The sequence below is a fragment of the Pasteurellaceae bacterium RH1A genome (assembly GCA_012221805.1).
Taxonomy (GTDB): Bacteria; Pseudomonadota; Gammaproteobacteria; order Enterobacterales; family Pasteurellaceae; genus RH1A.
In genome coordinates, this window is the sequence record CP015195.1 from 2,187,403 (window position 1) to 2,245,073 (window position 57,671).

Annotated in this window: 54 protein-coding genes, 3 pseudogenes and 1 other annotated feature (1 of these 58 running past the window's edge); of the genes and pseudogenes, 13 read left to right on the forward strand and 44 right to left on the reverse strand. The window is 48.0% G+C overall.

From position 1 onward, the window contains the following. The 7 genes from A4G20_10345 to A4G20_10375 form a co-directional block, all read left to right on the forward strand. Positions 1 to 647: the 3' portion of a hypothetical protein gene (locus tag A4G20_10345; protein QIW16699.1), read on the forward strand. 544 nt of this gene lie to the left of the window's left edge; the window shows 647 of its 1,191 coding nt (coding positions 545–1,191); its start codon lies off the left edge, out of view; the stop codon is at positions 645 to 647. Further along, positions 634 to 1,128, forward strand: a complete 495-nt coding sequence (locus A4G20_10350; GenBank protein ID QIW16700.1) for a SprT family protein — start codon at positions 634 to 636, stop codon at positions 1,126 to 1,128. The genes A4G20_10345 and A4G20_10350 overlap by 14 nt, the downstream gene beginning before the upstream one ends. Before the next feature lie 446 nt (positions 1,129 to 1,574). Then, a complete protein-coding gene (locus tag A4G20_10355) occupies positions 1,575 to 2,558 on the forward strand; it encodes an rRNA methyltransferase (protein QIW16701.1) in 984 nt (327 codons plus the stop codon). 9 nt (positions 2,559 to 2,567) lie between these two features. After that, positions 2,568 to 3,413, forward strand: a complete 846-nt coding sequence (locus A4G20_10360) for a dihydropteroate synthase (protein ID QIW16702.1) — start codon at positions 2,568 to 2,570, stop codon at positions 3,411 to 3,413. Positions 3,414 to 3,488: 75 nt separating this feature from the next. After that, positions 3,489 to 3,585 (forward strand) — a binding site (TPP riboswitch). Between the two features lie 76 nt (positions 3,586 to 3,661). Continuing rightward, positions 3,662 to 5,164: a thiamine-phosphate diphosphorylase gene (locus tag A4G20_10365; protein QIW16703.1), complete on the forward strand. Its 1,503-nt coding sequence runs from the start codon at positions 3,662 to 3,664 to the stop codon at positions 5,162 to 5,164. Positions 5,165 to 5,304: 140 nt separating this feature from the next. Continuing rightward, a complete protein-coding gene (locus tag A4G20_10370; protein QIW16704.1) occupies positions 5,305 to 6,486 on the forward strand; it encodes a hydrogenase expression protein in 1,182 nt (393 codons plus the stop codon). 8 nt (positions 6,487 to 6,494) lie between these two features. Then, complete coding sequence (locus A4G20_10375) at positions 6,495 to 7,148, forward strand: TenA family transcriptional regulator (GenBank protein QIW16705.1); 654 nt, start codon at positions 6,495 to 6,497, stop codon at positions 7,146 to 7,148. A 78-nt stretch (positions 7,149 to 7,226) separates the two neighbouring features. Here the strand turns inward: A4G20_10375 and A4G20_10380 are convergent, their stop codons facing one another. Then, the gene (locus A4G20_10380; protein QIW16706.1) at positions 7,227 to 7,670 is read right to left on the reverse strand and encodes a hypothetical protein; all 444 of its coding nucleotides are present in this window, start codon (positions 7,668 to 7,670) and stop codon (positions 7,227 to 7,229) included. Positions 7,671 to 7,804: 134 nt separating this feature from the next. On the opposite strand from A4G20_10380, the gene A4G20_10385 reads away from it, so the two are divergent. Then, positions 7,805 to 8,269, forward strand: a complete 465-nt coding sequence (locus A4G20_10385; GenBank protein ID QIW16707.1) for a hypothetical protein — start codon at positions 7,805 to 7,807, stop codon at positions 8,267 to 8,269. Here the strand turns inward: A4G20_10385 and A4G20_10390 are convergent. The 12 genes from A4G20_10390 to A4G20_10445 all read right to left on the reverse strand — a co-directional run bounded on the left by A4G20_10390 (position 8,266) and on the right by A4G20_10445 (position 17,317). Next, the gene (locus A4G20_10390; GenBank protein ID QIW16708.1) at positions 8,266 to 8,934 is read right to left on the reverse strand and encodes a phosphoglycolate phosphatase; all 669 of its coding nucleotides are present in this window, start codon (positions 8,932 to 8,934) and stop codon (positions 8,266 to 8,268) included. The two genes, A4G20_10385 and A4G20_10390, sit on opposite strands and share 4 nt — an antisense overlap. Before the next feature lie 276 nt (positions 8,935 to 9,210). Further along, on the reverse strand, positions 9,211 to 10,218 hold the full coding sequence (locus tag A4G20_10395; GenBank protein QIW16709.1) for a tRNA pseudouridine(13) synthase TruD: 1,008 nt from the start codon (positions 10,216 to 10,218) through the stop codon (positions 9,211 to 9,213). Further along, on the reverse strand, positions 10,215 to 10,772 hold the full coding sequence (locus A4G20_10400; GenBank protein QIW16710.1) for a DNA-3-methyladenine glycosidase: 558 nt from the start codon (positions 10,770 to 10,772) through the stop codon (positions 10,215 to 10,217). Before A4G20_10400 ends, A4G20_10395 begins: the two co-directional genes overlap by 4 nt. A gap of 69 nt (positions 10,773 to 10,841) precedes the next feature. Further along, on the reverse strand, positions 10,842 to 12,086 hold the full coding sequence (locus A4G20_10405) for a hypothetical protein (GenBank protein ID QIW16711.1): 1,245 nt from the start codon (positions 12,084 to 12,086) through the stop codon (positions 10,842 to 10,844). A gap of 22 nt (positions 12,087 to 12,108) precedes the next feature. Further along, complete coding sequence (locus tag A4G20_10410; GenBank protein QIW16712.1) at positions 12,109 to 12,573, reverse strand: hypothetical protein; 465 nt, start codon at positions 12,571 to 12,573, stop codon at positions 12,109 to 12,111. 10 nt (positions 12,574 to 12,583) lie between these two features. Beyond that, positions 12,584 to 13,168, reverse strand: a complete 585-nt coding sequence (locus A4G20_10415; GenBank protein QIW16713.1) for a hypothetical protein — start codon at positions 13,166 to 13,168, stop codon at positions 12,584 to 12,586. After that, complete coding sequence (locus tag A4G20_10420) at positions 13,165 to 13,932, reverse strand: 5'/3'-nucleotidase SurE (GenBank protein ID QIW16714.1); 768 nt, start codon at positions 13,930 to 13,932, stop codon at positions 13,165 to 13,167. Before A4G20_10420 ends, A4G20_10415 begins: the two co-directional genes overlap by 4 nt. Positions 13,933 to 14,041: 109 nt before the next feature. Then, positions 14,042 to 14,830, reverse strand: a complete 789-nt coding sequence (locus A4G20_10425) for a prolipoprotein diacylglyceryl transferase (protein QIW16715.1) — start codon at positions 14,828 to 14,830, stop codon at positions 14,042 to 14,044. A gap of 6 nt (positions 14,831 to 14,836) precedes the next feature. Beyond that, positions 14,837 to 15,631 carry a hypothetical protein gene (locus tag A4G20_10430; GenBank protein QIW16716.1) on the reverse strand — a complete coding sequence of 265 codons (795 nt, stop codon included), beginning with the start codon at positions 15,629 to 15,631 and terminating at the stop codon, positions 14,837 to 14,839. Position 15,632: 1 nt separating this feature from the next. Continuing rightward, entirely contained in the window at positions 15,633 to 16,229 is a 597-nt protein-coding gene (locus tag A4G20_10435) for an RNA pyrophosphohydrolase (protein QIW16717.1), read from the reverse strand. A 77-nt stretch (positions 16,230 to 16,306) separates the two neighbouring features. Continuing rightward, entirely contained in the window at positions 16,307 to 16,696 is a 390-nt protein-coding gene (locus tag A4G20_10440; protein ID QIW16718.1) for a hypothetical protein, read from the reverse strand. 3 nt (positions 16,697 to 16,699) lie between these two features. Beyond that, positions 16,700 to 17,317: a MarC family transcriptional regulator gene (locus tag A4G20_10445; GenBank protein QIW16719.1), complete on the reverse strand. Its 618-nt coding sequence runs from the start codon at positions 17,315 to 17,317 to the stop codon at positions 16,700 to 16,702. 109 nt (positions 17,318 to 17,426) lie between these two features. Here A4G20_10445 and A4G20_10450 point away from each other — a divergent pair. After that, positions 17,427 to 19,336 (forward strand): annotated as a pseudogene (locus A4G20_10450) (ABC transporter ATP-binding protein). Between the two features lie 138 nt (positions 19,337 to 19,474). Here A4G20_10450 and A4G20_10455 read toward each other — a convergent pair. The 6 genes from A4G20_10455 to A4G20_10480 all read right to left on the reverse strand — a co-directional run bounded on the left by A4G20_10455 (position 19,475) and on the right by A4G20_10480 (position 25,294). Continuing rightward, complete coding sequence (locus tag A4G20_10455; protein QIW16720.1) at positions 19,475 to 20,662, reverse strand: Bcr/CflA family drug resistance efflux transporter; 1,188 nt, start codon at positions 20,660 to 20,662, stop codon at positions 19,475 to 19,477. Between the two features lie 344 nt (positions 20,663 to 21,006). After that, positions 21,007 to 22,224, reverse strand: a complete 1,218-nt coding sequence (locus A4G20_10460; protein ID QIW16721.1) for a hypothetical protein — start codon at positions 22,222 to 22,224, stop codon at positions 21,007 to 21,009. Between the two features lie 33 nt (positions 22,225 to 22,257). Beyond that, positions 22,258 to 23,148 (reverse strand): hypothetical protein, encoded by an 891-nt coding sequence (locus A4G20_10465; protein QIW16722.1) that lies wholly within the window; start codon positions 23,146 to 23,148, stop codon positions 22,258 to 22,260. A gap of 108 nt (positions 23,149 to 23,256) precedes the next feature. Further along, on the reverse strand, positions 23,257 to 23,943 hold the full coding sequence (locus tag A4G20_10470; protein QIW16723.1) for a 16S rRNA pseudouridine(516) synthase: 687 nt from the start codon (positions 23,941 to 23,943) through the stop codon (positions 23,257 to 23,259). After that, positions 23,930 to 24,649: a bifunctional 3-demethylubiquinol 3-O-methyltransferase/2-polyprenyl-6-hydroxyphenol methylase gene (locus tag A4G20_10475; protein ID QIW16724.1), complete on the reverse strand. Its 720-nt coding sequence runs from the start codon at positions 24,647 to 24,649 to the stop codon at positions 23,930 to 23,932. The genes A4G20_10470 and A4G20_10475 overlap by 14 nt, the downstream gene beginning before the upstream one ends. After that, entirely contained in the window at positions 24,650 to 25,294 is a 645-nt protein-coding gene (locus A4G20_10480) for a hypothetical protein (protein ID QIW16725.1), read from the reverse strand. Between the two features lie 138 nt (positions 25,295 to 25,432). Here A4G20_10480 and A4G20_10485 point away from each other — a divergent pair, with 138 nt between their 5' ends. From A4G20_10485 to A4G20_10495, 3 genes and pseudogenes are all read left to right on the forward strand, one after another. Next, on the forward strand, positions 25,433 to 26,338 hold the full coding sequence (locus A4G20_10485) for a magnesium/cobalt efflux protein (protein QIW16726.1): 906 nt from the start codon (positions 25,433 to 25,435) through the stop codon (positions 26,336 to 26,338). Continuing rightward, positions 26,338 to 27,831, forward strand: coding sequence for an apolipoprotein N-acyltransferase (locus tag A4G20_10490; protein QIW16727.1), 1,494 nt, complete (start codon positions 26,338 to 26,340; stop codon positions 27,829 to 27,831). Before A4G20_10485 ends, A4G20_10490 begins: the two co-directional genes overlap by 1 nt. Before the next feature lie 220 nt (positions 27,832 to 28,051). After that, positions 28,052 to 28,719, forward strand: a pseudogene (locus A4G20_10495) (bifunctional tRNA pseudouridine(32) synthase TrmQ/ribosomal large subunit pseudouridine synthase RluA). Between the two features lie 11 nt (positions 28,720 to 28,730). Here A4G20_10495 and A4G20_10500 read toward each other — a convergent pair. From A4G20_10500 to A4G20_10515, 4 genes and pseudogenes are all read right to left on the reverse strand, one after another. Then, positions 28,731 to 29,171 carry a transcriptional regulator gene (locus tag A4G20_10500; GenBank protein ID QIW16728.1) on the reverse strand — a complete coding sequence of 147 codons (441 nt, stop codon included), beginning with the start codon at positions 29,169 to 29,171 and terminating at the stop codon, positions 28,731 to 28,733. A gap of 140 nt (positions 29,172 to 29,311) precedes the next feature. Further along, positions 29,312 to 30,079 (reverse strand): integrase, encoded by a 768-nt coding sequence (locus tag A4G20_10505; protein QIW16899.1) that lies wholly within the window; start codon positions 30,077 to 30,079, stop codon positions 29,312 to 29,314. 50 nt (positions 30,080 to 30,129) lie between these two features. Then, a pseudogene (locus A4G20_10510) lies at positions 30,130 to 30,639 on the reverse strand (hypothetical protein). Between the two features lie 102 nt (positions 30,640 to 30,741). Next, the gene (locus A4G20_10515) at positions 30,742 to 37,509 is read right to left on the reverse strand and encodes a hypothetical protein (GenBank protein ID QIW16729.1); all 6,768 of its coding nucleotides are present in this window, start codon (positions 37,507 to 37,509) and stop codon (positions 30,742 to 30,744) included. A 1,473-nt stretch (positions 37,510 to 38,982) separates the two neighbouring features. Between A4G20_10515 and A4G20_10520 the strand changes: the two genes are divergently transcribed. Next, a complete protein-coding gene (locus A4G20_10520) occupies positions 38,983 to 39,330 on the forward strand; it encodes a hypothetical protein (protein QIW16730.1) in 348 nt (115 codons plus the stop codon). Between the two features lie 59 nt (positions 39,331 to 39,389). Here A4G20_10520 and A4G20_10525 read toward each other — a convergent pair whose 3' ends face one another. The 21 genes from A4G20_10525 to A4G20_10625 form a co-directional block, all read right to left on the reverse strand. Then, on the reverse strand, positions 39,390 to 40,118 hold the full coding sequence (locus A4G20_10525) for a 3-oxoacyl-ACP reductase (protein QIW16731.1): 729 nt from the start codon (positions 40,116 to 40,118) through the stop codon (positions 39,390 to 39,392). 140 nt (positions 40,119 to 40,258) lie between these two features. Then, positions 40,259 to 40,528 (reverse strand): hypothetical protein, encoded by a 270-nt coding sequence (locus A4G20_10530; protein QIW16732.1) that lies wholly within the window; start codon positions 40,526 to 40,528, stop codon positions 40,259 to 40,261. Positions 40,529 to 40,581: 53 nt separating this feature from the next. Then, complete coding sequence (locus A4G20_10535; GenBank protein QIW16733.1) at positions 40,582 to 41,034, reverse strand: dehydratase; 453 nt, start codon at positions 41,032 to 41,034, stop codon at positions 40,582 to 40,584. Further along, entirely contained in the window at positions 41,027 to 42,250 is a 1,224-nt protein-coding gene (locus tag A4G20_10540; GenBank protein QIW16734.1) for a beta-ketoacyl-[acyl-carrier-protein] synthase II, read from the reverse strand. Before A4G20_10540 ends, A4G20_10535 begins: the two co-directional genes overlap by 8 nt. A gap of 8 nt (positions 42,251 to 42,258) precedes the next feature. Continuing rightward, a complete protein-coding gene (locus A4G20_10545; GenBank protein QIW16735.1) occupies positions 42,259 to 42,735 on the reverse strand; it encodes a hypothetical protein in 477 nt (158 codons plus the stop codon). Between the two features lies 1 nt (position 42,736). Next, positions 42,737 to 43,972 carry an FAD-dependent oxidoreductase gene (locus A4G20_10550; GenBank protein ID QIW16736.1) on the reverse strand — a complete coding sequence of 412 codons (1,236 nt, stop codon included), beginning with the start codon at positions 43,970 to 43,972 and terminating at the stop codon, positions 42,737 to 42,739. Positions 43,973 to 44,002: 30 nt separating this feature from the next. After that, positions 44,003 to 46,261 carry a hypothetical protein gene (locus A4G20_10555; GenBank protein ID QIW16737.1) on the reverse strand — a complete coding sequence of 753 codons (2,259 nt, stop codon included), beginning with the start codon at positions 46,259 to 46,261 and terminating at the stop codon, positions 44,003 to 44,005. A 6-nt stretch (positions 46,262 to 46,267) separates the two neighbouring features. After that, positions 46,268 to 46,855: a hypothetical protein gene (locus tag A4G20_10560; protein QIW16738.1), complete on the reverse strand. Its 588-nt coding sequence runs from the start codon at positions 46,853 to 46,855 to the stop codon at positions 46,268 to 46,270. Then, complete coding sequence (locus A4G20_10565; GenBank protein ID QIW16739.1) at positions 46,856 to 48,784, reverse strand: hypothetical protein; 1,929 nt, start codon at positions 48,782 to 48,784, stop codon at positions 46,856 to 46,858. It abuts the gene before it with no gap. Further along, positions 48,781 to 49,239 carry a thioesterase gene (locus tag A4G20_10570; protein QIW16740.1) on the reverse strand — a complete coding sequence of 153 codons (459 nt, stop codon included), beginning with the start codon at positions 49,237 to 49,239 and terminating at the stop codon, positions 48,781 to 48,783. Before A4G20_10570 ends, A4G20_10565 begins: the two co-directional genes overlap by 4 nt. A 34-nt stretch (positions 49,240 to 49,273) precedes the next feature. After that, positions 49,274 to 49,699, reverse strand: coding sequence for an excinuclease ABC subunit A (locus A4G20_10575; protein ID QIW16741.1), 426 nt, complete (start codon positions 49,697 to 49,699; stop codon positions 49,274 to 49,276). 30 nt (positions 49,700 to 49,729) lie between these two features. After that, a complete protein-coding gene (locus A4G20_10580) occupies positions 49,730 to 50,659 on the reverse strand; it encodes a glycosyl transferase family 2 (GenBank protein ID QIW16742.1) in 930 nt (309 codons plus the stop codon). Beyond that, positions 50,656 to 51,378 (reverse strand): glycosyl transferase, encoded by a 723-nt coding sequence (locus A4G20_10585; GenBank protein QIW16743.1) that lies wholly within the window; start codon positions 51,376 to 51,378, stop codon positions 50,656 to 50,658. Before A4G20_10585 ends, A4G20_10580 begins: the two co-directional genes overlap by 4 nt. Next, complete coding sequence (locus A4G20_10590) at positions 51,371 to 52,672, reverse strand: AMP-binding protein (GenBank protein QIW16744.1); 1,302 nt, start codon at positions 52,670 to 52,672, stop codon at positions 51,371 to 51,373. The genes A4G20_10585 and A4G20_10590 overlap by 8 nt, the downstream gene beginning before the upstream one ends. Further along, positions 52,669 to 53,223 (reverse strand): hypothetical protein, encoded by a 555-nt coding sequence (locus A4G20_10595; protein QIW16745.1) that lies wholly within the window; start codon positions 53,221 to 53,223, stop codon positions 52,669 to 52,671. Before A4G20_10595 ends, A4G20_10590 begins: the two co-directional genes overlap by 4 nt. A 219-nt stretch (positions 53,224 to 53,442) precedes the next feature. After that, complete coding sequence (locus A4G20_10600) at positions 53,443 to 55,104, reverse strand: AMP-binding protein (GenBank protein QIW16746.1); 1,662 nt, start codon at positions 55,102 to 55,104, stop codon at positions 53,443 to 53,445. Between the two features lie 5 nt (positions 55,105 to 55,109). Continuing rightward, the gene (locus A4G20_10605) at positions 55,110 to 55,364 is read right to left on the reverse strand and encodes an acyl carrier protein (GenBank protein QIW16747.1); all 255 of its coding nucleotides are present in this window, start codon (positions 55,362 to 55,364) and stop codon (positions 55,110 to 55,112) included. Then, positions 55,364 to 55,627 (reverse strand): acyl carrier protein, encoded by a 264-nt coding sequence (locus A4G20_10610; protein QIW16748.1) that lies wholly within the window; start codon positions 55,625 to 55,627, stop codon positions 55,364 to 55,366. Before A4G20_10610 ends, A4G20_10605 begins: the two co-directional genes overlap by 1 nt. Before the next feature lies 1 nt (position 55,628). Next, a complete protein-coding gene (locus tag A4G20_10615; GenBank protein QIW16900.1) occupies positions 55,629 to 56,393 on the reverse strand; it encodes an acyl-phosphate glycerol 3-phosphate acyltransferase in 765 nt (254 codons plus the stop codon). Then, positions 56,378 to 57,121, reverse strand: a complete 744-nt coding sequence (locus A4G20_10620) for a hypothetical protein (GenBank protein ID QIW16749.1) — start codon at positions 57,119 to 57,121, stop codon at positions 56,378 to 56,380. Before A4G20_10620 ends, A4G20_10615 begins: the two co-directional genes overlap by 16 nt. Before the next feature lies 1 nt (position 57,122). Further along, on the reverse strand, positions 57,123 to 57,566 hold the full coding sequence (locus A4G20_10625) for a hypothetical protein (protein ID QIW16750.1): 444 nt from the start codon (positions 57,564 to 57,566) through the stop codon (positions 57,123 to 57,125). Positions 57,567 to 57,671: the final 105 nt, after the last annotated feature.

Here is a 57,671-nt window from a genome sequence, read left to right on the forward strand (position 1 = left end):
TACCCGTGATTACGCCTCGGGCCAGCCTGGTGCCCTTTACCTATAAGGAGAGCGATCAGGCCTACAGCCAACTGGCCGGCATAGCCCTGCCGGTTGAGGTTTCGACATCACGCAAGGCCTTTGCCAACAACCTGCTCTTTACCCACCGGGGCTTGTCGGGGCCGGCTATTTTGCAGATTTCCAACTATTGGGAGCTGGGCGAGGCAGTCAAAATCGATCTGCTGCCAAGTGAAAATATGCTTGAGATTGTGCAAGATCTTCGCCAATCTTCGCCAAAATTAGCCCTAAAAACCGTCTTAGGCCGTTATTTGCCTAAAAAATTGGTTGAACTTTGGGTGGAACAAAAATGCTTTGCCGATAAGATGATTGCCGATCTGTCCAAGGCGGATTTAAGAGGCTTAGAAGAGCTTGTCCACCACTGGCACTTTATCCCCAATGGTACAGAAGGCTATCGCACGGCGGAGGTCACCATGGGCGGGGTGGATACCGATCATATTTCCTCCAAAACCATGGAGGCCAAGGCGGTTCCGGGGTTGTATTTTATCGGCGAGGTGCTGGATGTAACCGGCTGGCTGGGGGGCTACAACTTCCAGTGGGCCTGGGCCTCCGCCTTTGCCTGTGCCGAGGCCATCAATGGCCGATCTTAGGGTGCTCAAAATTCAGGTGCAACGCCAGCTCAAATGCAGTCTGGAGCAGGCCTCTGCCTATTTTGGGCGAGAATTTGAACAGCCGGCCGTAACCTATACGGTTAAGGGAGCCAAGGCTGGTGTGGCCTATTTGCGGGAGAATGAAATCCGCCTCAACCCGGTGCTCTTAGCCGAAAACGGGGCCGACTTTATCCAGCAAACCGTTCCACATGAACTGGCCCATTTACTGGTCTACCAGCTCTTTGGCCGGGTTCAGCCCCATGGCAAGGAGTGGAAGATGATGATGGAAGAGGTGCTGGGCGTGCCGGCTGAAGTGTATCACTGCTATGATTTAGCCAAGGTGCGACAAACCTTTGCTTACCAATGCGCTTGCCAAACCCATCAACTGACTATCCGCCGGCACAAGGCCATTGTAGAGGGCAAGGCGATTTATCATTGCCGAAAATGTAAACAAGTTTTAGAAGTTCAGGATAAGACTTGATTTAGGCGGGAAAAGCTCCTAGAATAAAAAACAAGGACGGCGGCAACCGTCCTTGCTCGACATCACTGCTTAGCCAGTCGTACTTCCTTTAAGTAACAGGCATAGCAGAATAACGATAATCCACATAATAATACGTTTCATATAGTTTCCTTTATTGTGTGAAAGAAAGGATCTACTATATCAGCCCGACAGGTGCGACTGGCGGACTGATTTTTCGCAGATCCGCCTCTGCTCAAAGAGCATTGATGAAATCGTATCACAAAAACCCAATTCTGCAAGAGGATTGGGTTTTTTATCTTTTGGGCTTTCTCTCCAAGTGCTATCATTACAAAGCAAATCGTAACTGGTACTGTTCACTGATAGCGCCAGCCTCCAGGCTGGTGCTGATAGCCAAAGGCACCAGCGAGGACGCTGGCGCCATCAATAAGTCAAAAATAGGAATAGATATGAACAACAAACCCCGTTTTAAAACCCTCGATCAAAAAAGAGAAGAGCGTAAACCCGCCTTTAAGCGAGAAAACACCCAAGAAAAACGCTCCTTCCGTGAGCGTGAGGAAAAGCCTCGCACCATCTATCCAAGTTCAGCCAAAAAGGCTGGCTTGCAGGAAGGCAGCGTGAAAATCAGCCTCAAGGGTAGGCAGGAGAGGCCTGAAAAGAAAACCGGCCCCCTATCGCCTCGTGCACCTGAAAAGATCCGCAAAAACCGCTCGGAGGAGATGAAGGTTTACGGCGAAAATGCCTGCCTTAGCCTCTTTGAAGAACGGCCAGAGGCCATTGTCCGTTTGTGGGCCACGGTGGAAATGTCCCACCGAATTGGCGAGCTACTTAGCTATTTGGCCGAGCAGAAAAAGGCCTATCATATTGTTGATAGTGAAGAGCTGGCTCGGGTTACGGGCACGGAACACCACGGCGGGATTGCCCTCTTGGTCAAAAAGTCCCTGCCTTTTGGCCTGGAAGGCTACCTGCAAGTGCCCCACGCCCAAGACTGTTTGGTGCTCCTGGATGGAGTCAATAATGCCCAGAACATCGGCGGTATTTTACGAACCTGTGCCTTCTACGGGGTTAAGGGCCTAATTGTGGAATCGGCCGACCTGCTCAACTCCAGCAATGCTGCCCGGGTGGCCGAAGGGGGCCTGGAGTTTGTTAAGGCCCTGGAAACCAAGCACAAGCAAATCGCCCTGACCCAGCTGCGGAAGGCTGGCTATCAAATCGTCCACCTAACCCGCAACAAGCAGGCCAAACACCTGGCCAAAACGGCCCTGGCCGCCAAGGTGGTCTTTGTCTTAAGTGAGGTAGTGCCGTTGGAGGCTGAATATCCAGAAGATACCCAAGTCCAGCTCTCCTTTGATAATCCGCTGCGTAGCGGTCTGAATGTGGCAGTCTCGGCTGGCCTGCTCTTGGGCCAGTGGTATCAGGCCTATTATGTTTAGGGTGGCCCTATGCAAATCGCTTTCAGAAATTATCAAAAACAAGACCGCTTGTTGGATCTGACCCAGCCTAAAATCATGGGCATCCTCAACTTTACCCCCGATTCCTTCTCCGATTCGGGCAAGTTTTTTAGCCTGGATAAGGCCCTGGTTCAGGTTGAAAAAATGCTGGCGGACGGGGCAGATATTATCGACATTGGGGGCGAATCCACCCGGCCCAATGCGGCTATTATCAGTGTTCAAGAAGAATTGGAGCGGGTAGTGCCCCTGGTCGAAGCTGTCAGAAAACGCTTTGACTGCCTGATTTCGGTGGACACCTCCAAGCCCCAGGTTATGCGGGAATCTGCCCAAGCGGGGGCGGATATCATCAACGATATTCGGGCCTTGACCGAACCCCAGGCCTTGGACACGGCGGTTGAACTGGGCCTGCCAGTTTGCATCATGCACATGCAAGGCTCACCCCAAACCATGCAGGCCAATCCAGACTATGATGATGTGGTGGAAGAAGTGGCCGATTTCCTTAAATATCGGGCCTTGGCCTGCCTGATGGCCGGCATTCCGCAGGAGCATATTATCTTGGATGTGGGCTTTGGCTTCGGCAAAACCGTGCAGCACAACTACCAACTGCTTAAGCACCTCAAGGCCTTTGCCGATTCGGGCTACCCTGTGCTGGCCGGTCTCTCTCGCAAGTCTATGATTGGCCAAGTCCTCAATAAACCTGTGGAAGAACGGGTAATTGGCAGCGTGGCAGGTGCCTTGTTGGCTATTCAGAACGGGGCCAAAATCGTGCGGGTGCATGATGTGGCCCAGACGGCTGATGCCCTAAAAATCTGGCTGGCCATGCAAAACTGTGAATAAGCTGCTGATTTTGTGAACAAGATCACAAATCCAGCTTTTTCTACTTGCTTTTATTTTAACATTTTTTACACTGCAACCCTCTTGTCGGAGTGCCGTAAGGCTGAGATCGCATAGCGAGATCCGTGGAACCTGTTAGGTTAGAACCTGCGTAGGGAACAAGTTTTGCAAAAAATCATCAAAACCAGACCGCTTGGTCTGCCTCCTCTTCCCCCTTCGACAAGCAAACCATTCACTTTTGAGGTATTGCGATGTCAAATCTTCTTCACTCCCCTGTCGTTTGGACAGTAGCAGGCTCAGATTCCTGCGCCGGCGCCGGCCTGCAAACCGATCTGCACACCTTTCACGATTTTGGTGTGGTGGGCTGCTCGGTGGTGACCTCTGTCACCGCCCAACACCCCCACGGTGTTTTGTGCGTGACCCAGGTCGATAGCGACACCTTCCGCCAGCAGTTTGAAGCCTTGCTCATTCAGGGCTACCCCGATGCCATTAAAATCGGCCTGCTCTGCAATCAGGAACAGGTGGAAATTTTAAGCTACTATATCGCCCATATTCGGCAAAACTCCCCCAAGCCCCTTTATGTGGTGTACGACCCTGTGGCCGTGGCCAGCTCTGGCCAGAAGCTGTCGGACAGTATTCTACTGCCTACCGTGCAAGGCAAGCTCTATCCGCTGATTGATCTTATCACCCCCAATGGCACGGAGCTGGAACTCCTTACCCAAACCCAAGTCCAGCAATTTGCTGATGTGGAAAAAGCCTGCCAGGTTTTCTTGGCCCAAGGCATTAAGGCCGTGCTGGCCAAGGGCGGGCATTTTGACTGGCAGGGCCAGCAGGTTTGTGATTACTTGGTCACCAAGTGCCAAACCCATGCCTACCAGCACCCAAGGCTAGAAAGCATCAACACCCACGGCACGGGCTGCACCTATGCCTCGGCCGTGGCGGCCATGCTGGCTAAAGGCTTTGACCTGGCTGATAGCGTCACCGTGGCCACAGCCTACCTCCAACAAGGGCTGGCAGAACAGGGCTTGGCCGGGCAAACTGCCCTCAGCTCCCTACGCCACCTGGGCTACCCGCAAAAGGTTGAACACTTCCCCCAAACCGCCCTCTTATCTGCTCCGCTAACCCTGCCTAGCCTACCCTTTGCTGGCACGGAACAAAATCTTGGCCTCTATCCCGTAGTGGATAGCCTTGAATGGGTGGAGCGTTTGATTAAGGCTCAGGTCAAGACCTTGCAAATTCGCCTTAAAAATCAACCGCTTGATCAGGTAGAAAGCCAGATTGAGCAGGCCATCAAATTGGCCAGAAAACACGATGTCCGCCTCTTTATCAACGACTACTGGCAGTTGGCCATCAAGCACCAGGCCTATGGTGTGCATTTGGGCCAGGAGGACTTGGCCACAGCCGATTTGATTGCTATTCAGGAAGCCGGCCTGCGTTTGGGGGTCTCCACCCACGGTTATTTTGAGATTATGCGAGCCATTGCCCTCAAACCTTCCTACATCGCCTTCGGCCATGTTTTCCCAACCCAAACCAAGGAAATGCCTTCCCAACCCCAAGGCTTGGACAAGCTCCAGGCCTATGTGGACTTGGTTAAACCGCTAGCGCTTCCAAGCGTGGCCATTGGGGGGATTTCTGCCCAACGAGTGGAAGAAGTTTTGGCTTGCGGCGTGGGTAGTGTAGCGGTGGTCAGTGCCATTACCCAGGCGGAGGACTGGCAGCAAGCGGTTAAAAATTTGCTGAAATTAACAAGCTAAAAGCCCACGCACGGCAAGCCGTACGTGGTTACAAATAAGTGAGGGGCTTTGCCCCTCAACCTTCACAGGGGCAAAGCCCCTGACTTATCAGTAACCGATTGCGACGCAGTCGCTGTCGGCCATAAAAGGAGAACATCAATATGACAAAAACACTTTCAAACCTAAACAGCGGCCTGATCTGGGCGGGAGCTGGGGTTGGGGCCAGTGCCGTGATTGTGGGCACCTGGTTCGCCCCCCTGGGCTGGCAGGATGGCTTACTGGCTATCGTGCTGGGCCACTTACTGGGCGGTTGCCTCTTCTTTTTTGCAGGCCTGATTGGAGCCAAAACAGGCAAGTCAGCCATGCAGACCGTGCAGATTTCCTTCGGCCAAAAGGGATCGGTTTTCTTCTCGGTGGCCAACGTGCTGCAACTGATCGGCTGGACGGCCATTATGATCTACACCGGGGCAGAAATCAGCGGGGCCTTGAGCCTCCATCTCTGGCAGACCGAGGCCTTTGATATTTGGGCGCTCGTGCTGGGAATTTTGGTTATCGCCTGGCTCTTTACTGGCTCCAATCAAGTGGGCTTGTTTAAGATCTTGACCCTGGTGGCTATGTTCTTAATCACCCTTTGGCTAACGGTCAAGGTCTTTAGCACAGGCCAAACACCGCCTGCTACAAATGGCGAGATGAGCTTTAGCACGGCGGTGGAACTGGCTGCCGTGATGCCCCTTTCTTGGCTGCCTTTGGTGTCGGACTACACCCGCTATGCCAAAAAACCTTTGGGCGCAACCCTGGCAGCCACGGTCGGCTATACGCTATCCAGTATCTGGATGTACGCCCTAGGCTTGGGGGCTGTCCTCTTCCTAGGCCAGGCTGATGTGTCCAAAATCCTCCTAGCTGCTGGCATGAGCCTGGCAGGCATTATGGTTATGATCCTGTCCACCGTCACCACCACCTTTTTAGATGCCTATTCCGCAGGGGTCAGTGCCAACAACATACATAAAGGATTTAAGGAAACCCCAACCGCCATTGCCATCACAGTTTTAGGCACCGTGCTGGCCATCGCCCTGCCCGTGACCCAGTATGAAAACTTCCTTCTGCTTATCGGTTCTGTCTTTGCTCCTATGATTGCGGTGCAAATTGCCGATTTCTTCCTCCTGCAAAAAAGGGAAGTTGGCTTGACCTTCGACTGGGTCGGCCTGGGCCTTTGGCTGGCAGGCTTTGTGCTTTATCACCTGCTTTCTCACTTCCAAATCGAACTTTTTATCGGTCTGACCATGCCGGTTATGGTGGTGATTTTTGTGGCCACCCTGATTGTGAGAAAAACCCTGGGTAGATAGGAGGAAATATGTCATTTAGCCAAACACTCTACCAAGCCAACCAAGCTACTTGGCAGGCTTCGGTTAAACACCGCTTTGTGGATGAAATCTTTGCAGGCAGCTTGGATAATCAGCGCCTGGCCCGTTATTTGGTGCAGGATTATCAATTTGTCGATCACTTTGTCGCCCTTTTGGGGGCTGGCATTGCTTCTGCTGATAATTTTGCCTCCCGCAAGGCTCTGGCTCAATTTACAGCCAGCATTGTAGGGGATGAAAACGATTATTTTATCCGCTGTTTTGATTGCTTTGGGGTCAGTGAGCAGGATAGGCTTTCTCCCATCCGCCACCCAACCACCCAAACCTTTGATAACCTGCTTAAGGAAGGGGCTGAATCCCGCCAATATTTGAGTATTCTTGCCCTGCTGTATGTGGCTGAAACCCTCTATAAGGATTGGGCCGACCAGCCTGAACGAGGCCTGCCGCCAACCTTTCAGCATGCCGAATGGATCACCCTGCACAATAACCCGACCTTTAAGGCCTTTGTCGCTTGGTTGGGTCAAGAGCTGGATCGGGTAGGTGAGCTGGCCAGTGAAGAAGAAAAGGCTCTTGCCCATGCCTTCTTCAAACGTTCCGTTGAGGCAGAGCTGGCCTTTTTTGATGCGGTTTATGAGGATTTACCCTAGCATTTTTGCTTCCACCTTGGAAACGGCTGAACCTTCAGCCGTTTTTCTTATCTCTCACGCCGTCATTGCTGTTTTCGATTAACTTTTCCTCATCAAATCCGTCTGGCGCTGAATAACCTTTTGCATGATCCCTATCCACTGGCTGACTTCCTCATCGCTTAATACCGCCAAGACCTCTTCATTGACCTGTTGAGCCTTCTCTTTAATTGAGCCTTCCAAAGCCTGGGCTTTTTTACTCAATTTAATCAAGCGGCTGCGGGCATCACTTGGGTTTGCCAAGCGTTCAATTAAGCCATCTCGCTCCATTCGGTTAAGGGTATTGGCCATGGTGGCCTGACTTAGGCCTGAACGAGCAACCAGGTCACTTTGGCTGAGGGCTTGGCCTTCCCAGAGTTCAAATAAAATAGGCAAATAAGCAGGCAAAACCCCCAAAGGGGCGAGAGCATCACCAATTAAATGGGCAAAGAGGCGGGCAGTGTGATTGGAGAGATAACCAATGGATTGACGTTTATTAACAGGCATGGTCTTTTTCCTTGCAGTAAATCGTACGGTTATGGTAGCAAAAATATAGCTTGCTATCAAATTGCATAGCGTGCTATATTTATTTTGCATAGCAAGCTATGTAATTTGTTAAGACTAATACTAAGGAGTGAAAAATGAACCGTCAAATCTTACGTAATCTACATAAAACAGGCGCAATGGCCTCCCTCTTGTTAATCGGCACTTTCTGGGCAAGCAGCCTTATCAGTGAACTTGCTCTATCAAAAGAAGCGGTGATTGCTGTGAAAAATGCCATTTGTTACGGCTTATTTGCCTTGATTTTCGCCATGGCGGTGACGGGCATAACAGGCATGAAAATGGGGGCCAAGGCCAAGCATCCTTCTATTGTGGCCAAGAAAAAGCGGATGCCACTGGTGGCCGCCAATGGCCTCTTTATCTTGCTGCCTTGTGCCTTTTATTTGTGCCACAAGGCGAATTTGGGGGAATTTGATGGCCTCTTTTATGCTATCCAGGCCCTGGAATTGCTGGCAGGGGGCCTTAATTTCGTCTTATTGGCCTTATCGGTGAAAGATGGTTTAGCTATTAAGAAGAAATCCCCCTTGGCGGGGGAAAGAGCTTAGCAAATCTCCAAAAGCTGGGCGAAGTCCTCAAACACATAGTCGGGCTTGGACTGGGCAATCGGGATATTGTAGTTATAGCCGTAGGTTAGGCCCACACTTTTGCAGCCTGCGGCCTGGGCGGCCAGAATGTCGTTTTTGGAATCGCCCACAAAGAGGATTTCATGCGGGTAGAGGCCAAATTTGCCGCATAAATAATAGAGCGGGCCTGGGTGGGGCTTGATGGCAGGCAGGGATTGGCCGCCTAGGGTTTCGCTAAAGAGCTCTTCAATCCCAAAGGCTTTGAGTACGGGTTGAACGTGTTTCGTGGGTTTGTTGGTGACCACGGCCAAGATATAGCCCTTGGTCTTGAGCTGCTCCAAGGTGGCTTTGACATTGGGGTAGAGCTGGCTTTTGGTGCAGACATTTTCTCCGTAAAAATGGCCAAAGCGGCGCTTGATCTGGGCCAGTTCTTCTGCTGAAAACTCGCTGGCACGGCCTGTCCATTCAAGGCCTCGGGTGAAAAGCACATCTGCCCCGTTGCCGATCCAGGTCAGCACCAAGTCTTCAGAGGCCTGGGGCAGGCCCACTTCCGCAAAGGCAGAGTTAAGGGAAAGAGCCAGATCGGGCAGGCTGTTTACCAGGGTGCCGTCTAGGTCAAAGCCGATGAGTTTGTAGGGGGTGGTCATGTTTTCTCCTTATCAATTTAATGCTGATTATGATCCCCCTCTTTAGCAAAGAGGGGTTAGGGGAGATTTGGCAGTATCTTTTTTGCTCATTAATGATGAGTCAATATGTAATACGGATCCACTTCTAAGAGTCTTATTCATTACCTCACTTCCGTTTTCACTTCTGCCAAATCTCCCCCTGCCCCTCTTTGCTAAAGAGGGGAGTAGATCTCAAAGTTGTTCACTTTCTTATTTCTTCGCTAACAAGCGGTTAAAATTTATAGATTTCTTACAAATTTATTCCGCATTTTCAATCAACTCCCGCACCAGCCCCGTGGCATAGGATCCTGCTTCTAAAAAGAAGGACAAGCGCAAGCCGCCTGGCTCAAACTGCCAGAGGAAATCCTGGGGCTTGGCCAGCATGGGGCGGCGGGCGGCCTTCATGCGTTCTTGTGCCATGAGTTTGAGCAAGGCTTGGTGTTGGTTGATGATATCTTTTTCCTGCGGGTTGGCAGGCAGGTCGGCCGAGTTTTCGCCAATGAGTGGAGCGGTAAGCAAGACATCGCCTTCCGTCAGGCGTTGGTTGAGGGCTTCCAGTTCTGCCTCTTGGGCCACAAAAAAGCTGTTAGAGCCGGCCAGTTGCAGGGCATCATTTGCAAGAACTTGGTCAATTTGCCCCGCTTGTAGGCGGGCAGATACCACCAGATTGAATACCTCACTGCGGGCGGCGGACAGGTAGAAGCTGCGTTTTTTGCGATCCTTGACCTTGATTTCGCCTGCGGCCCAGCGCAGGGCTTGAGTCAGGTTATGGCCATCTCGGCCGAAGCGTTGTTCGGTGAAATAGTTGGGGAAACCTGTGGTTTTGAGCCTTGCTAATCGTCTTTCTAGGTCGTCCGTTTTTTCCACCTCTCGCAAGAGCAGCTCAAAATGGTTGCCGGCTAGGCTGCCCACTCGGATCTTGCGGTTGTGGCGGGTCACCTCTAGCACCTCCACGCCCTCTAATACAAAGTCAGAAAAATCTGGTGTATCCTGGCCAGGCAGGTGGAGGCAGAACCATTGTTCGGTGATGGCATGGCGATCCTTAAGGCCGGCATAGCTCATATTTTTGGCTGAAATGCCAGCAAAGTCGGCCAGTTTCTCGCCTACAAAGAGGGTATTGGCATTGGTTTTGCGGATCTTGACCGCCACAAATTCCCCCTGGCCTGAAAGGGGATAGCCCAATTCTTCTTTAACAATAAAATCAGCAAACTCGGCCTTGAGCAGGCCTTTTTGGCTAGGCGAGCCGTTTAAATAGGCTAGGTTCATTCTTTTCCCTTACAAAAGCAGTCGTTGAGATGATCATCTACCAGGCCCATAGACTGCATAAAGGCATAGCAGGTGGTTGGCCCCACAAAGGAAAAACCCTGTTTTTTCAAGGCCTTGGAAAGGGCTTCTGAAGCCTGGGTTTGGGCAGGAACAGCCGCCAAATGAGGCACGTCGTTGATTTGGGGCTGATGATTAACAAAGCCCCAAACGAACTGGCTGAAATCTTGGCCGGCAGCCTGCATGGCCAGATAGGCCTTGGCATTGGTGATGATGGCCTGGAGCTTTTTGCGGTGGCGAATCAGGCCTGGGTTTTCCATGAGCTTATCCAGATCAACCTCAGTCATGCCAGCAATTTTTTCAGGATCAAACTGGAAGAAGGCCGCTCGGTAGGCTTCCCGCTTTTTAAGGACGGTAATCCAAGACAGGCCAGCCTGCTGACCCTCTAGGCAGATCTTTTCAAAGAGCTTGATGGGATTGTATTCAGGCCTGCCCCATTCTTGATCGTGGTAGGCTTGATAAAGTGGGTCGGTGCCGCACCAAGTGCAACGGTTCATGCAAAAACTCCATAAAAATCAACCGCTTGTTAGCCAACAAGCGGTCGGGTTTGGCTAATTTCTTGCAAACTAGCGTTTCGGCAGGTAGCGGCTTGGATCAACCGACTTGCCCTTGTAACGAATTTCAAAGTGGAGCTTGGTGCTATTGGTACCCGTGCTGCCCATGGTGGCGATGCGTTGGCCCGCCTTAACCTGATCTTGCTCGTCCACCTTGATGGAGTCGTTGTGGGCGTAGGCACTCAAGAAATCATCATTGTGTTTAATGATAATCAGGTTGCCATAACCCCGCAGGGCATCGCCTGCATAAACCACACGGCCTGCGGCGGCGGCCCGTACATCCTGGCCCTTGGTGCCTGCAATGTCGATGCCCTTATTGCCACCTTCGGCTGCGGAGAAGCCTGAAATCACACGGCCGGCTGTTGGCCACTGCCATTTGATAGAGGAGGCTGGGGCATAAGTAGCCGATGAGCTGGCTTTAACGCCGCCTGATGCCGTGCCTGCACTAGCCTTAATGCCGCCACTGGTGCCTGCTGTGGCCACTACGCCGCCGCTAACTGGCACGCTGGCGCCTTGAACAGGCGGGTTGGTGCCCACGCCTGCCTTAATTGGGCCTTGGACATCGCCTTCAGAGGAATAAACCGTGCCATTCGGGCCTGGAGCGTAGGTCACTTTAGGCTCAACCTGAACTTGAACCTGCTTGGTCACCTTCTCTTCAACTTCGACTTCCTCGTATTCAGGGCCGTTAGAGAGTTTGATTTTCTGCCCAACTGCTAGCTGGAAAGGCTCGCTCATGTTATTGAGACGGGCGATTTCATTGACATCCTTGCCTGAAATGTAGCCAATAAGGTACATGGTGTCGCCCTTACGCACGGTATAGGTTTGGCCATTGTAGAAGCCCTTGTTGATTTGGCCATAGACAGGTTTGTTATTGGCATCCCGTGGGATTTCAAAATCCTGCGGGGTGGTCTTTTTAGGCACTCGCTTTTTAACCTTGACCGTTTCGGTCACGGTTTTGGTTTCCGTGCGTGGCGGCTGGGCAGCTGGGAAGGTCGGCTGAGGTGTGGCCACAGGTTGTGGCACATTCATAACCGGCTGCGGGGTGCTATAGGTTGGCATGGGCTGCGGGTTATAGCTTGGCACAGGGGCAGGTTGGGCGCTGCTTTGCCAGCCTGTTGAAACGCTTTCACCCACTGGCTGCATAATGCCTGGGCTGAGGTCTGAGTTATTAGCATTGACCACTGGCGCAGGATTATTGGAGCTACAAGCCGTTAGCACCAAGGCGCTTAAGGGGAGCAGTAAAAAGGATTTTTTCATGCGTTTGCTTTCCATACCCCGTTTATTGCAGTCTTAAGACTTGGCCGACTTTTAAAGGTGCTGTGGTGGCCAGGCCGTTGAGGCGGGCCACTTCGTCTGCACCCTTGCCTGAAATAAAGCCAACCAGATACATGGTGTCGCCACGTTGTACGGTGTAGCTGCTGCCTGTATAGGCGCCCTTGGTCATTTGGCTATAAATTGGCTTGCCTGCGCTGTCACGAGGAATAGCAAAGTCACCGCTGCTGACCGCTGTTGGCTGGTAGGCTGTCGGCGCTGGCTGGCTGTAGGTTGGGGCCGGAGGCGGGGTGTAGGTTGGCTGCGGGTAGCTGGTCATGGTGCTTGGCATTTCAACTGATTGAACCTCGGTTTGCAGATCGTAAGCGCTTGATGTTGCCACCGTGCTTTCGGTTTCGCCCGCAGGGGTTGATGAGATACAAGCATTTAAGGCCAAGGCCGCTAAAGGAAGAAGGAAAAAGGATTTTTTCATGGTGAGCCTCTTATTTCATAAGTTGATAGATAAGGTAGGCCAGCACGGCTAAGATAACCGTTGCCCAGCCAAGACGTTCAATTGATTGACGAATACGGGCTTCATACTTCTTGCCGCCCCAGGCAGAGAGCTTGGCAACCAAATAGAAGCGTAAAAAACGGGAGATTGCTGCCGTAACCACAAAGGGCGCAAAGGCCATCTGCATCACACCCGCACAAATGGTAAAGACCTTATAGGGAATGGGCGAGAAGCCAGCTAAAAAGACCACGGCCACGCCCCATTCTTCAAACCACATTTTGGCCCTGTCAAAGCTGGCCTGATAGCCCCAGTTGGCAATGATGCTTTCCACCCAATCAAAGGCCCAAAGGCCGATAAAATAACCAATCACCCCACCGGCCACCGAGGCCAGCGTGGTGTAAATAGCATAACGAGTGGCTAATTCCGGCTTGGACATGGACATAGGAATGAGCATCACATCGGGCGGAATGGGGAAGAAAATGGCCTCAATAAAGCTAACAAAACTCAGCCAGGCCGAAGCAAATTTATGCTTAGACCAGTCCATTACCTTGTCATAAATGGTGCCGAAGAGCTTCATAGGAGCTGCTCACTTAATTGCTGCAAGGACTGATGGGCCGTCATATCCGCCTGAATAGGCGTGATAGACACATAGTTGTGGTTGATGGCATGGAAATCAGTGCCTTGGCCATCGTCCACAGCTTGGCCGTTTACCCCGATCCAAAAAATATTGGCCCCACGAGGGTCTTGGGCTTTGACAATTTCTGCCGCTGGCGAACGGTGGCCCAGGCGGGTCACCTGCATACCAGCTACTTGCTCATAAGGCAGGTTAGGCACGTTGATGTTGAGGATCTGACGGGCTGGCAGGAGGTTTTGTTCAATTTTGGCCAAAACATCTAAGGTCACTTGGGCAGCAGTGGCAAAATGGCTTTCAGTCGAAAGCAGGCGAGAGCCTTTACGTTCCACCAAGGACACGGCAATTGAAGGCAGACGCAGATGGCGGCCTTCCAGGGCCGCAGCCACCGTGCCAGAATAGACCACATCATCACCCAAATTGGCTCCATGGTTGATGCCTGAAATAACCAGGTCAAAGGGCTGGTCAAAATAGCCGTTAAGGGCCAAATGGACACAGTCGGCCGGCGTGCCGGCAATAACGGCAAAGTTTTCATCATCAAAGCCATGCACCCGTAGCGGATCGGTCAAGGTCAGGCAGCTGGAAGCCGCACTGCGGTTGCGATCGGGGGCAAAGACCACCACCTTGTGGCCGGCCTCTCTTAGGGTTTTGGTTAAAATTTGAATGCCGAGGGCATGAAAGCCATCGTCATTGCTGACTAAGATATTCATGGGTTGTTTCATCTCATTGATGGCGCAAGCGTCCTCGCTTGTGCCAAGGTTGTTTTAGGCACCAGCCTGGAGGCTGGCGCCAGCTTAATTTTGCAAATTTCTTGCGATTTTAAACCGCTTGTTTCTTCCGATAAGCCCAAGCCATAATGGCCGTGCCACCTAAAATCATTGGCAGGCAGAGCAGCTGGCCACGGGTCAGGATATTGAGGAAGAGCTCCACATCTGGCTCCCGCACATATTCAATCAGGAAGCGGAAGACGCCGTAGCCGATTAAAAAGAGGCCGGCCACCGATCCTGTTGGGCGGGGCTTCTGTACAAAGATATTCAGAATAATAAAGAGTGCCAAGCCCTCCAAGGCCGCCTCGTAAAGCTGGGACGGATGGCGGGGGAGGTTGTCCACATGGGGGAAGATCATGGCCCATGGCACGTTGGTCACATTGCCCCAAAGTTCGCCGTTGATAAAGTTGCCAATTCGCCCCAGGCCCAGGCCGAAAGGAATCAGCGGAGCAACAAAGTCAGCTGTCTGCCAGAAACTTTTACGCTGGCGGTAGGAGGTCCAAAGCATGGCCACAATCACCCCAATCAGGCCGCCATGGAAGGACATGCCTCCCTCCCAGATACGGAAGAGGTAGAGCGGGTCGGCTAAAACCTTGTCCAAGTTATAGAAGAAGACATCGCCAATTCGTCCGCCCAGCACCACGCCAAAAAAGCCGTTGTAGAGCAGTTGATCGACCTGTTCTGTTGTCCATAGGCCGTTTGAGGCCTTGGCTCGTTTGACACCCAGCCAATAGGCAAAACCGAAGCCCAAGAGGTACATAAGGCCATACCAACGCAGGGCGATAGGCCCAATTTGGAAGACAATCGGGTCAATTTGGGGGAAGATAAAATATTCTTGCATAATTCTCTATTTTAAAAACATATTGATTGCCACACACATTAAGAAGGCGGCAAAGACTTTTTTCAGGGTCGGCACTGGCAGGGAGTTGGCTGCATTCGCCCCCAGTTTGGAGGTGAAAAAGGAACTCGTGGTAATGGCTACCAGGGCAGGCAGATAAATATAGCCCAAGGAATACTCAGGCAAATTGGGGTTGCCCCAGCCGCTATACATATAGCTCAAGGCACCACCCAGGCCTAACAGACAACCTGCTAGCGAAGAAGTGCCAATGGCTCGCTTCATTTCAATCCCACGGCTGTTTAAAAAAGGCACGGTAAAGGCCCCGCCGCCGATGCCAGCAAAGCTAGACAGCATACCAATCACGCCCCCGCCAATGATCATAGACTGCGTGGTTCGAGGTTTAGTTTCCTTCTGGGCCGTTTTTATGGACATAAACATCTTGGCCGAGAGGTAGAACATCATCACCGCAAAGATCTTGGTGAGGTAGGTGTCGGGCAGATCGCTGGCAAAGAGCCCCGTGATAAAGACCATAATCACCAAACTCGGCACAAAGGTTTTGACCACCGACCATTCCACATTGCCGTGCTTGTTGTGGCGTTGGGTGGCCGAAAAAGTGGTAATCACAATGGTGGCAAAGGAGGTGCCCAGGGCCAGTGGCATAATGATCTCGTGTTTAATGCCCAAGAGCGGCAGTAAATAGACCAGGGCCGGCACAATGACCGTGCCGCCGCCCACGCCAAACAGGCCGGCCAAGAAGCCAGCCACCAGGCCGATGGGTAAACAATAAAGGATAATTTCTAACATACTATTTCCTGATTTCTTTGGTGTAAGGCCGATAGGGCTTGCGGTAGTCCCGCTTGTTGTCGGGCCGATTTGCAGAAAATTCGCTTTTTTGGCCCGCTTGTTGGGACGGTTTGCGGGCTTCATTAATCAGCACCTGGGCAAATTCCTTCATAACCTTGCGATAAACATCCCGCTTAAAAGAAACCACCTGTCGCACTGGGTACCAAAAACTGACCCAGCGCCAGCCGTCAAATTCAGGAGACTTGGTCGCTTTTAAGTTAATTTGGCTTTCCTCGCCCAAAAATTGCAGGAGGAACCAACGCTGCTTTTGCCCGATACAAACCGGGTTTTGGCCGCTGTCTGCCCGCACCAAACGCTTGGGGAGCTTGTATTTCAGCCAATATTTAGACGCCCACAGCAATCGCACCTCTTTTTTGCTCAAACCGACTTCTTCATAAAGCTCACGGTACATCGCTTGTTCGATGTTTTCCCCCTCGTTAATACCCCCTTGCGGGAACTGCCAGGAGTTTTGACCAAACCGCTTCGCCCACAGAACCTGTCCGTTTTTATTGCAGATAACGATGCCTACATTGGGGCGGTATCCATCAGAATCGATCAATTCGACCGCCTTATTTATTTCCATTCAAAATGGTGGGGATTGTTTCACAAATTAGCCCATTCAGCAATGCTTGATCGCTAATTTGCGAAATTTAGTTGAATGCGCTTCTCAATCTGTTTGAGGCCCTGGAGACGAGTGGAGGAAAGCTGTTGGAGGAGCTGAAATTCCGTGAGCAGGGGCTCAACTTGGTAAGTAGCCAGCTGGGCAGGTGTGTGGGCGGCTAGATCTGCCAAAAGAAGAAACAGCAGGCCCTGCATGAGCCGGGCATCGCTATAGGCCTGAAGCTGGGCAGGATGGTCAGCTAGCTTGAACCAGAGGCGGCTTTCGCAGCCCTGGATTTCTTGGAAGGAGGTCAGTTCTTCTTGGCTGGGCTTGGGCAGCTTGCGGCTTAATTGAATGAGCAAGCGGTAGCGATCTTCCCAAAACTTGCAAAGGGAAAAGGCCTGGCGGATGTTCTCAATCTCCATGGCCTAGCTGACCTGCACGAAGAAGTCCCGAATGCCCACCAACATATTGTTGATGGCAACCGCTGCCAAGATGAGGCCCATAACCCGGCTGATAATGGCTGCTCCAGCATTGCCGATATAGTGCTGGATTTTATTGGCCACCAACAAGAGGATGTAGGTAATGAGCAAGACGGCCATCATAATAGCGCCCGTGAGCATTTGATCACCAAAACTAAAGCGGTGGTTGTCGGTTAAAAGCACCACGGCCATCATGGCCCCTGGCGAGGCAATAGAAGGCACGGCCAGCGGGTAAACAGCCAGTTCGCTGATGTTGCTGCTCATACGGATTTCTTGTTCAGGCTTGCTTTCGCCGAAAATCATGGTTAAGGCAAAAAGGAGCAGCACCAAACCGCCTGCGGCCTGGAAGGCAGAAAGCGGGATTTGCATGGCCTCTAGCAAGGCCTGTCCTGCCACCAAGAAAAAGAGTAGAATACCCGCTGAAATCAAAATGGCGTTGAGGGCAATTTTGCGGCGATCTTCTATTGGCAAGCCAATGGTTTTGGCCAAATAGACAGGCACGGATCCGATGGGGTCGATAACCGCCCAAAGGACCACAAACTGGACGACCAATGAATCAAACATAGCGGCTCCTTGACATGCAATGCGGGTGGGAATGAATTTTCTAGAAATTGCCTACTATTTTGCATAAAATTCAACAAATTACCAAGAATTTTTACGATTTATCTCAATAATGATCTATTTTAACGACTTAACCCTCAAAAGAGGGCAAAATATCCTGCTTGAACAGGCCAATGCAGTTATTCACACCGGCCAAAAAGTTGGCCTGGTGGGCAAGAATGGCTGTGGCAAGTCCAGCCTTTTCGCCCTGCTCAAATATGAACTTTCCCCGAAGGCGGCGAGGCGACCTACCCACAAAACTGGTCTATCGCCTGGGTAAACCAAGAAACGCCCACTTTGGATATGTCTGCCCTAGACTATGTCCTGCAAGGCGACCGTGAATACACCGCCCTTTCCGCCCAACTGGAAGCGGCCAACGAGGCCAACGATGGCAACCTGATTGCCAGCCTGCACGCAAAACTGGACACCATTGATGCCTGGACCATTCAGGCCCGAGCTGCCACGCTCTTAAACGGTTTGGGCTTTGATAATGAAGAACTGGCCCTACCGGTTAAATCCTTTTCAGGCGGCTGGCGGATGCGGCTTAACCTGGCCCAGGCCCTGCTTTGTCGCTCGGATTTACTGTTATTAGATGAACCGACCAACCACTTGGACTTGGATGCAGTTATCTGGCTAGAAGGCTGGCTGAGCCAGTACCGAGGCACGCTTTTGCTTATTTCTCACGACCGGGATTTTTTAGATCCGATTATCGACCGAGTTATCCACATCGAGCAGCAGAAACTCCAAGACTACACCGGCAACTACACGGCCTTTGAGATCCAACGAGCTACCAAGATCGCCCAGCAAAATGCCGCCTTCCAGCAACAGCAACGCAAGGTGGCCCATTTGCAGAGCTTTATCGACCGCTTCAAGGCCAAGGCCACCAAGGCCAAGCAGGCTCAAAGCCGAATTAAGGCCCTGGAGAAGATGGAGCTAATTGCCCCAGCCTATGTGGACAGCCCCTTTTCCTTTGAATTTCGCCCGCCCCTCTCCCTGCCCTCGCCCCTGCTTTCGATGGACAAGGTCAGCACTGGCTACGGGGAGAAAACCATCCTAGGCTCGATTAAGCTTAATCTGGTGCCTGGTTCCCGGATTGGTTTATTGGGTCGCAATGGGGCAGGTAAATCGACCCTCATTAAACTCTTGGCAGGCGAATTGGCCGCTCAAAATGGTACGATCCAACTAGCCAAAGGGGTACAACTGGGCTACTTCGCCCAGCACCAGTTGGATACCCTCCGAGCCGATGAAAGCCCTCTTTGGCATTTAAGCCGCCTGGCCCCTGAAAAGACCGAGCAAGATCTGCGTAACTATTTGGGCGGTTTTGACTTCCGAGGCGACAAGGTCAAGGAAGCGGTTAAGTCGTTCTCAGGCGGGGAAAAGGCCCGCTTGGTGCTGGCCCTGATTGTTTGGCAGCGGCCTAATCTCTTACTCCTGGACGAACCGACCAACCATTTAGATCTGGATATGCGTCAGGCCCTGACTGAAGCCCTGGTCGATTATGAAGGATCGCTGGTGGTGGTTTCGCACGACCGCCATCTTCTGCGTAATACCGTCAATGAATTTTACCTGGTACATGATGGCCGTGTGGAAGAATTTAGTGGCGATTTGGAGGATTATGAAAAGTGGCTCAAGGAGCAAAACGCCCTAGATAATCTTGCAAAAAAAGACCAAAACCCAACCGCTTGCAGCCCTGAAAACTCGGCTGCCAACCGTAAGGAACAGAAACGCCAAGAGGCCGAGCTTCGCCAACAAGCGGCACCCATTAAGAAGAAACTTGCAAAACTAGAAAAGGACTTGGAGAAGCTGACCGCTGAACTGGGGCAGTTAGAAGACGCCCTGGCCCAAGCTGAAATCTATGAGGCCGAAAACAAGGCTCAATTAACCGCAACGCTCTCTAAACAAGTTGAAGTGAAAAAAGCGCTTGAGGAGGTGGAAATGGACTGGCTGGCGGCGCAAGAGGAGTTGGAGGCTCTGTTAATGTAGGGTGCGGTTCACCGCACCACTGACCTTGCGAGGGGTTAATGGTGCGATAAATCGCACCCTACAAGGTCTCACAAGCGGTCAATTAGACCTGATTTTTTGCAAATTTTCGCCCAAATTTGACCGCTGTTTAAAGTAAAATCAGGCTTCTTTCTTACAAGACAAGAAATAATAAACCGCCACGCCGCTGATAATACAGGCGGCCATGGCAAAAAGCATCGGGCGTTCGCTGGTGGCGGGAACTAAGGACAGGCCAAAACCGATGAGGGAGCCAACGCCAAAACGGGCTGTGCCGGCAACGGCGTTGGCTGTGCCTGCCATTTGCGGGTAATGATCTAAGATGGCGGCGCTGGCATTACTGCCGATGGTGGAACTCATGCCCACAAAAACCGACACGCCAATGGCCATTGGCCATAAGCCCAGCCCGAAGATGGCACACAGGGCCAACCAAATGCCAGCCGTTAATTGCAGGCCCAAGCCGATACGCAGCATTTTTTCGGAGCCAATTCTCACCACATAACGGCCGTTGATCATGGTCATGACGATCATCACGATAATATTGAGCCCGAAGAAATAGCCGAAATGTTCCTGCGACACCCCGTACATGCCGATATAGACAACCGATCCCGAGGTTAAAAAGCAGAACATACCTGCAAAGGAGAGGCCGCCGAGCAAAACATAGCCCAAGGTTGGCTTGTGGGATAGGACGCTGGCAAAGTTTTTGATAACCTTGCCAAAGTTAATCGGCGCCTTGTTTTCTGCCTTGAGGGTTTCAGGGATCCTAAAGGCCACCAAGAGCATACAAAGCAGGCCCATGGCAACCAAGACATAGAAAATCGAATGCCAGTGGAAGTGCTTGGCCAAGTAGCCGCCCATAATCGGCGCAACCAGCGGGGCGACCATGGTGACAATCATGATCATGGACATCATTTGGGCGAACTGGTTACGCTCAAACATATCCCGCACTAAGGCCCCCATCACCACGGCAGGTGCCGCACCACACAAGCCCTGCAAGAGGCGAGCCAAGTAGAAGGATTGAATATCGTTGGTTTGGGTTAAAAAATAGGAAGCAATGGTGGAGCCTAAGAGGCCAAGCAAGATAATCGGTTTACGCCCAAAACTATCGGCAATCGGCCCCCAAAAGAGCTGACCTGCGGCAAAACCTGCGGTAAAAATCGCCAGTGTGGCTTGGACATTTTCTTGGGAAGTTTGGAGATCGTTGGCAATATCAAGGAAGGAGGGCAGATACATATCAATGGCCAAGGGCGGCAACATAGATAGCATCCCCAAAATCATAATAAAGCAGGGATGAACGGTAATTTTTTGCATGTTATTTCTCAGTTTTATCAGGCAATAAGAAAAAACGCCTGGTTGTTTACACAGGCGTTTTGGTAATTTATAATCCTTTTTGTGCTACTGGTGGCTTTGAACTACTGGCATAGCACAAGGCCAAATCATCCTTAGTAGCACTAAGGGGGCTTGCAATGAAGTTTTGGATTTTCTTCCTACTTCTTACCGCTACGGTAGCGTTGATTGAGATCTTTACCACTCTCACCATCATCAATCGCATACTAGGTATGTAAGCGGCAACCGCTAGAGGGAAGTCGGCAGCTTCCCTCTACTCCTCCAATATAAGCATTTTTTGTGCAAAAATCAAGCCTAACGATCTATCTTTATGCCTGATGAACTATCATATCATCTAATTTCACTAGCTCTTTAGCTAAAGGCATAAGAGTATTCCAAATTTCTTCTGCTAATATTCCATTTGGAATTTTTGCCCAAGTTTGATTATTCCAATTTTTCAAATCATCATCAAATCGTTCCCAATATAACCACCATCCATCTAGATTTAAAGCCTTGCTATATTTTTCTGGTAATTTTTCTAAGTGCTGTTTTACCTTATAAACAGTGTCAGGAATATTTTGGGGATCTTCTAAAAAAGAAATCCCCCAGAAGGCATTCCTTAAACCACTTTGTTCAAACTGCATTTTTAAAGAAAATTTATGATCAGGAGAAATAAATTCAATAGGTGAAAACCATTGCCGATTAAAATCGCTTTCTGTTCTTATCTCCCATGAGTTAACATGTCTAAATATTTCTTTAGATTTTTGGGTTAAATCATTGATTAATTTTTCCAATAACTTCTGATAAATAGATTGTTGAGCAGAAATAATATCAAGAGAAAGTCTAACATAATTAGAATTTGCTGTGATTTCATTAGCTAAAATATGATTACTTTCCGTCATTTCTAAAATCTCCGATTGAATAAATTTCTTAAATTGTCTAACAAACAAACTAACTTCTGTCGCCTGAATAGATACGCTATCTAACCACTGGCTAATAAAAGTTGCAGAAATTGCTTTGACTTGGTTTTGTTTTTCAGCCTCTTGCCACTCTACTAAACTAATTGACTTTTCACTTGGTAACTTGCCATTCGGAGTTAAGTAAAGTAAACAGTAATTTGAGCAATCTTGGGCTAATTCAGCTAAATAATCCTTAACTTGTGTTATTTGGTCATCTGCCCAGCGTAATTTGTTTTCTATTGATAAAGACCAGACTATTTTATTATCTTTTTTAGCTCGAATAAAAATATCATGTCTTCGGTTGGAATAGAGTCTTTTTTCTGCCTTAATATAAATTTGGTCATAGTTTATGAAATTTTCTAATCCCAGCCTCCTTAAAAAGGATTGCAGGAAAGCATCTTTTTGACCATGATTTTCTTTAGGATCTAACAAAAATCTAAGCAAGGAAGACAGCCCGACCTCACTGGTAGATAAAAATTGAAAATATGTAAATTGGTTTGCTTCAGCAAGATTCTTTTCTGTTTGTTCTTGCTCTAATTTTTGAACTGTTTGATATAATTCATTTAAAGCAACTAAATAGTTTTGCATACTACCTCCATCTTTTCCTTCTAACTAAGGGATTTAATTTGTACATACAAATAGATACACTCTGTTATGTTTAGCTTCAAGATTGATATCAACAGCCATCACGATGGTCGCCTCTTCATTACTTATGTTGAATAATGTTTCTTGTGCCTTAGCCATACTTTCCAATGTAAATGACTCCGTGCCAGAGATAAATAATAAGCTGCTTTCCATTTGCTCAAAGGTTTTTGAGTTTATTGAGCGGATTTCATCAATCACAGCTTGAGTAGCCTGCTCAGATTCTCCCTCGGCATAGCCAAAGAAAATCTGGTAACCTTTTGAAAAAACTTCTTTAAAATCAAAAAAGCTTAATGCAATGAAATCGCTATTAAGCAGGCTATCCATCAATCCCATTGCTGCGTGGCTAATATGCTGATTTACTGTTTCAAAACTCTTCGTCATTGAAAGCGTTTTAGCCTGTTGTGTAAGCAGATCCTGATTAGAAATGGTTAGTGTGCTAGCACCTAATTCGGTTAATTTACCTAAAGTCTGTTTAGCAAGAGATATCCTTTTTTGCCCCTCAAATATAAAGGGGCTGATGGCAATCACGAGCGTAACAGCACCAAAACCTTGGGCGATTTCTGTTATGGCCAGGGTAGTAGCCGAACCGAATTGCCCACCCATTCCAGCGAGTAAAATGACCAAATCCGCATCATTAACGGCTTCTACTAATTGTCCTTCATCTTTCTCTGACAGATTAAGTTTGACTGGAGCGAGGCTAGATTTAAGCAAGGTTTCATCGTTATCAATTGCGATAAATTCCACTTGTTGAGTCAGTAAATGCTTGCTAGTGAGGAGGTGATTGAGAAGATTACCGCCACAACCGCCTAGGCCGATGACCTTAATTTTAATTGAGGTAGAAAGGTGTTCAAAAGCTGGTTCAAACATAAAATGTCTCCATAGGCAAATTTGGACAGGTTGTAAGTTCTTACGAAGTTTAAATAAAATTGCGACAAAAAATGTCGCAATAAAATTAAAATATAGTGAGATGTTATTTTAGGCGATTTCTTCAGCAGTTAAGGTTCTAAACTCCCCCTCAGCCAAATCTTCATCCAGTACAATCTCCCCAATTCGCCAGCGGTGTAGGGCGACAACCTTGTTACCAAGGGCGGCAAACATACGTTTAACCTGGTGGTAACGACCCTCGCTGATGGTGAGATTGACATTATAGTCGTCTAGCACCTCCATCTGAGCAGGCAGGCAAGGGGTTTTCTCGCCCCTTAGCAAAATCCCCTTGGCCAGTTCTTCTGCGTAAAAATCCTCTACTGGATCGGCCAGGGTCACCAAATAGGTCTTTTCGCAGTGGTGTTTTGGGGAGGTAATGCGGTGAGACCACTTGCCATCATCGGTTAAGAGCACCAGGCCTGTTGTGTCCACATCCAGTCGCCCTGCACAGTGCAATTTGGTCGTTAAGGGATAATCGAAAAACTGAAAGACGGTTGGGTAGTCGCCATCATCATGGGAGCAGATATAGCCCTGGGGCTTGTTGAGCATAAAATATTGCCCTTCCGCAACCCACTCAATCGGCTCATCTTCATAGCAGATCAGATCACTTTGGCTAACTTTAGCCGATCCACTCTTTTCAATATGGCCATTGACCGTCACCAGGCCCGAACGCAGGGCCTTGGTGGCCTGGGAGCGGGTGAGGCCGGTATTTTCTGCAATAAATTTATCTAAACGCACCGCTTGCCTCGCTGTTTTTGAAGGTGGCAATGTAGTTACAACTCACATCCTTGTTGAGCCAGAAGTTCTCAGTCAGGGGGTTGAAGTGGTAGCCCACCATATCCACACAGGTGAGGCTGGCTTCATCGCCAAAGGCCAGGAGTTCGGCAGGTTTGATGAACTTATCAAACTCGTGCGTGCCTTTGGGCAGGAGCTTGAGCACATATTCCGCTCCCACAATCACCAAGGCATAGGCCTTGAGGGTGCGATTGATGGTGGAGCAAAATAAGATACCATCAGGCTTGAGCAGCTTTTGGCAGGCCGTCACCACCGACTGGGGTGAAGGGACGTGTTCCAGCATTTCCATACAAGTCACCACGTCAAACTGGCCGGCATGTAGCTCGGCAAAGTCCTCAATGGTGGTCTGGTGGTAGTCGATGGTGAGATTATTTTGCTGGGCATGCTGACGGGCCACTTCAAGGGGCTGTGCCGACATATCAATGCCAGTCACATCTGCCCCCTGCTTGGCCATGGCCTCGCTTAAAATACCGCCACCACAACCTACATCCAGCACCTTCTTGCCAAAGAGGCCATTGGCCCTTTGCAGGACATAATTGAGGCGGTGGGGGTTGAGCAGGTGGATGGGCTTAAAATCGCCCTCTGGATCCCACCAGCTCTTGGCCATACGAGCAAATTTATCTAGCTCATGTTGATCGATATTTTGCATTTACTGCTTCTTCGCCCAGTCTAAGAAACGTTTTTGGGTGGCCTTATCCGCCTGTTGGAACCAGTATTGGAGCTGTTGTTCAGCAATGTTTTCGCCCTGAACCATCACCTTGCCCTTGGCAGCCTTGCCTGCACTGGCCATCGGCATAGCAGCTGGCATGGCCTGTTGGCTAAAGCCTGCAACGGCAGCCACGCCTGAACCGGCGTTATATTGGGCTAGGTTGGCTTCTACATTAACATTTGGCAAGAAGCCCTCGCCTTTTAAATAGTCAAGTTTATGATCTAACACCTTGCCTGAAGCGGTTTGTAATTTCAAGCTTGGGCTTTGCTTGAAGCGGTTTACATCGGCACTATTACGTAGATTTGGGGCAATCACTTGGATGTTTTCTGAACTGCCCTTAAAGCTCACCACAATCGGGTCGGATTCAAAATAAGAGCCGTCAGAGCCTGAGTCAATAATGCTGGCCACTTCCACCACGACTTGGTGGGTATTGCTATCACTGACCTGCAAGGCCACGCCTTTTTTGACCTTTTGGCCATCAAGGGCTAGGAAGGTCACGTTAGATGAACCTGTGAGAGAACCAGCAAGCACGGCGCTGCTGGCAACAAGGGTGGCGACAGCGGTGGCTAAACGAATCAATTTCATAAAAACTCCTATTAAGGTGAGAGAAAAATCTTGTCTATGCTATGCTAATTTCCGTCAAATATAAATCATTTTTTTATTACTAAAACCAGAAATTTATGATAATTTTGCCAATGTTTTGAGTAAACAGAGATAAATATAATGAGCGATGAGCAACAGGGCGGACAGACGCCCGAGAAAAAATCCTTTTTGCAGTCTGTTTTTGGTGGTTTATTCCAGTCTGAGCCCAAAAATCGAGAAGATTTGGTGGGAGTTATTCGGGATTCGGCCGAAAATGCCCTGATCGATGATGATACCAAGGACATGATCGAGGGCGTTATGGAAATTTCCGAATTGCGGGTGCGGGATATTATGATCCCCCGCTCCCAGATTGTCTTTATTGATGCCGACCAGCCCCTAGACAACTGTGTGGATGTGATTATTGAGTCTGCCCACTCCCGCTTCCCGGTTATTCGGGACGGCAAGGATGCCATTGAGGGCATTTTGCTGGCCAAGGATCTGCTCAAATTCCTACGTTCCGACTCCGAACCCTTTGATATTGAAGCCATTTTACGCCCTGCCGTGATTGTGCCAGAAAGCAAGCGGGTGGACAGGATGCTCAAAGAATTCCGCTCCGAACGCTTCCACATGGCCGTGGTGGTGGACGAATTTGGGGCAGTATCTGGCCTAGTCACCATTGAAGATATTTTAGAGCAGATTGTGGGCGACATTGAAGACGAATTCGATGAAGAAGAAATCGAACCAATCCGCCAGCTCTCTCTTCATACCTATGCCGTGTCTGCCCTGACTGAAATTGAGCAGTTTAACGAGGTCTTCCAAACCGATTTTGCCGATGAAGAAGTGGACACTGTGGGCGGTTTGGTTATGCAGGCCTTTGGCCACCTGCCGCAAAGGGGCGAGCAAATTCAGCTAGAGGGCATTGATTTTAAGGTGACCTCTGCCGACAGCCGCCGCCTGATTCAGCTGCGGGCGACCGTTTCAGATGAGCAACTGGAAAAAATGGCACAAGCCAAGTCTGACAAACCGAGCGAGGCGGTGGGCGACTAATGGAGCAAAAAAAAACGATTTTTTTGACCGCTTGCCTGGCCTTTGTTCTCGGTGCCATTGGTATTTTTGCCTATTCACCTTACGATTTATGGCCGCTTGCCTTCCTATCGGCTGGCGGCCTGCTTTGGGCGGCCCAACAAGGCTCGCTTAAAACCGCCCTTGGGGCGGTTTTTGCCTGGTCGATTGGCTATTTCGGGATTGGGGTGAACTGGGTTCATGTTAGTATGATCCAGTTCGGTGGTGTGCCTGAGCTGGTCAGCTACTTAGCCGTCCTGCTCTTGGCTGCCTACCTGGCCCTCTACAACCTACTCTTTACCTATCTGGCCCACCGCTTCCGCCTGACTAATCCCCTTGCACTGGCCGGGCTTTTTACCTTTACTGAATACCTGCGGGGCTGGGTCTTTACTGGCTTCCCTTGGTTGCAATTTGGCTACAGCCAGATTGACAGCCCCTTCTTTGGATTAGCTCCGCTCTTGGGGGTGGAAGGCTTGACCTTCTTCGTAGTGGCCACAAGCGGTCTGTTTCTTGCAAGTTTTCGCAAATTCCAGCCCGCTTGTTTGGTAGGCCTTGCCAGCCTGGTTGCCCTGGCCTTTGGCAGCCAGTTCCTCAATTTTATAGAGGAAGATAAGGCTAGCCAGCCCACCACCATCAGCCTGGTGCAGGGCAACATCGAACAAAAAATGAAGTGGGATCCAGCCTTTTTTGATCACACCATCCGTACCTATCAGGGCCTGATTTCCCCGCTTTTGGGCAAGAGTGACATCATTATCCTGCCCGAATCGGCCATTCCTGCCCTAGAAGTCCAAATTGAGCCCTTGCTTCATCAGCTACAAGCAGCAGGGGAGAAGAGCGGCAGTGAGCTGATCATCGGAACCCTCCACCGTGACCAAGCCGATAGGCTGTATAACAGTGCTCTTGTGGTGGGAAATAGCCAAAATCCTTATTCCCTTTATCAATCAAGCCGTTATAACAAACATCACTTGGTTCCCTTTGGGGAATATGTGCCGTTTGGCTCTGTCCTAAACTGGATGCGGGAGGTTTTTATCCTGCCTGTTAATCTCTCCCAGGGCAGCTTTATCCAAAAGCCCTTGGTAGCCCAAAACCAGGCCTTTAACATGGCCATTTGCTATGAAATTATTTTTGGCAACCAGGTTCAAGCCAACCAAAAGGCCCATCAGGCCGATTTTCTTCTGACCATCTCTAACGATGCCTGGTTCGGCAGCTCCAGCGGCCCTTGGCAGCACTTCCAAATGGCCAGAATGCGGGCCTTGGAACTGGGCAAGCCCCTGGTGCGGGCCACCAATACCGGCATTACAGCCTTTGTTGATCACAGGGGCAAGGTGCTGGCTCAAGCTCCTCAATTTGAGGCAACCAGCCTGACCTATAAGCTAACCAAAACCAACGGCCAAACGCCTTTTGGGCAGTTTGGGCATTGGTTGATTTATGGTTTGAGTTTGGTGGCCTTGTTGATTGGATTTAGGAAGAGAAAATAATTTTTAAGATGAGCTAAATCCCCTCCCCTGCTTGCGGGGGAGGGCTAGGGTGGGGGGGAAAGATAGCGACAACAAGCGAAATAAAATTTAGAAAAATTTGCAAATTTTTGAGAAACTTATTCCGCTTGTAGCGTAGGTTTTAGCCCACGTTAAAAAGTTAGTCCCCCCACCCCAACCCTCCCCGCAGGCGGGGGAGGGAGCATAAAGAAAAGAGAAAACCATGGCCCTTATTGAATACCATCCCCCCTTGAACCCTGGTTGGACGAGGTTTATCGGGACAATCATATTTTAGTTATCAACAAACCCAGCGGCCTTCTGTCCGTGCCAGGCAACCGACCAGAGTACTTTGACAGTGCTATGACCCGAGTTCAGCAAAAATACGGCTTTACCGAACCCGCCCACCGCCTAGACATGGCCACCAGTGGCATTTTGCTCTTTGCTCTTAGCAAGGCGGCAGAAAAGGAGCTTAAACGCCAGTTCCGTGAGCGGGAGCCTAAAAAGCACTATATTGCCCGCTTATGGGGAAAACTAGGAGAGAGAGTAGGCCAAACAGGCACCATCAATTTGCCCCTGATTTGTGATTGGGAGAACCGCCCCCGCCAGAAGATCTGCTTTGAGCGGGGCAAGCAAGCGGTCACTTTTTATGAAATTCTTGCACATGAGCCTGATAACACTACTAGGGTAAAACTGACCCCCTATACCGGCCGTTCCCACCAATTACGGGTGCATAGCCTGGCCCTAGGCCATCCGATCGTGGGTGATAAGTTCTATGCCAACCCCTTGGCCAAAAGTCTGTCGCCAAGGCTTTGCTTGCACGCTGAAAGCCTGTCCATCACCCACCCCATCACAGGCCAGCCCATGACCTTCACCGCACCTGCCCCTTTTTAGGCGACAAAACCTTAGGCCACAAAACGTTGAGCAGCAGGGGCGCTAAAGCGGCTACGCATTTGGTGAACCACATTGGTAATCACCCCTGCGATTTCAACCTCCTGCCAGTTTTCGATCCGTAAGTTGGGTTGGCTCACATCTAGGGAGAAAAGGATCTTTTGGCCATTGATTTCATTAAAAAATTGGTAGAACTTGTATTCGCCCTGTTTTTCCACCACAAGCAGATCATTAACCGCAAAATCCTGGCTGTTTTCTACAATAAGCAGATCGTTAAAATCAATGCCCCAGGCCAATAAATTGGGGTTTTTGACCTGAATAAAGAAGGTTTCTTTGGGGCGGCGAATACAGAGCGAGTTTAGATCTAATTTCATTGCCAGGTTGGCATTATGATCACGGTAGCAAGGCATGGGCTGGTAGGGCATTTCACGGGTTAAGGATCTTAAGGTTGCCATTTTGATCTCCAAATACAGGTTTCTGTTTGTTTATACAGGTGTATTTTACTGTCTATTCACACAGTGTCAATCAAAATTTGCAAAATTCCCTGAATGAAAAATGCGACCCTAGTGATCTGACCCCAGAAAGTTAGACTGATTTAATTCAAGGACTGAATTCTGTATTCTACAGGGCTTAGTCCTTTTAATTCTACTTGAATACGCTTGTGGTTGTAATAATAAATGTACTCGTGAAGCACCTTTTCAAGCTCATCAAAGGTCTCAAAATGTCTGCCGAAGTAACATTCCGTCTTTAATCGTCCAAAAAAACTTTCCATTGCCCCATTATCCAAACAATTTCCCTTCCTCGACATACTCTGTCGAATATGATTTGTCTTCAACATCCTTTGGTATCCTTCCATCTGATATTGCCAGCCTTGGTCAGAGTGAAGAATTGGTTTATCACCATTCAGCCTTGCTGTCGCCTGAGTCATCATTCGGGTAATTTGCTCAAAATTAGGACTTCTTGATAGGTCGTAGGCAATAATTTCACGGCTAAATAAGTCTTTAATAGGTGATAAATAAAGCTTACCCTCGGCACATTTAAACTCGGTCACATCGGTTACCCACTTTTCATTAGGCGCTTGAGCTTCAAAATTACGCTTTAATAAGTTGTCCGCAATGCGACCAACTTCGCCCTTGTAAGAACGATACTTTCGCCGTTTACATTTGCCCTTCAACCCTAAGTTCTGCATTAAGGATTGCACCTTCTTATGGTTGATTTTTAAGATCTTCCTTAAGTCTAAAGTAATGCGACGATAGCCATAATTTCCTTTATTGTCCCGATAAATCTCTGTGATTTGTTGTGAAATCGCTGCATTTTTATCGTCTTTGTCTTTTAGATGATAGAAAAAGGAGCTTCTTGCCAGAGCCAGCAGACTCAACAAAATTTCAAGCGGAAAATTCGTCCGTAAGGCCTTTACGACTTCTGTTTTTTCATCATTTTTTGTTGGTTGAGCTCCTGCAACTTTTTTAGCACGGCTACCTCCGCACGAAGTTTCAAAATCTCTAACTCGAGTTCCTCTTCACGGGTTTGGGGTTTAGGAGGCATTTTGGGATATTTGGGCTTCATACTTGGGCGACCTTTAGGTTTGGGGAAAAGCCCGTTTATACCTTGTTTTTCAAAGGCCTGCAACCAGAGGCTAATTACCCCAGAACGAGGAATACTAAAGTGATAGTAAGCCTCTTCTGCAGAAAATTGTCTACTTTTAACCGCTTGTATCACTTTTAGCTTAAATTCAGGGGAATAGGTCTGTTTTGTTCTATGGACAGTTAACCCATTGATTCCATTGTGATTAAATTGAACAATCCAGAGCCGCAGTAGGCTCTCTTTAAGTTGAAAATGTTGGCGAGTGAGTGACGCATTTTTACCATTTTGAAGATAAAATTCGATCACCTATTGTTTGAAAAGTTGGTTGTATTTGGTCATAAAAAATCTGCACCTTAATTAGTTGGTTATTGAGTCCAACTTTTGGGGTGCAGATCACTAGGGTCGCATTTTTCAAGTTTCATTATTAGAATGAATTATAGATTACCATTGGTAGCCAACACCTACACCACCAGAATAGTGGCCGGCACTATTGGCCGTTCCATTCATTTTCAGAATGATCTTGCCATTATCACTGGCCTTGGAATAACCCACAGCAAGGGCAGATGCACCACCATAGGCTCCTCCAGAGATAGCAACCATAGATTTACCAGGAATATAAACCTGTGGCAGGGAAGAAGCTGCAGCAGAATTTGCCCCAATGCCTCTGACACGTTTATCTAGTTTAGATACACGGTTATCGACATTGACCACACTTTGGGCAACACCCTTAAGTTGGCTTACATTCACTGCATCAAAGTCAGCCTTACCTGGTGCAACATTGGTAATACGGGTTGCAGAACCGTTGGCACCAGCAACATTAAGCGCTTGGCCATACTGATCTTCTACGGTACTAATGGTCGCACGATTACCATTAGAACCAATGGTTACCGTATCAAAGCCCGGATTAGCTGACGTTGCAATGGCAAGGTTGGCACCATTTTGGGTAAGCACAATGTTATTCCCTGCTTGAACACCAAGGGTATCGCCCATAGCGACCTTGGCCTTGCTTGCACCTTGCACCTTACCTGTCGAGCCCTTAACTTCAGACGCTTCAATATTCCAACCCTTCGCAACTTCGTTTTGAACATTGGTCACATTTTGGTTGGTTTCGTGGAGCTGGCTACCATTAACGGCATCGGTACTGGTTGCAGAAACCTCACCTTTAGCCACATTCACCACCTTGTTACCACCGTTATCCAAGCCTTGATTGCTAAGATTGACCTTAGAATCCTTAAAGCCGACACGATTGTCACTGATCTCGGTATTACCTGTGGTTAGGCGGCCATCCTGGCCTAAGTCAACCTCCTTATTTAGACTCACTTCAAGTGCACCCTCATTGACCTTAGTCTTGATATTACCATCGCCTTTAACTTGGATGGTTTTACCAAGATTTTGTCTGACTTCGGTACCATTATCATCGGCTAAACCGAATCCGCCACCTTGCTCTGCATCGGTGACACTTGAAACCGCATTTTTAAGATCGCCAATATTGGCCGCATTGGTTAGGGTATCGCCACTTGCATCTGCAAGTTTTGTATTTCCTAGACCGCTTGCAAGCTTAGTAATCTGCTTGTCGCCTGCAACAATGCCATCTTGGCTAACCTTAACATCACCTGCGATTAAGCCGTCTTTGCTAAGGGATACATTATCGCCGACCTTAATGCCCTCATTATTTAAGAGGGTATCGCCTGCCTTGATACTGCCATCCTTGCCCAGATCAACATCCTTAACTAGGCCAACTGTGACAGTCTTGCCATCGTTACTAATATTGATGTTATCTCCATTAACCCAATTAACCGTATCATTAGGCCCTACATTTTCTGGTTTACCACCGTTAGTTTGAAGGTTCCAACCCGCATTGGCGGTGGCATTGACTTTTTCAAGTTGATCAAGATTTACCGCATCCTTACCATCCTTACCAGCTGTTACGTTGCTAATACGGCCATCTTCCTTAAAGCTGATGCCATCCGTGCCATCTTTACCTCGTAGGGTTAGGCCATCTTGACCATCCGCACCTCTTGTGCCCACAATAGACATTCCATCTTGGCCATCTTTAGCAAACTTGATTTCAGGATCTTTTCCATCCTTGCCATTGACCGTTAGGCCTGAGAAACTTGGGCGTTCTAGCATAACCAGCTCTAGACTGCCGTCATCTTTTTGGCGAACGCCTAAATTGCTTGATGAAACCAGGGTGTCATTTACTACGGTGGTCGCATTCAATCCACCTAAAAGGCCTAAGGTTTCATTAAGTTTACGACTGACAACCTTATCATCGTTACCTACGAACTTCAGGCCGTCATTAAGAGTAGCGACTTCTTCAATTTCACCATTTGGTTTCTCGTAAACGATACGAGTCTTGCTTTCGCCGTCTTTGCCATCGTTGCCGTCTAGGCCCTTGGTGCCGTCTTTTACGCTGATAGTAGCTTGGGCATCCTTACCGTCTTTACCGGCAGGGCCAGTGAGGCCGATTGAGCCGTCCTTACCATTAATGGAAACACCATCTTTGCCGTTTTCCCCCTTAACAATAATAGTACCTGGCTCCTTATCATCACCCACGGTCACATCCTTGTTAAGGCTAATTTCAAGTGCTGATTTGCCATTGTCATCTGTGACAACATTGGTTTTCACACTGCCATCGCCCTTAACGGTCACCGTTTTGCCTAAATCAGCTTTAACGTCCTTGCCGTTTTCATCGGTTAAGCCAAAGCCACCAGTGGTTGCGTTAGTCAGGTTATTAACAGAGTCTTTAAGGTCGCCTACATTCACGGCGTTGGTTAGCACATCGCCAGTGGCGTTTTCTAGGCTAACTGGCTTACCGTCACTGTCAGCAAGACCGCTAGACACATTGGTTACTTGGTTATTACCGTTGTTGAGGCCCTTATCGGTTAAGGTTACCTTATCCCCAGTGGTTGGGCTAATGGTAATGCCATTGCCATCAATCACGGTTGTGGCAGTATCCGAACCAAAGGTCGCATTGGTTAAATCAACCAGAGACTTAGCCATCTTCAAGATAAGCTCACCATCGACATTATCAACACGGAGGTTTTTATCCGTCACTGCTGCATCTGCCCTTAGGTTGCCCTTAATGCTTAAGGTCTCATTGAGTTTCTTGGCAATGCTATCGCCTACATCACCCTTGAAGTAGAGGCCGTCATTAAGCGTAGCGACTTCTTCAGTTTCACCATCTGGTTTTTCGTAAACGATACGGGTCTTGCTTTCGCCATCCTTACCATCGTTGCCGTCAATGCCTTTAGCACCGTCTTTCACGCTGATAGTAGCTTTGGCATCCTTACCGTCTTTACCCGCTGGGCCAGTTAGACCAATCGAGCCGTCTTTACCATTAATGGAAACGCCATCTTTGCCGTTTTCACCCTTAACAATAATAGTACCAGGCTCTTTATCATCACCCACGGTTACATCCTTGTTGAGGCTAATTTCAAGTGCTGATTTGCCATTGTCATCTGTGACAACATTGGTTTTCACACTACCATCACCCTTAACGGTCACCGTTTTACCTAGATCAGCTTTTACGCCCTTACCATTTTCATCGGTTAAGCCAAAGCCACCGGTGGTTGCGTTAGTCAGGTTATTAACTGAATCTTTAAGGTCGCCTACATTCACCGCATTGGTTAGCACATCGCCTGTGGCGTTTTCTAGGCTAACTGGCTTACCGTCACGGTCAGCAAGACCGCTAGACACATTGGTCACTTGGTTGTTGCCGTTATTGAGACCCTTATCAGTGAGCGTCACATTATTACCAGCTGTTGGAGCAATCGTAACACCATTGCCATCAATCACGGTTGTGGCAGTATCTGAACCAAAGGTTGCATTGGTTAAATCAACCAGGGACTTAGCCATCTTCAAGATAAGCTCACCATTGACATTATCAACACGGAGGTTTTTATCCGTCACTGCTGCATCAGCCGCTAAGTTACCTTTAATACTTAAGGTCTCGTTAAGTTTCTTGGCAATGCTATCGCCCACATCGCCCTTGAAGTAGAGACCGTCATTAAGCGTAGCGACTTCTTCAGTTTCACCATTTGGTTTCTCATAAACGATACGGGTCTTGCTTTCGCCATCCTTACCATCGTTGCCGTCTAGGCCCTTAGCTCCTTTTTCAACCTTGATTGAAGCAGAACCATCAGCACCATCTTGACCGTCTTTGCCGTTTACCCCGTCAATGCCATTGAAAACTAAGGCATCCTTGGTAATGGTTACGCCATCCTTACCATCAGCACCCTTCACACCAATACTGCCATCCTTGCCATCTTTACCGCCCAGGGTCAGATCACTGTTTAAGGCAAAGGTAACATTATTGTCAGTAGCTTCCTTAGTAATGATGATATTGCCATCAGTGTTATCAAGACTCACTGTGGCATTCGGTGTAACCGTCGAACCATTATTGCCATTGGCCTGTAAGTTCCAACCAGCATTGGCTGTGGCATTAACTTTTTCAAGCTGGCTTACATTCACCGCATCCGTATCCGCTGTACCAGCCGTCACATTGGTAATTTTCTTATCGCCTGCATTAATGCCTGTTTGAGTAATTGAAGGGCCATCCGTAATGGTTAAACCATTATTATTAAGGCTGGTATTACCCAGATTAATTGAGCCATTTTCTGTTAAATTTAGGGTATTATTTAAATTAATAACAACCTTACCATCAACAACTGTGGTATTTAAGTTTTGATTACCTCCAATAATATCAACCTTTTCACCTAATTGCTTGGTTACACTTTGGCCATCTTGTGCGGTTAAACCAAAACCGCCATCCACTCGATTAGTTAAATTGGTAATATTCTGATTAGTTGCAAATAATTGGCTACCATTGACCGCTTGTTTACTGTCATTAGAAATTGTACCATTTGCCACACCATTAACCACATTATCACCCATATTAATGTCGGCACCATTTTTAACGGTTAAACTGCTATTGGTGGTAATATTATCAAAGGTAACATCTTGTTTAGTGGCAATTTTAATTGAGCCATTATCATCGCTCACCACAATATTATCGCCAGCCTTAAAGTTAGCGGTTTTATTATTTGGGGTAACATCCTTAACCTTTTGACCTTCAGCCTGTAGCTCCCAACCGGCCTGAACGGTATTATTTAAGTTATTGATATTTTGGGTGTTATTGGTCACATTTTGATTGGTAGCATATAATTGGCTGCCATTCACCGCATCTTGGCTGGTAGCATCAATTGTGCCATTGGAAACGTTGGTAACCTTCTTATCACCCGCATTAATGCCTGCTTGCGTAATTGATGGGCCATTATTAATGGTTAAACCATCATTATTAAGGTTGGTATTACCCAGGTTAATTGAGCCATTTTCAGTTAAATTTAAGGTGTTATTTAAGTTAATTTTAACTTCGCCATCTTTAACTGTGGTATTAATATTGTCATTTCCACCAGCAAGTTTAACATTTTCACCTAACTGTTTATTTACATTATTGCCATCTTGAGCTTCTAAACCGAAACCTTTGGCAATGGCATTGGCATTATTAGTAATATTCTGCGTGTTATTAGCAATATTTTGGGTATTATTAGCAATATTTTTAGTATTATTTGCAACAGTATCTTTAAACTTCTGATCAATATCAACCTGAATACTGCCATCAGTTACCTTGGTTGTAACATAATCATCTGTGCCAATAATATCAAAACGCTTGGTTGTTTGGTTAACTTCAATACCCGCCGCTGTATGGGCCTTATCAGCGCCTACCGTAAAGGCTTGAAGGGCCGTATCTGCCTTATCAAGCGACTCCTTAGCCTTATCCGCCAAACCAATAGTGACTTTTCCATTTTCGGCTTTAGTGACAACTTCATCTGCTGTACCAGCAAATTTAATCGGATCGCTTAATTTATTGGTGCCAGAGCCCGTATCGCCTGCATAATTAACATTTGCATTGACTTTCAGCTCATAAACATTAGCACCATTGGCTGTCGTTTTATTTACCGTAACCGAACCATCCGGAGAAGTAACTTGGGTCCGGCCATCATCGACATATTTTTTATTGGTTGCATCAGTATCAGCGGTTGGTGTGCCGACATTAGTAATGCGGTTATTGCCCATATTGATGGTTGAACCAGGCTTAACCGTCAGGTTTCCAAGGCTGGTATTTCCACTGGCGGATAGATCATTGGTTGTAACAGAGGTAAAGGTTACATTATCCTTGGTTGCAACAGTGATATTTTGATCGTTTTGATTGATGGCAATGTTTTTACCGGCGGTAAAGGTCACAGTTTCGCCATTAATCACATTGGCTGCATTGCTATCACCTGTCTTAGAACCCTCTGCGGTCGCATTGGTTGAAAGGTTCCAGCCCTTACCTAATTCTGTAGCAATTGCATATAATTGGCTACCATTAATGGCATCCGTTGAATTGGCTAACACACGGCCTGCACCTAAATCGGTAATCGTGCGAACGGTGGTGCCTTCACGAGCCTGATCATTATCATAACCACTACCAATACTTACTGTCCCTTTCGGCTGTAGGCCTGCAAATTTATAGGTACGGCCATTAATGGTCATTTCCTCTTGGCCACCAATTTCATCGGCATAGGAATCCGCCCCTAAAGAAACAGAGTTTTCAACCTCAACCCTTGCACTAGCACCTAGAGCGAGTGAGTGATTTGCCAAAGCCCTTGCGTCCTCACCTACTGCCATAGAACGGTTATGGGTTGCTGTTGAATTAGTACCGATGGTCACAACACGTTCGTGTTCGGCTTTTGAATCAGTACCAATAGCCACAGAGGCAGAACCATTAGTGGTTGCATTAATACCAAAGGCAATAGAACGGTTATCCCGAGCCGTTGCATTATTACCAAAGGCAATAGCCTTATCATCTAAGGCACTGGCATTATTACCAAAAGCAATGGCTTCATCAGCATCTTTTGCTGTATTTGCAACAACTCCATTATCACCATTTGCTAGCTTACCTGTTTGGAAATAACCTGTTCGAGAATTTGTCCCCACAGCAAATGAATCATCACCATTGGTTTTAGCATTACTACCAAGCGCTAGAGAACGATTGCCATTGGTTTGAGTATTGGTATGTCCATCGTAACGGGTTCTTTCTACCTTATGAGTACCGTCTGCCGCTAAGGTAACAGGACTTGTACTACCAATAGCAATAGATTGATCCCCAAAGGCGGTTGCCGAAGCGCCCATGGCCAAACTTGCGCTACCATTTGCCCAAGCCACAGAACCAATTGCAGTTGAATAGTCTCCTGTTGCGGCAGATTGTCGCATCATGGCTAAAGAGTTAAATCCGCTGGCTAACGAGGCTGTACCAATTGCGGTAGCGCCAATATTATTTGCCGTTGAAAAAGCACCTAATGTAATAGCCAAACCACCAGTTGCACGCGAATAATCACCGATTGCAATCCCATTTGAGAAATTATCATTGGTTGGCTGAAGTACATTGGTATGGCAACCTATAGCGATACCGTGTGCCTTACTTGTACTATAAAGATCTGCATCAGCGCCTGGATTGATCTCACTTTTTAGATTACCAGGATTATGGTAGTTATACGGGTTGGTTCCACCATCGTTAGTGGAGCTTGTACCGCCGATCACCGTAACAGTGGAGTTGTAATTGGTTTTTCCATCCTGTGATACACCACCAATTGCGACATACCCTTGGACTTCTGTTGAAGCTAGTGTACCTATCGTACCTACGGTAATTGTTGTTAGCGCAGCTTGCATAGCCATAAGGGCTTTAGAAGCCTTTTTTACCTTAGATACTGTTGAAGCAGTTTTACCTTTACTACGGGCAAGTTCTGACACAACAACAAGAGAGTTTGTCGCTGTATTCCAAACTACCTTATAAATATGGTTCATTTAATACTCCTATAAGTATTACTTAAAATTACACACCTATCTTCATGAGATAGTTAAAAAAACTTAACCATCTATCAAATTACCTATGTAGATAGGTGTATTTTTAAGAAACAATTGAGCTGATTTTTAACATATGTCATTATTATTTAGATAGACTTATCCAATCCAAATAAAATATATAAATCAGTGTAAATAAAAGAAGCTCACTGAACTGTTTGTAGCAGGTATAACTGCTAGAACAAGGTTAGAGCTCGTAAAAGTAAACAGCCACAAAGCCCCTATACTCCAAGAGAGAATAGGGACTTAATTGATGTTTACACGGGCGGTTACAAGAGCAATGATATGTGAAGTGTAAGAAACTAAGGCAGGTTTGTATTACTTTAGAAAGTGAAATCAAAAACCCAAAATCCATTATTTTTTATAAGTGATTAAAATAACAATGATTTTTATTATTAACACTTATGTTGCTATAACCATAAGACGGTATTTCATTTCAATAATTACATCTAATACAATGAGATTATTCATGCCTAAACAAGATTTTCTTAAAAACTTAATTTGACTGAATGCTATTCAAATATCTAATTACACTAATAGGTAGATAATTGATTCCAGATAGTGTGTTATAGAGACATATGATTCATGTTTATAGGGGCTGCAACTCACCATAAACAGATCAGCCAATGAAGGTTTATCATTAGCAAAAGTAACGATTGCTATCTTAACCTCATTCCAAAACAAGATCAACCTTTAAGGTTGTTGTTCAACTTTTTAAGCCCTGTTTTTAAGTGCTACTTTTTTGTCTACTAAGCAAAACGGAATAATGAGGAGAAAATGAACTTAGATAAGCAACAATTTGCCAAACAAGTGGGAAATACGATTGCTAGATACCGCCAGCAAGCAGGGTTTACCCAAGAGCAAATTGCTGAAAAATTAGAAATTGGGAATGAAGCCATATCAAGAATTGAACGAGGGGTCGCTATGCCATCACTGGTCCGATTACTGGAATTTGCTGAAATTTTTAACTGTCGGGTAGTTGATTTACTTTCACCCAACAGTGAACGCTTGCAAGATAAGACTGATTACTTGAATAGCTTATTGGCAACAGTCAATGAACAAGAAAGGCAACTGATCGCTGCAATGGTTGAAAAGTTGATTGAGTATTTTAGGTCTCACAAGTGATTTATATAGAGACGGGAGCTATCCCCGTCTCTTTTTTTATTCTTTATAGGCAGGATTAACTAGCACAAGCCCCCATTCACCGCAATCACCTGCCGGGTAATATAGCCCGCCTTTTCATCCATCAGAAAATCTACCGCATGCGCCACTTCTTCTGGGCTGCCCATTCTTCCTGCTGGGATCATTTTGAGGATCTCATCAATCGGCACATTTTCGTCCAAAATATCGGTATCAATCAACCCCGGTGCCACACAATTGACGGTAATCTTGCGTTTAGCCAGCTCCACTGCCAAGGCCTTGGCAGCCCCAATCAAGCCTGCCTTAGAGGCACTGTAATTGACTTGCCCACGGTTGCCAATTAAACCCGAAACCGAGGTAATACAGACAATCCGCCCTGCCTTACGGCGGCGGATCATAGGCATCATAATAGGGTGAAGCACATTGTAAAAGCCATCTAGGTTAGTGCGTAAAACCCTGTCCCAGTCCTCCTCGCTCAAGGCGGGGAAGGCATTATCCCGGGTCAGGCCTGCATTCAGCACCACTCCATAATAGGCCCCGTGGGCTTCCACATCTGCACTTAGTTTTTCGGCTACTTCCGCCCGATTGGCAACATCAAACTGCAAGACCCTTGCAGATTTTCCCAAATCTCGCACCGCTTGTGCCACGGCCTCTGCTTCTTCTACACGGCTGCGGCAATGCACCACAATATCAAAGCCCGATTGGGCCAAACGCAGGGCAATCGCCTTGCCAATACCACGGCTGGAGCCGGTGATTAAAATAGTGTTGTTCATTATTTTATCTCCACCCCATACAAGTCGTATGGGGTTATTTAGCTGAGCTAGGCTTGTAGCTCAAAATTAGAAACTTTGCCTAAGAGAGCTACAAAAGAGCTCTGTTGGAATAACTGTAATTCATCGCTCACAGCTTAAGACTAACAACATTTTAAAAGATTGATAATAAAATCTTTCTTTTGATAATGTTTTATTTTTATGTTTTGTCGAGTTATTAAATACTCATAATTCAAATAAGCACCGTTTATATAATATAAATCTTTTCTTATTTTAATAAGATTTTTCATATGGCTTAAACTATTAAAAAACAGTTCAAAATCATTTTTTATTTTCTGATTATCTCTTTTAGCTAAAAAAAGGGCTATTAAATAAGGCGATAGGAAGATAATTAATAAAATAAACTCTATCATTGTAAGCTCTCTTATTTAGGGTCTATCTCCACCTCATACGTCTCGTAAAGGTACTAGGTATTATTTGCCTGCGGCCTAAACACATTAAGCGCCCCCTCAATTAGGACCTGCCCCGTTTCTAAATCCCTCATCTGGCAGTCAAAGACCCCAAAACCGGTGGCATCTTCAATCGAAAGCTTAATCTGGATTTCAAGCGGTTGGCCGATGGGGATTTCTGCACAATGCAGTTGTAATTTACGGGAGCCTAACCAGTAGCCCAGTTCAATGGGCTTGCCTGCCTGCACACACTTACAGCCAGCCCAAGCCGCCACCCCTTGTGCCATAATTTCTGCCCCTACGAAACTGGCCAGTTTGCCGTGTTTAATCAGCAGGTTATCTGAGCGGACAGTGGTTTGGGCGGTGAGGAAATCATCGCCAAAGGCGGTAATTGCATCTAAAAAGACCATCTCGCCACTATGGGGAAGTAAGGGCGAAATATGAGTAATAGGGCAGGTTAAATCAAGCATCGACTTCTCCTAAAATCAAAACGGTATTGTTGCCGCCAAAAGCGAAGGATGAACTAGCAGCAATCCGTTTACCTGCCTGCCATTGGCTTTGCTTATCGGTAATTTGGATAGGGGCTAGGTTTTGGTCTGCCTCGCCATCCCATAATTGGGCTGGCAGTTTTCCTTGGGGGTTAATTTGCCGATTAATCACACCCCATAAAATAGCCGCTTCAATGGCCCCAGCAGCACCTAATGTGTGCCCTGTGTAGGGTTTGGTGGTGGTGCAAGGGGTTGTTTTCCCGAAAATATTTGCAACGGCCAGGCTTTCCATTTGATCGTTATGAATGGTGCCCGTGCCGTGCAGGTTAATCCAGCCAATTTGCTCAGGCGACAATTTGGCAGAGTTTAGGGCATTGCTAAAGGCAGACATTGCGCCCTCGCCTTCAGGGTGGGGAGAGGACATATGATAGGCATCACTGCTGGCACCGTAGCCCAAGAGGGCGATAGCACTCTCGGCGAAGTTTTCACGGCTTAAGACAAAAACTGCCGCCCCCTCGCCAATATTGATGCCCTTGCGGTTTTTGGAAAGCGGATTGGTACGCTCATCAGACATCACCGATAAAGAGCCAAAGCCACTGACGGTAAGAGGGGAAAGGCTATCCACTCCGCCGCAAATGACCGCATCACACAAGCCCGCTTTCAGCAAACGGGCAGCACTCATCAAGGCTTTGGCGCCTGAGGTGCAGGCGGTGGAAATGCCATAGGTCAAGCCCCGTAGGCCGTATTGGTGGGCGATAAAATCTGCTGGGGCAGAAAAGTATTGTTGGGCCTGATTAAAGGCCTTTCTGCCCCAATCATTTTCATAGGCCCCGCTCTTAAAGACAGGAATATTTTCGTCCCCTCCTGTGGTGGAAGATCCCATCACTACGGCAATTCGCTCCCGACCAAAACGCTGAATAGCCTGTTCGATAATCGGTTCAATTTGTGCCAATGAATGCCACAAGAGCTGGTTGTTACGGCTGTGATATTGTTCCGGCAAATCCGCTGGAAAGGCTCGTAACTCTCCCTTAAACTCGCCAAAAAAGCCTGCCTTGCCCTGCAAATCGTGCATAGCAAAAACTTGATTGGATTGGCTCAAGGGCGATGTTTGGGCACGGATGAGGTGCTGAATATGCTGTTCAATACCCTCTCCTAGGCTACTAACAAGGGCTGGTTGGGATAAATATAGTTGGGTCATTTGCTTCTCTATTCCAATTCCTCAATTTTCCACACACTTCCGTCTGCTAATTCAATTTCAAGTGTTGGCAAGCTGCGGTCAATTTTCCACACTTTTTTGTGATGAATATAAAAAACCTGACCGCTTGCAGTGCGTTCGATCTGGCTAAAATCAAACAAGTTAGTGTCTTTGTTTAAGCCTGTAGCAAGGGCGGCAAAAAGCTGCCTAGCCTGAGCATTGGGCATAATAAAGCCATCATTCTGCCAGCCCTGTTTGCTTAACAGCACCCGGGCTAGCGGGGCACCGAGTGGGTCGGTTTGCACCCAACGCCATTGGTTGGGTTCAAATTGCACTGTCAAAAGGCTGACTTGTTTAACTTGCTTGTTTTCGATTTCTTCCACCTTAAATAAGCGGCTTTCAACCTCTTGTGCAGGCAGATCCTTGACCGCTGGCAGGCTGGTGCAAGCGGTTAAAAATAAACAAAATATTGCAAAAAGTTTTTTCATTTTAGTCCTGTGTCGCCGTGCCACAAATCTCTGCTAAGGCTTTCAAGCGTGCGTCCGATTTTACCACAAAAGGATTTTTCTCATCCCAAGCATAGCCTGCCAAAATGGAAGAGAGCATTTGGCGGATTTCAGGTTGTGGGTTGCGAGCATAGATCACATCTTGGAAAGAACAATCATACCAGCCGTTCACATAGGTGCGGAAGGCATTGACCCCAACCATCAAGGGTTGGGCAAATTCTGCCTGCCAATCCACCGCCTCGCCCTTGAGTTGGCGAGGAATAAGGCGTGAGGCCAGGCGAGCAGAATGTAAGGCAATGGTCACGCCCGATGAAAAGACAGGGTCAAGAAATTCTGCTGCATTGCCCAGTAAAGCAAAATGCTTACCGTGCAGGCTTTTCACGTTGGCAGAATAGCCCTGAATATTGCGGTAAGGGAACTCATTTTCCCAGTTGGCATTGGCTAAAATACGCTTGAGCATTGGGCATTCAAGGGCAAATTTCTTCAGCACGGTTTCATTGTCGCCCTCAAGGGTGTCAGGCAGGCCAACCACGCCGATAGAACAACGATTATCAGCAAACGGAATTAGCCAGAGCCACACATCACGGTGCACTGGGTGGGTGGTGATAAGGATTTTGTTGCGGTCGAAATCAGGATCGCTGATGTTGTCATCAATGTGGGTAAAACGTGCCACACGAGCCGGCAGGTGGGATGGGGTCTCCAAATCCAATAAACGAGGCAGAACACGGCCATAACCACTGGCATCCAGCACAAATTTAGCGGTCAGTTCATAGTTCTCACCGGCTTCGGTGCGAACCTGTAGCTTAGCCAGATCGCCCGAATTATCAAGGGCTAAGACTTCGTGCCCAAAGCGGACTTCGACTCCTTTTTTAGCGGTTTCATCAATTAAGATTTTATCAAAAATCCCACGGCGAACCTGATAGGTTGTGCCAGGGCCTGGGGTGAATTTGTCGGTAAAATCAAAGTAGGTATAGCGATTTCCCCAGGTAAAGGCCGCCCCGTTTTTATGCTGGAAGCTCGGCTCTGCGTGCACGGCATCCACCAGATCCGCTTCCGCTAAAATATCCATGCAATAAGGCAACAAACTTTCACCAATCACAAAGCGAGGGAAATGTTGCTTTTCCAAGACACAAACCTTCAAGCCTTGTTTGTGCAAGAGGGAAGCAGAAACTGAACCCGATGGGCCAGCTCCGATAATCACTACGTCAAATTGTGGCATACGTATTCTCCAATCTTAAAATTAAAATAATTATCGCAAAAATCTAAAACTAATCAACACACTCAAAACCACCCCACAACTCACACTCAAACCAAAACTGGCCACGGCAGGCGTAGAGCTTAAGCCCAGCAAAAGGAAGGAAATCAGGGTGGTGGCAGCGGCTAAAGTTACCGCCGTGCGTTTGGCATAAAGCGGTTCTTGGGCGGTTTGCAGATAGGCGGTGTAGTCAATGCCGATGGCCGAAACCAAGAGCAGGCCGAACATGGTAAACAAACTAATAGGCAGCCCCAGCCAGCCGAAAAGGGCGACTGTCATGACAATCGCTGAAAGCGGTATGGATATCATCGTTGCAGTGCGTTTTAGTCCAAAGTAACGCCAAAGGAGCAGGCCTGCCAAGAGAAAGGACGCTAGTTTTAGCCAAGCAGCCTGATCTCGTGTGGATTGAAAGGCGTGGTTGAGGTGGGCACGTTTGTCCTGCCAGAAAATATCTTGATTATTTGCAAAATTTGGCAAGGTTTCGACCGCTTGCGTGCCTGAAATTTTGATAATGGATGCCTTTCTGCCCTCAAACTCCCCCAAATAAAGGCTTTTCCAGGCCTGCCCCAGCTCCGTATTAAGCACCCTTTCTAGGGCAAGCGGTGGGGTTTGGGTGAGATTTTGCAAATCTTGCTCGATTGCTTCCAAGGGTAAACCAATTTCCCCTAAAATGGCATAATCCTCTGGCTGTACTTTGCTGTTTAGTGCGGTAGCAAAATTCACTTGTTCTGCTTCTGGCATGATCCATTGGCTGAGGGATTGGAAGGCGATTCCCTCTTGTGCTAAACGCTGGCTAAGCGCCTTGTCTTTGGTGAGTAAGGCTTCATCGTTTTCAGCGGTCAGTAAAAAGTAGCGAGAGCCGAGATCGATACCTGTCAGTTGACCGATCTGCTGGGCTTCTTTAAGTAGGTTTTCAGGCATTGCCACCCAGTCGCGAATATCGTCCTGCCATTTGGATTGGTAGAGGCCGCCAGCGATAAAAAGTACCAGCAGGAAGTAGGGTGCGTGTGAACGCACCTTGTATTTGGGTAAGGTAAATTTTATGGGTTTAAATAGTGCGTTTACACGCACCCTACAAAGTTTGGGCAAAAACAAAAGCGTTGCCCCCATCGCCACCAGCAATGCCACGGCTGAAAAGAGGGCGGTTTGTTGGAGCACGGGCAGGCTGGTAAAGCCTAATAGTCCATAGCCTAAAAGCGTGACCAAAAGGCTAATCAGAAAGGTAAAACGCAGTTTTCGCATCGCTTCTCTGCCGTCCCAATCTGCCTTAAAGAGTGAGCCTGTCAGCCAATGGAGAGGGAAGTCAATCAGCACCCCAATCAGGCTTGTGCCAATCACCAAGGTTAAAATATGGATCTGCCCCATTAGGGCGACCGTTGCCACAATGCCTGCCAGCATACCTGCCCCAATGGGCAAAAAGAGCCAAAGCACACGCAAAGAACGAAAGACTGTCAAGAGCAGCAGAAGGGTGAGGCTAATGCCCAAAATGCTCATTAGAGTGCTTTCTTTTTCCGCCTGAGCCTTGGCCTGGGCGGCGAAGAGGGCGGATCCAGTGGCAAGAAAATCAACTTGAAAAGCGGTCAGTTTTTGGCGATTTTTGGCAAGCAGATCCGACAAACCTTCAGAGGGGTTGATCAAATCCGCCTGACCCAAAATGCCACGCAGCACAACCCAAGTCTTACCTTGGTTTTCGATAAAGAGCATACCGCTATTCATATCCCACTGCACCTGGCTTTGCAGCTGCGATTGAGGCAGCACAAAGCGCCCCAAGCCCAGCCAGTCTTGTTCTAATGGAAGCAGATTGGCCTGTTCAAAAGGGTTAATGATCTGTTGGGCGTAGGTTTGGAAATAGGCTGTCGGATCGCTTAAGAGCTGATCACGCACCGTTTGCGGCAAGGTGGCTAGGCGTAGAGCCTTGATTTCCGCCCGCAAGCGGTCTAAATCGGGCTGGATTTTGCCAAAAACCTGCTCAAACAGACCGCTTGTTTGCCAGTCTTGGGCGGTTTGGGCGGCAAGTTCAAAGGAGGTTTCACGGTTTGGGTGACCGACAAGAGCGATAAGTTGGCTATTTAAGGCTTCTTCTTGGCGGCGATCTGCTTCTAACTGTACTGCTTGCCAGCTCTGATCTTCTGGCAAAAGGGCGCGTAAATCCGTCTGCAACCAACCACCCTGTTTTACTTGCAGCCCAAAAACTCCGATTAGGATCAGGAGAAATAGGACATAAAACCAAGTAAGGGCGGTGGATTTTTGCATTATTTTTTACTCTACCAATGCCGAACGAACAAACTCACTCAAAGCCTGATTTTGCTTAAGCTGGCTAAAGTCAATCTGGGTGCGATCGCCCTGTTTTTCGTAAAGCACAATGGATTTCACCAGCTTATCGCCCGACAGCTCAATCTTGTCGAAAATCTGCTTCATCAAGAGGGAGTTGGGTGTAAGTAAGAGTTGCCAATTGGATTTATCCCCCGACAAGCTCAAATCAAACTGAGATTTCAGCCCCGACACATTGCCCGACAAAAGCCCTAAAAAGAGCCTCACCTGCTCCGCCTGTCCCAGCTTGCCATTGGCAACCCAGTTTGTGCCATTCCACTGCATAATCCCGTCTGACCGCACCCGCAACTGGTTGGCAAAGGGTTTTTCCATCTGCCAGAGTAAGCCTTTTTGTGCCAGCAAGGTGAATTTACCTTGGGTGGTGATGGGCTTGGTCAGGGATTTCAAAAACCGCTGTTGGGTAAAATCCCCCTGTACATTTTGCGGTTGCTGCAAAAGTGCAACCAGCTCGCTTTCGGAGAAGGCAAGGGAAAGGGGACTGAGGAAAAGGGTGATAAGTAAAATGAGTTTTTTCATTTATTTGCTGCTCATATAGGCCTGTTTAGGGTGGTTTTTCGTGGCAGGATAAGCCAATTTAAGCTGACCACTGATAACCAAAGGATTGAGATAGTTTTTTCTCAAAGTATCTGGTTTGCGTTTTAAGAGTTGAGCTAAGTCATTTAAGGAAACATAACCCTCACGACAAATCTCCAAAATGACAAGGATAATGTCAGCCTTTGCCATCCGGTTATTATCCGCTACAGGTTGTGCAAGCCTTTGTAATTTTTTCCAAAGGAGATCGGATTCTTGCTCAAGCTCATTTTGAGCACTGTCTGGATTTAGCTCCGGATTGTCCGAACTTAGCTCCGGATTGTCCGGACTTAGCTCCGGATACTTAGGTGCGGTAATAAACTGCTCAGCTAAAAAACGCCCTGTTGCATTATCAGGCATTGGCACTTCAATATCAGGGCGATGATAAACCTTGCTTTTATGCTCACCACTTGAGGCAATCATTTCAAACCGTTCTAATTTTGCTAAGGCAAGCGTGATCTCTCTTGAGTGAGCGGTGGTTTGTAAACAAATCTGCTGGTGGGTTAGGTAGTGCATGGAGTAAAGCGCAATTAAAATAGTTCGCTCCAGCTCAGAAAGTGCGGTAAATCTCTGGGCATATTTTTGCTTAAGTAAGGCGATAATGTCGTGAGAAAAGAGCGCAACCATTTTGAGTTCCAAAATAGTTTGTTCATAGGGCTCCTGCACCTCACGCAAAAGTGGGGTTTGCCAATGTTGGCTCTTCCAACCACTGAGAATATGTGGAATGCCTGAGCCGGCTTGATCACCAAATTTAATATAGCGAAACATTTGTGCCAATAGGCGATTACGGCAGTCGGGTTCACCGCCTTGCAAGGCAATTTCGAGCGGAATACGCATGAGGCCCGGATTACGAAAGCCATACATATCAGGGCGTTTTACCACTAAAACCGAGGCTCTGCCAGTATAATCGGCATGAATGATCACGTTGGCAAGCGCCTCTCGTAAGGCGATATGCACCGGTGTATCTTCTTGGCGGCTACCTTTTTCCACTCGGAAGGGGACTTTTAGGTCATCAACCAGTTTACGGTACACTTTTTGGGCAAAATCATATAAATTACCCGACCAGCTGCCATCTAGGGTTAAGCGATCCACCCAGCGCTGTTCACTATTGCTTTCAGGGCGTTCCTGATAATCTAGCATGTAGTAGGGGAATTTTTCTTGAATGGCAGTATGTTCACCAAACATCAATAAACCGGCCACCGTTAAGCCTTGTTCACCTGTTTCACGATCTAAGCGATAAGCCCCAATTTTTTGTAAAAAGGCTTGGTTGTCTAGCTCATTCGATGGGTTAGCAGGGTTTAGGTTATTATATTGTTGGCGGTAGGCTTTAAGGGTATCTAAATTAAGATCACCTAGGCCATAATGCTTTAAAATATGATTATCTCGTGTATCTTCAATCTGCTCTGCCAACATCCGTTTAAGTTGTTCATCTGATAACCGATGGTCAGATTCATGTACACGATGATAGGCAAATTTAGGGTTATTATTTAAATAGACTGGACGCTCTTGGCGTTTAGCTCGGCGGATATAGATGCAAAGCATGGTTTTGCCATCTAGGGTAAATTCACGCACATCTTGATTGCCCAAAAGATTGCAACTCACCTTATCTGAATTGGCGATATTAAACAGAGAATGTTTGACCTGCTCAATATTTTCAATCCCAACTGGAACAAAGCGATTTTTTTTCTCTTGCATACCTAAAATAATGTAACCGCCCTGCGTGTTGGCAAAGGCACTGTAGGTTTCCCACAAATCCTTGGGAACTGCGCCCTTACCATCTTGTCCGCTGGCTAATTTACATTCTACTTCAGAAGACTCTTTAATGAGGGCTAAATCTTCCAAACTAATCTGCTCAAGATCTAAAAATAAGTTCATACTTTTTCTGCTTCCAAGGGAACAAACCCCTCAAACCCTTCCACCGCCTCCCGCCAAGATTGAGGCGTTTGCAACTGCATTTCACGGCTGGCGATTTCCACCGCCACTTGGGTGGTGGATCCTGTGGTGAGTTTGGTACCACTTGCCAGATCGGTAATGACATAATCGATCCGAATGCAGCTTTCATACTCTACCAAGGCCAGGCTGACCCGGATTTTCTGGCGAAAAAGGGCCGGTTTAACATATTTAAGGTTGAGCTGGACAATGGGCCAGCCGTAGCCCTTTTCTCGCATCACATCGTAGGTGTAATGAATGTCTTCCAAAAAGGCGCAGCGCGCCATTTCGAGATATTTAACATAGTGGCCGTGCCACATAATATCCATGGAATCCACGTCAAAAAAGGGGATTTCATAGTCGGAATGGTGGCGGCAGTAAACGTGTTTTTTTATTCGCATAATCAAAATAAAGGGCCTTGCTAGGCCCTAGGTCTTATTTAACAATATCGCCTTTAAGTGCAACGCCTGCAATCAGGTTGCCTGCGTGGCATTCATATTTGCTGGTGCTGGTGTAGGTGTTCTTTTTGTAGTAGCTAACTAAGTTACCCACCTTCTTGGCCCCCATTGAAGCAGCACGGTCTTGGAAGGATTTCACCGCAGAAAGGAAGGCCCAGTGGCAAGCCTGTTCATCGGTTTTGTTGGCTGCATTGGTTTTTTTATTGCTGACTACACCTGCCTTGAGGGTTTTGCCTGGAGCGGCCTTGCCGAAATACATCTTGATATTTGGATTAAGCACTTCCTTGGCCTGTGGTGAGTTTAAGGCATCTTGAATGGAGTAGTACTGGGTGGTATCACGAGGGGCACAAGCGGCAATGGCGATGGCACTCAGAGCAAGTAGGGTTGTTTTGACAAGTTTCATTGGTTTCTCCTCTTTGACTTAATGAAAGGGTTATTTGGCCTCTTCTGACCAAAAATCATAAAAATTAAACCACAAAAGCGGGTTTTCTGCACACTCTTTTTCAAGCAGATGGGCATAATTTTGCATAGCAAGGCGGATGTTTTCAGCCCTCGCTTTGCCTCGGCTGCTAATGGCTGGGGAAAAGCGGCGGAGTTTGAGGCGGTAACCCCCTTGCTCTTTTAGGCAGAACACGGTGTTAATGGGGGCCTTAAGGAGGCTGGCCAAGAGCCAGGCTCCCTCGGGAAAATGTGCAGGTTTTCCTAAAAAATCGACCGCTTGTGTCTTATCGCCCCGCACGGGAATGCGGTCGGCGGCGATGGCGATCCACTCACCTCGCTCAATTCGCTCACTTAATTCCAGCATTTTGGCAGCATCCAAATCCGTCACCTGAATAAGGGGCAAGTCATCAGCTCCAGCCTTGACCAGGGCCTGATTAAAGGCCTGGGCGTGCTTGTTATGCACCAGCACATTGAGGCGGAAATTGGGGTGATGGCCACTGCCGACCAAGGCTCGGCAGACCTCAATATTGCCAAAGTGGGAGCAGACCAAGATCTGGCCCCGGCCACCTGGGGTATCCATATCGGCATAGAGATTATCCGCATCATCAACCGTCAGATCCTGATAGCGGATCTTACGCTGCCAGACGGCAAAGCGGTCGGTAATGCTTTCTCCAAAAGCCAGAAATTGGCGGAAAACCGCCGCTTGTGGCAGGGCGGTTTGGGGATAGGTGCTTTTTAAGCGTGTTTGGTAATCTTTGATATGGCGGCGAGCCTTGTTTGATGTTGCGTAAAAATAGCAAACCACCAAAAAGGTCACTGCCCTTATGGCCCAAAGGGGCAGGTATTGCACGATCAAGCGGGTTAAATTAAGGAAAAATTTGCTGCCCCGCTCCTGCTGTTTGGCCCAGTGTTGCGATGTCATAGCTTCTTCCCTGTTAAAACTCGCCCCACCATGCCCCAAAAGAGGCGGGTGTGCATTTTGCTGATCAGCCAATTATCCGCCCAGCCCCGAAAATGGGAAATGCCATTTTCAGCATAGCGAATCGGCGTATCCACCCATTCCAGCGGAATCTGTTGCCAATGGGCCTTGATGATAATTTCAATATCAAAATCCATCCCATTGCCAATATGCTGGGCTTCAATAAGGGGAATGGTGCTGGCCAAAGGATAGAGCCGAAAACCGCACATGCCGTCCTTAATGTCGAATGAATGGGTGTGAATGGCGTTCCAAAAGTCGGTAATTTTGCGTCCATAAAGGCGAGCTTTTGGTGCGTCTTGGCCATAAACAGGGTTGCCACAAATAAGGGCGGTCGGGTTTTGCTGGCTTTTTTCTCGCATTTTAAGGCTGTCAGCAAGCTGATGTTGGCCATCGGCATCCACCTGCAAGGCGTGGCTAAAACCCTGCTCATAGGCTAAGCAAAAACCAACTTTCATTGCCGCCCCCTTGCCGCCATTTTGAGGGCAGTAGTGGATTTGCAAATTTTCTACCTTTTCTAACCGCTTGAGGGCTTGAATATGCTCTGCACTTGAGCCATCGTCAATAATCAAGACCGGCCAGCCCAGCTCCAGCAAGGTTTGGGCCACTTGGCCGACTGTGGCGGAATGGTTGTAGTGGGGGATAAGGGCGATGGCCTTATACATTGATTTCCCCCTGTTCCTGTTTAAAAACGGCCTCAAAATCCAAACGGCTGAGTTTGGATTGGCTGTTGCGTGGCAGTTGGTGGGTAAAACGCCAAAAACGAGGCAGCCCCGAATGTTCTTGGCTGGTGATGAGGAATTGGCGAAGTTGGTTTATGACCGCATTTCGCCCTTGAGTTTGATAAACTGTCAAACCTTCTGTATGTAGGGCAACCCAAGCCGCAGGACGGGCGTGTTCAGGGTGTTGGGCGATATAGCAATCACTCACCCAAGGGTGTTTGAGTAAATCTTGTTCGATTTTGACTAGCGAAATCCGCTTGTCTCCAAATTTGACAATGCGGTCAATCCGCCCTAAAAGATGAAATTGATTGCCGACAAATTCCACTGCATCCGCCGTTTGCTCAATTTGATCTAACCAAGCCGACTGCACCCGCAAAGCCCCTTGCTCATTTTGGCTAAGTTGGGTAAGGGGTGTGGGTGTCCAAAATCCATCATCGGCACGAAAAGCAATGGCCCCCGTTTCAGTGCTGCCATAGCATTCAATCACTGGGATTTTCAGGGCAGCACGCAGGGCGTTGGCGGTATCCACGGGCAAAGCACCGCCTGAAGAAATCATTCCCTCAAAACAGCATTGCTGGAGTTTGGCTTCTTTTAGGTTAAGATGGGTCAGCAAGGCGGGGCTGCTGATCCAGACTGCTTTGGCGGCGGACAAGGTTTCCGCTATTAAATGTTCAGGATAGGGCAACTGCTTGCGAGCAATGCTCCAGCCCATGGTCAGGGGCAGAAAAATGCGGTAGGACAATCCATAGTGATGTTGGGCAGACACGCTAGAAACCAAGTGAATATGGTTGCCCGCCTCAAAAGGTAAGGACTGGCGAATGGCCTCCGATTCCAGCCACATACTCTTGGCGGTTTTAACCAAAATTTTCGGCTCACCACTGGAACCTGAGGTTTTGAGCCAGATTTCGGTGTCATTATTTTGCTCAACAAGCGGTGGGATTTGACAGATTTCTTGCAAAAGACCATAGCTTTCAAATCGCTTGTCATCAAAGAGAAAATCGGCATTTTGGGCGATCCAATCTTGGTTTTCAGCCAGTAAATTGGGTGGCAATAAAACCCTTACCTTGGCTTGAAAACAGGCCAGCAAGGTGCAGGCAAAATAAGCCGCATCCTCAAACCAAAAGGCGACCGATTTAACGCCATCTTGCTGTAATTGGCTGGCAATTTGTGCCGAACGTGCCAAAAAATCGCTTAAGTGCCAATCGGGATTGCGTGCAATAAGGGGTTCTTTTTTCATTCTGTTTGACTGTGTTGCTGTTTAACCCTTTGGCGAACCAACCATTCGCCAGCCATTAAAAGTGCCATCAAAAAATAGGAAATCAGGCCAGTAAAAATGGCCCAAGCCTCGTAAAATTGCCAAAAGATCAAGAGGCTGGCGGTTGCTATGTTAAAGATAAAAAATCCGCACCAAATTTGCGTGACCTTACGAGTATAACGCACGCCTGCCTCCGATAAATCAGGCGTTTGTAGCCGTGCCAAGCGTTCTACTACGGTTTGCGAACGCCATAAACTGCCACCAAAAATCGCCAGCAAGAAGCCGTTGATAATGACCGGATACCAGTACATACTGTCCACCGAGCGAGTTAAGCCAATGAAGAACAACAAGGCGGCTAGCACAAATGCAAAAAACCGCTGTTTTGGCTCCGCTTGTAGCAGCCCCTTAACCGCCCAAAGAATTGCCATTGCATAGGGCAGGTAAAAGAGGCTGGTCTTATCCTCCACCCAGAGCCAAATGAGGGGGTAGGCAAGGCTTGTTAGGGTGAGTAAGAGGTTAGTGAGGAATGTCATTATCTACCCTCCTCTCGATCCAATTCCCCTCTTTAGCAAAGAGGGGTTAGGGGAGATTTGGCAGAAGTAATAACAACAAGAGAGATGTATTGCCCAAAAGAAAACTCCCTTTATTTCTTCGTGTATCATTATTCCCTTTCTCCGTTTTCTCGTCTGCCAAATCTCCCCCAGCCCCTCTTTGCTAAAGAGGGGGGCTGAACCTCACGTCTTATATGCTCATCATTCTTCAATAACTATACCAACCCCACTACAACAAGCCTCGCCCTCCACCTTCATTTGGAAGGTCAATTTGCCCTTGCTTTCGTCCCATTTAAGGCTAAGTTCAAACTCATCATTAGGGCGGACGAATTTTTGGAATTTGAGTTTGTCCAGGCGCGCGAAATCCAATTCCTTGCCCAGCCATTGGTTGGCCTTATCCGCAATCCACTGCAATTCAATCACGCCCGGCACCAGTGGGAAGCTGGCAAAGTGATCTTTAAGGTAAACCAAGTCCAGTGGCACCTTGCCGACAGCGGTTAGTTGGTCGCCCTGATTTTCTTCCCTCAGCCAAAGAGGATCCTTCACCTGTTCCAAGCAAATGCGGTTAAATTCCAGCTTGTTGATTTTAGATTGGCTGTTGCGAGGCAGTTTGTCGGTGAAGCGCCAAAAACGAGGGATAGCAGATTTTTCTTGGTGCTCTGCCAGTGGTACTTTTAGAGCCTCAATCAAGGCACGGCGGCCTTTTTCTCGCAGGAAGTTGATGCCCTCTTGATTTAAGCCAACCCAAGCCGCTAAACGGGGTTGTTCGGGGTGTTGGGCGATATAGCAATCATCCACAAAGGCCTGTTGGTTGAGCTGGTTCTCAATGGCAGTAAGGGAGGTGCGTTTGTCGCCGATTTTGACAATCCGATCCGCCCGCCCTAGGAGGGTGAAGCCTGTGCCGGCAAATTCCACCACATCGGCAGTTTGCTCACGACCAGATAGCCAGACTGCCTCAATCCACAGTGTGCCATTGTCATCCGAACCCAGTTGGCTCTTTGGCAGGGTTTGCCAGAGATGAACATCGTCCCGAATGGCAATAGGGCCGGTTTCAGTGCTGCCGTAGATTTCAATCACAGGGGCTTGCAAGCAGTCTCGCATTTGTTGGGAAACCGCCTCAGGCAGGGCCCCACCCGATGAAATTACACCTTTCATTGCCTGTGGCAGGCGGGTGTTCTGCCAGTCAATCCGAGTTAGCATTGCTGGGCTGCTGATGACCACCGCACCTTGTGCCTTGCCGACTTCCGCTAGCATAGATTCAGGGAAGAACTGCTGCTTACGCCCAATCTGCCAGCCCTTGACCAGCGACATCATAATATGCACGGTCAGACCGTAAATATGCTGAATACTGACGGTGCTAATGGCCGTGATCTGGTTTTCTGCTGGAAAAGGCAGGGCTTGAGCCAAGGCTTCCGCACCCAGCCACATCTGCTGGGCGGTTTTGACGATGGTTTTTGCCTCGCCCGTACTGCCCGAGGTTTTAAGCCAGAGTTCGGTCTGGTTGGCATAATCCACAAGCGGGGGCAAATGGGCGATTTTTTGCAAATCGATAGCTTCGCCCAGGCTGTCAAACTGGATGGTATTGGGCTGGTCAAAGTCGCTATCTGTCACCCAAATTTGGGCGTGTTGCTTGACCCATTCGACACTTTCAGGCGTGGCATTAGGCGGAAAGAGCACCTTAACCCCAGCCTGCCAAGCGCCTAACAGGAGGCAGGCCAGTTTTGCCCCGTCTTCCAGCCAAACGGCCAGGGCTTGCACGCCATCTGCTTGAAGTTGGGCAGAGATTTTCAAGGCCTTTTGCTCGAAGTCGGCATAGGTCCAGCTTGGGAATTGGGCGATCAGGCTGTCAGCTTGGTAGTTCATCGGTGTTATTCTTGTGGAGTTTGGCTAATTTTTAAGACCGCTTGCACCACGTCATCCACCGTGCGAACGTTGCGGAAGTCCTCGGCTTGTAGCTTATGGCCGGTTTGGCGTTTGATGTAGTCGATCAGGTCGATGGCATCAATGCTGTCGATTTCCAAATCTTCATAGAGATTGGTTTCAGGCGTGATTTTAGCCGGATCAATTTCAAACAGGCTTTCCAGTGCCTGAGTGAGCAGGTCTTTAATTTCTTGTTCAGTCATTAGATGTCACCCTTTTGGCTACGGATAAAGTTGGCAAGCGTGGTCACACTTTCAAAGTGATCACGCAGTTGGGTTTGTTCGCTATCCAGCTGTAAACCAAAGGTTTTTTGCACGGCTAAACCGAGTTCTAAGGCATCAACTGAGTCTAAGCCCAAACCCTCATCGCCAAAAAGCGGCGCATCGCTGTCAATATCGTCCACGCTGATGTCTTCAAGGGCAAGACTGTCGATAATAAGTTGTTTAAGTTGAAGTTCTAGTGCCATATTATTGTCCTTGTGTTTGTGAGTTAAAGTAATCTTCCAAATAGTGGGTCAAACGGCGAGAGGCAATGGGCAGGGGCTTTTCTGCCAGCCAGGTTTGCGGATCGATGTCCTCACCCACGGTGATTTCATAACGAATCCGCTTGCTGGGCAGTTGGTACCAAGGCTGCCCTTTTTTGAAGTTAAGCGGCTGCATTTTGACCGTAATGGGCGTAATCACAGTCGCACTGCGAAGCCCAATCGAGACCGCTCCACGGTTAAGTTTTATCACACCGTCCCAACCCGTGCGAGTGCCTTCAGGAAAGAGCAAGAGGGCCTGTTCTTTCAAAACCTCATCGCACTGCTCCAGCAGTTCCAGCGATTCCGTATTAGGCAGGAAACCGCAGGCCAGAATTTGGTTACGCATAGTGGGGTTATTCAGCAAATCTTGCTTCACAATGCAGTTAAAATCCGGCTGTTTGCCGATAATCAAAACCACATCTAAGAGCGAGGGGTGATTGGCCAGCACCAACTGCCCCTTTCTGCCCAGCTTGTCAAAGCCCTTGTATTCCACCTCCAGCACGCCAGCCCAAACCAGATAGCGAGTAAATATCGCCCAAATTTTCCCCACCAAACGGCGGATTTTGAGCTGGGTTTCCAGGGAATTGGTGCGGTGGTTTTTGGCGTAAGGATAAAGATAAAGCTGAAAGAGCAGGCCAGCCACACCCCAAAAGGCGAAGCCGAGCGCAGTCGCCACAAAACGGCGAGCATAGTCTAGTTTTTCTGCCAGTGCCATACCCCACCTCGTGAGCTTTTGGTTTGCCATTCTTGCTGGTCTAAATATTGCTGTTGTACCCAATAAAGGGCGTTGTCTTTAGCAAGCGGTTGATTTTGGTCTGAATGTTGCAAACGCAAAAAATATTGACTGCCCTTTTCCACCACCATCGCTAAAGCATAGGCAAAGGGCTGACGATAGACAGGTTGGGCATTGTATTTCTCATCCAGCGGATCTTCTGCCACCACAACCAACACCTTATCCGCCCCATCATTAAGCAATAGATAGGCTTCCAAGAGAGCGGTTTCCAAATTATCCTGAAGCGCCGTAATGGCGGTGGTTTCCGCCTTAACCTGACGGGCTTCTGACCACTGGCCAACCAAGGCATTATGCACCGACAAGCTAAAGGAGGTCGGCGACAAATCTCCCTCGGTTAAGAGCGAGTGCCAAAGGGCAAAGTTGCGATTAATTTCGCTATTGCAGGAGGCATAAACCACAGGGAAATTAGCCTCTTCACCGCATAAGTCCCAAGCAGCTTCAAAGAAAAGCCGAGCCGAAGGGCTAAGCCTACGGCGTTTAAGCGGCGGCATAAAGGCCAATTTGGGGGCAAAGTCCTCCAACTGCTGAGCCACCGCCTGCCAATGGGTTTCTCCCGCCTGCCAATCTTGGGGCGAGAGCTGCTTGCTGGTAACAATATGCCAACCCTTGAGGGAGAATGAAAAGGCGCAGATTGGGTTGGTCATCTTAGTAATTTTGGAAAAGTTGGCCAACTATTTTATCAATTTGGCCCTGCAAGCCGATTTGTTGTGCGATTTCTTTTTCATCGCCCCGGTATTTGTAGCCAACATCGCCTAGGGTTGTTTTGGTTTGATCAGCAGCCACTTCAATTAAGCGAACCCGGCCATTCACAATTAATTCTCTCTTGCCCTTAAAGCTATAGGCGAGATAGTGCTTACAATGAGCTGGCAGTTGGCCTGTAAAGGCCTCAGCCTGAATATTCTTTTTGGCCAGGCTATTATTAAAAAATTGAACCAATTCTTTAGAGGTAAAATTTAAGCCGGTTTTCTTCTCTTGAATACAAATTTTGCTTAAATTCTTGCCTTGTTCAACAGGTTCACTTTTGGTAATGCCACCAGCACAGCCTGCCAACACAAGGGAAGCTAAAATAGGAAGAACTAATTTTTTCATCTTAAATCTCCAGGTAAGACCAACTAAAATAAGGCTAAGTTTACACTAATTTAATCTTTTAGCAAGCCAAGCCCCATAAGCAATTGGGGCTAAAAAAGGGCGATT

What these genes read in the sequence shown, in the direction of transcription:
- A4G20_10350 (QIW16700.1), top strand. Translation starts at nt 634, where the DNA reads ATGGCCGATCTTAGGGTGCTCAAAATTCAGGTGCAACGCCAGCTCAAA.
- A4G20_10355 (QIW16701.1), top strand. Translation starts at nt 1,575, where the DNA reads ATGAACAACAAACCCCGTTTTAAAACCCTCGATCAAAAAAGAGAAGAG.
- A4G20_10360 (QIW16702.1), top strand. Translation starts at nt 2,568, where the DNA reads ATGCAAATCGCTTTCAGAAATTATCAAAAACAAGACCGCTTGTTGGAT.
- A4G20_10365 (QIW16703.1), top strand. Translation starts at nt 3,662, where the DNA reads ATGTCAAATCTTCTTCACTCCCCTGTCGTTTGGACAGTAGCAGGCTCA.
- A4G20_10370 (QIW16704.1), top strand. Translation starts at nt 5,305, where the DNA reads ATGACAAAAACACTTTCAAACCTAAACAGCGGCCTGATCTGGGCGGGA.
- A4G20_10375 (QIW16705.1), top strand. Translation starts at nt 6,495, where the DNA reads ATGTCATTTAGCCAAACACTCTACCAAGCCAACCAAGCTACTTGGCAG.
- A4G20_10380 (QIW16706.1), bottom strand. Translation starts at nt 7,670, where the DNA reads ATGCCTGTTAATAAACGTCAATCCATTGGTTATCTCTCCAATCACACT.
- A4G20_10385 (QIW16707.1), top strand. Translation starts at nt 7,805, where the DNA reads ATGAACCGTCAAATCTTACGTAATCTACATAAAACAGGCGCAATGGCC.
- A4G20_10390 (QIW16708.1), bottom strand. Translation starts at nt 8,934, where the DNA reads ATGACCACCCCCTACAAACTCATCGGCTTTGACCTAGACGGCACCCTG.
- A4G20_10395 (QIW16709.1), bottom strand. Translation starts at nt 10,218, where the DNA reads ATGAACCTAGCCTATTTAAACGGCTCGCCTAGCCAAAAAGGCCTGCTC.
- A4G20_10400 (QIW16710.1), bottom strand. Translation starts at nt 10,772, where the DNA reads ATGAACCGTTGCACTTGGTGCGGCACCGACCCACTTTATCAAGCCTAC.
- A4G20_10405 (QIW16711.1), bottom strand. Translation starts at nt 12,086, where the DNA reads ATGAAAAAATCCTTTTTACTGCTCCCCTTAAGCGCCTTGGTGCTAACG.
- A4G20_10410 (QIW16712.1), bottom strand. Translation starts at nt 12,573, where the DNA reads ATGAAAAAATCCTTTTTCCTTCTTCCTTTAGCGGCCTTGGCCTTAAAT.
- A4G20_10415 (QIW16713.1), bottom strand. Translation starts at nt 13,168, where the DNA reads ATGAAGCTCTTCGGCACCATTTATGACAAGGTAATGGACTGGTCTAAG.
- A4G20_10420 (QIW16714.1), bottom strand. Translation starts at nt 13,932, where the DNA reads ATGAATATCTTAGTCAGCAATGACGATGGCTTTCATGCCCTCGGCATT.
- A4G20_10425 (QIW16715.1), bottom strand. Translation starts at nt 14,830, where the DNA reads ATGCAAGAATATTTTATCTTCCCCCAAATTGACCCGATTGTCTTCCAA.
- A4G20_10430 (QIW16716.1), bottom strand. Translation starts at nt 15,631, where the DNA reads ATGTTAGAAATTATCCTTTATTGTTTACCCATCGGCCTGGTGGCTGGC.
- A4G20_10440 (QIW16718.1), bottom strand. Translation starts at nt 16,696, where the DNA reads ATGGAGATTGAGAACATCCGCCAGGCCTTTTCCCTTTGCAAGTTTTGG.
- A4G20_10445 (QIW16719.1), bottom strand. Translation starts at nt 17,317, where the DNA reads ATGTTTGATTCATTGGTCGTCCAGTTTGTGGTCCTTTGGGCGGTTATC.
- A4G20_10455 (QIW16720.1), bottom strand. Translation starts at nt 20,662, where the DNA reads ATGCAAAAAATTACCGTTCATCCCTGCTTTATTATGATTTTGGGGATG.
- A4G20_10460 (QIW16721.1), bottom strand. Translation starts at nt 22,224, where the DNA reads ATGCAAAACTATTTAGTTGCTTTAAATGAATTATATCAAACAGTTCAA.
- A4G20_10465 (QIW16722.1), bottom strand. Translation starts at nt 23,148, where the DNA reads ATGTTTGAACCAGCTTTTGAACACCTTTCTACCTCAATTAAAATTAAG.
- A4G20_10475 (QIW16724.1), bottom strand. Translation starts at nt 24,649, where the DNA reads ATGCAAAATATCGATCAACATGAGCTAGATAAATTTGCTCGTATGGCC.
- A4G20_10480 (QIW16725.1), bottom strand. Translation starts at nt 25,294, where the DNA reads ATGAAATTGATTCGTTTAGCCACCGCTGTCGCCACCCTTGTTGCCAGC.
- A4G20_10485 (QIW16726.1), top strand. Translation starts at nt 25,433, where the DNA reads ATGAGCGATGAGCAACAGGGCGGACAGACGCCCGAGAAAAAATCCTTT.
- A4G20_10490 (QIW16727.1), top strand. Translation starts at nt 26,338, where the DNA reads ATGGAGCAAAAAAAAACGATTTTTTTGACCGCTTGCCTGGCCTTTGTT.
- A4G20_10500 (QIW16728.1), bottom strand. Translation starts at nt 29,171, where the DNA reads ATGGCAACCTTAAGATCCTTAACCCGTGAAATGCCCTACCAGCCCATG.
- A4G20_10520 (QIW16730.1), top strand. Translation starts at nt 38,983, where the DNA reads ATGAACTTAGATAAGCAACAATTTGCCAAACAAGTGGGAAATACGATT.
- A4G20_10525 (QIW16731.1), bottom strand. Translation starts at nt 40,118, where the DNA reads ATGAACAACACTATTTTAATCACCGGCTCCAGCCGTGGTATTGGCAAG.
- A4G20_10530 (QIW16732.1), bottom strand. Translation starts at nt 40,528, where the DNA reads ATGATAGAGTTTATTTTATTAATTATCTTCCTATCGCCTTATTTAATA.
- A4G20_10535 (QIW16733.1), bottom strand. Translation starts at nt 41,034, where the DNA reads ATGCTTGATTTAACCTGCCCTATTACTCATATTTCGCCCTTACTTCCC.
- A4G20_10540 (QIW16734.1), bottom strand. Translation starts at nt 42,250, where the DNA reads ATGACCCAACTATATTTATCCCAACCAGCCCTTGTTAGTAGCCTAGGA.
- A4G20_10545 (QIW16735.1), bottom strand. Translation starts at nt 42,735, where the DNA reads ATGAAAAAACTTTTTGCAATATTTTGTTTATTTTTAACCGCTTGCACC.
- A4G20_10550 (QIW16736.1), bottom strand. Translation starts at nt 43,972, where the DNA reads ATGCCACAATTTGACGTAGTGATTATCGGAGCTGGCCCATCGGGTTCA.
- A4G20_10555 (QIW16737.1), bottom strand. Translation starts at nt 46,261, where the DNA reads ATGCAAAAATCCACCGCCCTTACTTGGTTTTATGTCCTATTTCTCCTG.
- A4G20_10560 (QIW16738.1), bottom strand. Translation starts at nt 46,855, where the DNA reads ATGAAAAAACTCATTTTACTTATCACCCTTTTCCTCAGTCCCCTTTCC.
- A4G20_10565 (QIW16739.1), bottom strand. Translation starts at nt 48,784, where the DNA reads ATGAACTTATTTTTAGATCTTGAGCAGATTAGTTTGGAAGATTTAGCC.
- A4G20_10570 (QIW16740.1), bottom strand. Translation starts at nt 49,239, where the DNA reads ATGCGAATAAAAAAACACGTTTACTGCCGCCACCATTCCGACTATGAA.
- A4G20_10575 (QIW16741.1), bottom strand. Translation starts at nt 49,699, where the DNA reads ATGAAACTTGTCAAAACAACCCTACTTGCTCTGAGTGCCATCGCCATT.
- A4G20_10580 (QIW16742.1), bottom strand. Translation starts at nt 50,659, where the DNA reads ATGACATCGCAACACTGGGCCAAACAGCAGGAGCGGGGCAGCAAATTT.
- A4G20_10585 (QIW16743.1), bottom strand. Translation starts at nt 51,378, where the DNA reads ATGTATAAGGCCATCGCCCTTATCCCCCACTACAACCATTCCGCCACA.
- A4G20_10590 (QIW16744.1), bottom strand. Translation starts at nt 52,672, where the DNA reads ATGAAAAAAGAACCCCTTATTGCACGCAATCCCGATTGGCACTTAAGC.
- A4G20_10595 (QIW16745.1), bottom strand. Translation starts at nt 53,223, where the DNA reads ATGACATTCCTCACTAACCTCTTACTCACCCTAACAAGCCTTGCCTAC.
- A4G20_10600 (QIW16746.1), bottom strand. Translation starts at nt 55,104, where the DNA reads ATGAACTACCAAGCTGACAGCCTGATCGCCCAATTCCCAAGCTGGACC.
- A4G20_10605 (QIW16747.1), bottom strand. Translation starts at nt 55,364, where the DNA reads ATGACTGAACAAGAAATTAAAGACCTGCTCACTCAGGCACTGGAAAGC.
- A4G20_10610 (QIW16748.1), bottom strand. Translation starts at nt 55,627, where the DNA reads ATGGCACTAGAACTTCAACTTAAACAACTTATTATCGACAGTCTTGCC.
- A4G20_10620 (QIW16749.1), bottom strand. Translation starts at nt 57,121, where the DNA reads ATGACCAACCCAATCTGCGCCTTTTCATTCTCCCTCAAGGGTTGGCAT.
- A4G20_10625 (QIW16750.1), bottom strand. Translation starts at nt 57,566, where the DNA reads ATGAAAAAATTAGTTCTTCCTATTTTAGCTTCCCTTGTGTTGGCAGGC.